At 73.2% G+C, this 56,075-nt stretch carries 57 protein-coding genes; 22 read left to right on the top strand and 35 right to left on the bottom strand.

Features of this window, described 5'->3' with window-relative positions; genetic code table 11:
- Positions 1–122 precede the first annotated feature (122 nt).
- The gene (locus tag ACFY3U_RS06570) at positions 123–788 is read right to left on the bottom strand and encodes a DedA family protein (protein ID WP_387195904.1); all 666 of its coding nucleotides are present in this window, start codon (positions 786–788) and stop codon (positions 123–125) included.
- Between the two features lie 168 nt (positions 789–956).
- Here ACFY3U_RS06570 and ACFY3U_RS06565 point away from each other — a divergent pair, with 168 nt between their 5' ends.
- Positions 957–3,809, top strand: a complete 2,853-nt coding sequence (locus ACFY3U_RS06565) for an aconitate hydratase (protein WP_387195901.1) — start codon at positions 957–959, stop codon at positions 3,807–3,809.
- A 114-nt stretch (positions 3,810–3,923) separates the two neighbouring features.
- Here ACFY3U_RS06565 and ACFY3U_RS06560 read toward each other — a convergent pair whose 3' ends face one another.
- On the bottom strand, positions 3,924–4,466 hold the full coding sequence (locus ACFY3U_RS06560; protein ID WP_387195898.1) for a GNAT family N-acetyltransferase: 543 nt from the start codon (positions 4,464–4,466) through the stop codon (positions 3,924–3,926).
- A gap of 140 nt (positions 4,467–4,606) precedes the next feature.
- Here ACFY3U_RS06560 and ACFY3U_RS06555 point away from each other — a divergent pair, with 140 nt between their 5' ends.
- Complete coding sequence (locus tag ACFY3U_RS06555; RefSeq protein ID WP_387195895.1) at positions 4,607–5,428, top strand: MOSC domain-containing protein; 822 nt, start codon at positions 4,607–4,609, stop codon at positions 5,426–5,428.
- Positions 5,429–5,536: 108 nt separating this feature from the next.
- Here the strand turns inward: ACFY3U_RS06555 and ACFY3U_RS06550 are convergent, their stop codons facing one another.
- Positions 5,537–6,268 (bottom strand): SDR family oxidoreductase, encoded by a 732-nt coding sequence (locus ACFY3U_RS06550; RefSeq protein WP_387195892.1) that lies wholly within the window; start codon positions 6,266–6,268, stop codon positions 5,537–5,539.
- A gap of 93 nt (positions 6,269–6,361) precedes the next feature.
- Between ACFY3U_RS06550 and ACFY3U_RS06545 the strand changes: the two genes are divergently transcribed.
- The 3 genes from ACFY3U_RS06545 (at position 6,362) to ACFY3U_RS06535 (ending at position 8,359) form a co-directional block, all read left to right on the top strand.
- Positions 6,362–7,210, top strand: a complete 849-nt coding sequence (locus ACFY3U_RS06545; protein ID WP_387195889.1) for a LysR family transcriptional regulator — start codon at positions 6,362–6,364, stop codon at positions 7,208–7,210.
- A gap of 63 nt (positions 7,211–7,273) precedes the next feature.
- Complete coding sequence (locus ACFY3U_RS06540; RefSeq protein ID WP_387195886.1) at positions 7,274–7,633, top strand: hypothetical protein; 360 nt, start codon at positions 7,274–7,276, stop codon at positions 7,631–7,633.
- A gap of 51 nt (positions 7,634–7,684) precedes the next feature.
- The gene (locus ACFY3U_RS06535) at positions 7,685–8,359 is read left to right on the top strand and encodes a DNA polymerase beta superfamily protein (protein WP_387195883.1); all 675 of its coding nucleotides are present in this window, start codon (positions 7,685–7,687) and stop codon (positions 8,357–8,359) included.
- 119 nt (positions 8,360–8,478) lie between these two features.
- On the opposite strand, the gene ACFY3U_RS06530 is transcribed toward ACFY3U_RS06535, so the two are convergent.
- The 4 genes from ACFY3U_RS06530 to ACFY3U_RS06515 all read right to left on the bottom strand — a co-directional run bounded on the left by ACFY3U_RS06530 (position 8,479) and on the right by ACFY3U_RS06515 (position 12,485).
- Positions 8,479–9,099: an ATP/GTP-binding protein gene (locus ACFY3U_RS06530; protein WP_387195880.1), complete on the bottom strand. Its 621-nt coding sequence runs from the start codon at positions 9,097–9,099 to the stop codon at positions 8,479–8,481.
- Positions 9,080–9,466: a DUF742 domain-containing protein gene (locus ACFY3U_RS06525; protein ID WP_387195877.1), complete on the bottom strand. Its 387-nt coding sequence runs from the start codon at positions 9,464–9,466 to the stop codon at positions 9,080–9,082. The genes ACFY3U_RS06530 and ACFY3U_RS06525 overlap by 20 nt, the downstream gene beginning before the upstream one ends.
- Positions 9,467–9,471: 5 nt before the next feature.
- On the bottom strand, positions 9,472–9,894 hold the full coding sequence (locus ACFY3U_RS06520) for a roadblock/LC7 domain-containing protein (protein WP_387195874.1): 423 nt from the start codon (positions 9,892–9,894) through the stop codon (positions 9,472–9,474).
- A 62-nt stretch (positions 9,895–9,956) separates the two neighbouring features.
- The gene (locus tag ACFY3U_RS06515; RefSeq protein ID WP_387195871.1) at positions 9,957–12,485 is read right to left on the bottom strand and encodes a nitrate- and nitrite sensing domain-containing protein; all 2,529 of its coding nucleotides are present in this window, start codon (positions 12,483–12,485) and stop codon (positions 9,957–9,959) included.
- Between the two features lie 204 nt (positions 12,486–12,689).
- Between ACFY3U_RS06515 and ACFY3U_RS06510 the strand changes: the two genes are divergently transcribed.
- Entirely contained in the window at positions 12,690–12,938 is a 249-nt protein-coding gene (locus tag ACFY3U_RS06510; RefSeq protein WP_387195868.1) for a DUF2630 family protein, read from the top strand.
- A gap of 64 nt (positions 12,939–13,002) precedes the next feature.
- Here the strand turns inward: ACFY3U_RS06510 and ACFY3U_RS06505 are convergent, their stop codons facing one another.
- Complete coding sequence (locus ACFY3U_RS06505; RefSeq protein ID WP_387195865.1) at positions 13,003–13,926, bottom strand: serine protein kinase RIO; 924 nt, start codon at positions 13,924–13,926, stop codon at positions 13,003–13,005.
- A 182-nt stretch (positions 13,927–14,108) separates the two neighbouring features.
- Positions 14,109–14,753 (bottom strand): HAD family hydrolase, encoded by a 645-nt coding sequence (locus ACFY3U_RS06500; RefSeq protein WP_387195862.1) that lies wholly within the window; start codon positions 14,751–14,753, stop codon positions 14,109–14,111.
- A 416-nt stretch (positions 14,754–15,169) separates the two neighbouring features.
- On the opposite strand from ACFY3U_RS06500, the gene ACFY3U_RS06495 reads away from it, so the two are divergent.
- The 7 genes from ACFY3U_RS06495 to ACFY3U_RS06465 all read left to right on the top strand — a co-directional run bounded on the left by ACFY3U_RS06495 (position 15,170) and on the right by ACFY3U_RS06465 (position 20,095).
- A complete protein-coding gene (locus ACFY3U_RS06495; protein WP_387195859.1) occupies positions 15,170–15,742 on the top strand; it encodes a TetR/AcrR family transcriptional regulator in 573 nt (190 codons plus the stop codon).
- Positions 15,743–15,852: 110 nt separating this feature from the next.
- Complete coding sequence (locus ACFY3U_RS06490; protein ID WP_387195856.1) at positions 15,853–16,776, top strand: TIGR04222 domain-containing membrane protein; 924 nt, start codon at positions 15,853–15,855, stop codon at positions 16,774–16,776.
- Positions 16,773–17,591: a DUF692 domain-containing protein gene (locus ACFY3U_RS06485; RefSeq protein WP_387195853.1), complete on the top strand. Its 819-nt coding sequence runs from the start codon at positions 16,773–16,775 to the stop codon at positions 17,589–17,591. The genes ACFY3U_RS06490 and ACFY3U_RS06485 overlap by 4 nt, the downstream gene beginning before the upstream one ends.
- The gene (locus ACFY3U_RS06480) at positions 17,588–18,058 is read left to right on the top strand and encodes a hypothetical protein (protein ID WP_387195850.1); all 471 of its coding nucleotides are present in this window, start codon (positions 17,588–17,590) and stop codon (positions 18,056–18,058) included. Before ACFY3U_RS06485 ends, ACFY3U_RS06480 begins: the two co-directional genes overlap by 4 nt.
- Positions 18,059–18,105: 47 nt before the next feature.
- Entirely contained in the window at positions 18,106–18,867 is a 762-nt protein-coding gene (locus ACFY3U_RS06475) for an SDR family oxidoreductase (protein WP_387195847.1), read from the top strand.
- Positions 18,864–19,565 carry a G/U mismatch-specific DNA glycosylase gene (gene mug, locus ACFY3U_RS06470; protein WP_387195844.1) on the top strand — a complete coding sequence of 234 codons (702 nt, stop codon included), beginning with the start codon at positions 18,864–18,866 and terminating at the stop codon, positions 19,563–19,565. The genes ACFY3U_RS06475 and mug overlap by 4 nt, the downstream gene beginning before the upstream one ends.
- Positions 19,562–20,095: an SET domain-containing protein gene (locus tag ACFY3U_RS06465; RefSeq protein WP_387195841.1), complete on the top strand. Its 534-nt coding sequence runs from the start codon at positions 19,562–19,564 to the stop codon at positions 20,093–20,095. The genes mug and ACFY3U_RS06465 overlap by 4 nt, the downstream gene beginning before the upstream one ends.
- A gap of 111 nt (positions 20,096–20,206) precedes the next feature.
- On the opposite strand, the gene ACFY3U_RS06460 is transcribed toward ACFY3U_RS06465, so the two are convergent.
- Positions 20,207–20,698 (bottom strand): FBP domain-containing protein, encoded by a 492-nt coding sequence (locus ACFY3U_RS06460; protein WP_387195838.1) that lies wholly within the window; start codon positions 20,696–20,698, stop codon positions 20,207–20,209.
- Between the two features lie 71 nt (positions 20,699–20,769).
- On the opposite strand from ACFY3U_RS06460, the gene ACFY3U_RS06455 reads away from it, so the two are divergent.
- Positions 20,770–21,357, top strand: a complete 588-nt coding sequence (locus tag ACFY3U_RS06455; protein ID WP_387195834.1) for a TetR/AcrR family transcriptional regulator — start codon at positions 20,770–20,772, stop codon at positions 21,355–21,357.
- Between the two features lie 17 nt (positions 21,358–21,374).
- Here the strand turns inward: ACFY3U_RS06455 and ACFY3U_RS06450 are convergent, their stop codons facing one another.
- The 4 genes from ACFY3U_RS06450 to ACFY3U_RS06435 form a co-directional block, all read right to left on the bottom strand.
- Positions 21,375–23,357, bottom strand: a complete 1,983-nt coding sequence (locus ACFY3U_RS06450) for an ABC transporter ATP-binding protein (RefSeq protein ID WP_387195998.1) — start codon at positions 23,355–23,357, stop codon at positions 21,375–21,377.
- A gap of 111 nt (positions 23,358–23,468) precedes the next feature.
- Positions 23,469–24,236, bottom strand: coding sequence for an enoyl-CoA hydratase/isomerase family protein (locus ACFY3U_RS06445; protein ID WP_387195831.1), 768 nt, complete (start codon positions 24,234–24,236; stop codon positions 23,469–23,471).
- A gap of 46 nt (positions 24,237–24,282) precedes the next feature.
- Positions 24,283–24,510, bottom strand: a complete 228-nt coding sequence (locus ACFY3U_RS06440) for a helix-turn-helix domain-containing protein (RefSeq protein WP_302763103.1) — start codon at positions 24,508–24,510, stop codon at positions 24,283–24,285.
- Positions 24,511–24,697: 187 nt separating this feature from the next.
- The gene (locus ACFY3U_RS06435; RefSeq protein ID WP_387195827.1) at positions 24,698–26,302 is read right to left on the bottom strand and encodes an ABC-F family ATP-binding cassette domain-containing protein; all 1,605 of its coding nucleotides are present in this window, start codon (positions 26,300–26,302) and stop codon (positions 24,698–24,700) included.
- A gap of 236 nt (positions 26,303–26,538) precedes the next feature.
- Between ACFY3U_RS06435 and ACFY3U_RS06430 the strand changes: the two genes are divergently transcribed.
- Positions 26,539–27,453 (top strand): neutral zinc metallopeptidase, encoded by a 915-nt coding sequence (locus tag ACFY3U_RS06430; RefSeq protein WP_387195824.1) that lies wholly within the window; start codon positions 26,539–26,541, stop codon positions 27,451–27,453.
- Between the two features lie 114 nt (positions 27,454–27,567).
- Here the strand turns inward: ACFY3U_RS06430 and ACFY3U_RS06425 are convergent, their stop codons facing one another.
- From ACFY3U_RS06425 to ACFY3U_RS06380, 10 genes are all read right to left on the bottom strand, one after another.
- Complete coding sequence (locus ACFY3U_RS06425) at positions 27,568–28,233, bottom strand: acVLRF1 family peptidyl-tRNA hydrolase (protein WP_387195821.1); 666 nt, start codon at positions 28,231–28,233, stop codon at positions 27,568–27,570.
- Between the two features lie 73 nt (positions 28,234–28,306).
- A complete protein-coding gene (locus tag ACFY3U_RS06420; protein ID WP_387195818.1) occupies positions 28,307–28,933 on the bottom strand; it encodes a LysE family transporter in 627 nt (208 codons plus the stop codon).
- A 600-nt stretch (positions 28,934–29,533) separates the two neighbouring features.
- Positions 29,534–29,977 (bottom strand): metal-sulfur cluster assembly factor, encoded by a 444-nt coding sequence (locus ACFY3U_RS06415; RefSeq protein ID WP_387195814.1) that lies wholly within the window; start codon positions 29,975–29,977, stop codon positions 29,534–29,536.
- Positions 29,974–30,447 (bottom strand): Fe-S cluster assembly sulfur transfer protein SufU, encoded by a 474-nt coding sequence (gene sufU, locus ACFY3U_RS06410; RefSeq protein WP_387195811.1) that lies wholly within the window; start codon positions 30,445–30,447, stop codon positions 29,974–29,976. The genes ACFY3U_RS06415 and sufU overlap by 4 nt, the downstream gene beginning before the upstream one ends.
- 45 nt (positions 30,448–30,492) lie before the next feature.
- Positions 30,493–31,797, bottom strand: coding sequence for a cysteine desulfurase (locus ACFY3U_RS06405; protein ID WP_387195808.1), 1,305 nt, complete (start codon positions 31,795–31,797; stop codon positions 30,493–30,495).
- Between the two features lie 11 nt (positions 31,798–31,808).
- Positions 31,809–32,582, bottom strand: coding sequence for a Fe-S cluster assembly ATPase SufC (sufC, locus tag ACFY3U_RS06400; protein WP_387195805.1), 774 nt, complete (start codon positions 32,580–32,582; stop codon positions 31,809–31,811).
- Positions 32,582–32,908, bottom strand: coding sequence for a non-heme iron oxygenase ferredoxin subunit (locus tag ACFY3U_RS06395; protein WP_387195802.1), 327 nt, complete (start codon positions 32,906–32,908; stop codon positions 32,582–32,584). Before ACFY3U_RS06395 ends, sufC begins: the two co-directional genes overlap by 1 nt.
- Entirely contained in the window at positions 32,908–34,050 is a 1,143-nt protein-coding gene (gene sufD / locus ACFY3U_RS06390) for a Fe-S cluster assembly protein SufD (protein WP_387195799.1), read from the bottom strand. The genes ACFY3U_RS06395 and sufD overlap by 1 nt, the downstream gene beginning before the upstream one ends.
- 91 nt (positions 34,051–34,141) lie before the next feature.
- Positions 34,142–35,572: a Fe-S cluster assembly protein SufB gene (gene sufB / locus ACFY3U_RS06385; RefSeq protein WP_387195796.1), complete on the bottom strand. Its 1,431-nt coding sequence runs from the start codon at positions 35,570–35,572 to the stop codon at positions 34,142–34,144.
- The gene (locus tag ACFY3U_RS06380) at positions 35,569–36,321 is read right to left on the bottom strand and encodes a helix-turn-helix transcriptional regulator (protein WP_387195793.1); all 753 of its coding nucleotides are present in this window, start codon (positions 36,319–36,321) and stop codon (positions 35,569–35,571) included. Before ACFY3U_RS06380 ends, sufB begins: the two co-directional genes overlap by 4 nt.
- Before the next feature lie 116 nt (positions 36,322–36,437).
- On the opposite strand from ACFY3U_RS06380, the gene ACFY3U_RS06375 reads away from it, so the two are divergent.
- A complete protein-coding gene (locus ACFY3U_RS06375; RefSeq protein ID WP_387195790.1) occupies positions 36,438–37,382 on the top strand; it encodes a heme A synthase in 945 nt (314 codons plus the stop codon).
- A gap of 25 nt (positions 37,383–37,407) precedes the next feature.
- Here the strand turns inward: ACFY3U_RS06375 and ACFY3U_RS06370 are convergent, their stop codons facing one another.
- The 3 genes from ACFY3U_RS06370 to ACFY3U_RS06360 form a co-directional block, all read right to left on the bottom strand.
- A complete protein-coding gene (locus ACFY3U_RS06370; RefSeq protein ID WP_387195995.1) occupies positions 37,408–38,331 on the bottom strand; it encodes a RimK family alpha-L-glutamate ligase in 924 nt (307 codons plus the stop codon).
- A gap of 16 nt (positions 38,332–38,347) precedes the next feature.
- Positions 38,348–38,680: a hypothetical protein gene (locus ACFY3U_RS06365; protein WP_387195787.1), complete on the bottom strand. Its 333-nt coding sequence runs from the start codon at positions 38,678–38,680 to the stop codon at positions 38,348–38,350.
- A 230-nt stretch (positions 38,681–38,910) separates the two neighbouring features.
- Positions 38,911–39,870 (bottom strand): heme o synthase, encoded by a 960-nt coding sequence (locus ACFY3U_RS06360; protein WP_387195783.1) that lies wholly within the window; start codon positions 39,868–39,870, stop codon positions 38,911–38,913.
- A gap of 278 nt (positions 39,871–40,148) precedes the next feature.
- On the opposite strand from ACFY3U_RS06360, the gene tkt reads away from it, so the two are divergent.
- The 6 genes from tkt (at position 40,149) to pgl (ending at position 48,795) form a co-directional block, all read left to right on the top strand.
- Positions 40,149–42,287 (top strand): transketolase, encoded by a 2,139-nt coding sequence (tkt, locus tag ACFY3U_RS06355; protein WP_387195780.1) that lies wholly within the window; start codon positions 40,149–40,151, stop codon positions 42,285–42,287.
- A 15-nt stretch (positions 42,288–42,302) separates the two neighbouring features.
- Entirely contained in the window at positions 42,303–43,484 is a 1,182-nt protein-coding gene (tal, locus tag ACFY3U_RS06350; RefSeq protein WP_387195777.1) for a transaldolase, read from the top strand.
- 181 nt (positions 43,485–43,665) lie between these two features.
- Positions 43,666–45,312, top strand: a complete 1,647-nt coding sequence (locus ACFY3U_RS06345; protein WP_387195774.1) for a glucose-6-phosphate isomerase — start codon at positions 43,666–43,668, stop codon at positions 45,310–45,312.
- Positions 45,313–45,314: 2 nt separating this feature from the next.
- Positions 45,315–46,925, top strand: coding sequence for a glucose-6-phosphate dehydrogenase (gene zwf, locus ACFY3U_RS06340; protein WP_387195992.1), 1,611 nt, complete (start codon positions 45,315–45,317; stop codon positions 46,923–46,925).
- Positions 46,922–47,938, top strand: a complete 1,017-nt coding sequence (locus ACFY3U_RS06335; protein WP_387195771.1) for a glucose-6-phosphate dehydrogenase assembly protein OpcA — start codon at positions 46,922–46,924, stop codon at positions 47,936–47,938. The genes zwf and ACFY3U_RS06335 overlap by 4 nt, the downstream gene beginning before the upstream one ends.
- Positions 47,939–48,024: 86 nt before the next feature.
- On the top strand, positions 48,025–48,795 hold the full coding sequence (pgl, locus tag ACFY3U_RS06330; RefSeq protein WP_387195768.1) for a 6-phosphogluconolactonase: 771 nt from the start codon (positions 48,025–48,027) through the stop codon (positions 48,793–48,795).
- Positions 48,796–48,858: 63 nt separating this feature from the next.
- Here pgl and ACFY3U_RS06325 read toward each other — a convergent pair whose 3' ends face one another.
- The 8 genes from ACFY3U_RS06325 to rapZ all read right to left on the bottom strand — a co-directional run bounded on the left by ACFY3U_RS06325 (position 48,859) and on the right by rapZ (position 55,844).
- On the bottom strand, positions 48,859–49,203 hold the full coding sequence (locus tag ACFY3U_RS06325; protein ID WP_387195765.1) for an RNA polymerase-binding protein RbpA: 345 nt from the start codon (positions 49,201–49,203) through the stop codon (positions 48,859–48,861).
- Positions 49,204–49,326: 123 nt separating this feature from the next.
- Entirely contained in the window at positions 49,327–49,587 is a 261-nt protein-coding gene (secG, locus tag ACFY3U_RS06320) for a preprotein translocase subunit SecG (protein ID WP_387195762.1), read from the bottom strand.
- A gap of 95 nt (positions 49,588–49,682) precedes the next feature.
- The gene (gene tpiA, locus ACFY3U_RS06315; RefSeq protein WP_387195758.1) at positions 49,683–50,474 is read right to left on the bottom strand and encodes a triose-phosphate isomerase; all 792 of its coding nucleotides are present in this window, start codon (positions 50,472–50,474) and stop codon (positions 49,683–49,685) included.
- A complete protein-coding gene (locus tag ACFY3U_RS06310; RefSeq protein WP_387195755.1) occupies positions 50,474–51,673 on the bottom strand; it encodes a phosphoglycerate kinase in 1,200 nt (399 codons plus the stop codon). Before ACFY3U_RS06310 ends, tpiA begins: the two co-directional genes overlap by 1 nt.
- A complete protein-coding gene (gene gap / locus ACFY3U_RS06305) occupies positions 51,670–52,674 on the bottom strand; it encodes a type I glyceraldehyde-3-phosphate dehydrogenase (RefSeq protein ID WP_387195752.1) in 1,005 nt (334 codons plus the stop codon). The genes ACFY3U_RS06310 and gap overlap by 4 nt, the downstream gene beginning before the upstream one ends.
- Before the next feature lie 264 nt (positions 52,675–52,938).
- Positions 52,939–53,919: a DNA-binding protein WhiA gene (whiA, locus tag ACFY3U_RS06300; protein WP_387195749.1), complete on the bottom strand. Its 981-nt coding sequence runs from the start codon at positions 53,917–53,919 to the stop codon at positions 52,939–52,941.
- 54 nt (positions 53,920–53,973) lie between these two features.
- Positions 53,974–54,948 carry a uridine diphosphate-N-acetylglucosamine-binding protein YvcK gene (yvcK, locus tag ACFY3U_RS06295; protein WP_387195746.1) on the bottom strand — a complete coding sequence of 325 codons (975 nt, stop codon included), beginning with the start codon at positions 54,946–54,948 and terminating at the stop codon, positions 53,974–53,976.
- Positions 54,945–55,844, bottom strand: coding sequence for an RNase adapter RapZ (gene rapZ / locus ACFY3U_RS06290; RefSeq protein ID WP_387195743.1), 900 nt, complete (start codon positions 55,842–55,844; stop codon positions 54,945–54,947). Before rapZ ends, yvcK begins: the two co-directional genes overlap by 4 nt.
- Between the last annotated feature and the right edge of the window lie 231 nt (positions 55,845–56,075).

Raw genomic sequence — 56,075 nt, 5'->3', positions numbered from 1 at the left:
AACGCCTCGAAGAACCTCACCTTCAAGCCCTCAAAACCCACGATCCCCGCAACTCCCTGAAATACAGGGTGTTGCGGGGATCGCTAGAACCCGCGACGGGGGTCGGGCCCTTCGGCATGCGGTCAGTGGTCGCGCCCGGCGCGAACCGGTTGGGCCGCGCCCGGCGGCTCCACCGGCGACGCCGAGGCCGCGCGGTGGGCCCGGCGGCGCAGCCACCAGGTGCTGCCGAGGCCGCCGAGGATCGCGATCGCCAGCCCCACCCAGGAGAGGTCCTTCAGCCAGTGCTCGGCCGCCCGCCCAACGGTGTAGATCAGGTACGTCGTGCCGAAGGCCCAGACCAGGCCGCCGGCCGCGTTCGCCAGCAGGAACCGGCGGTACGGCACGTGCAGGGCCCCGGCGAGCGGGCCGGCCAGGATGCGCAGCAGCGCGATGAACCGGCCGAAGAAGACCGCCCACACGCCGTGCCGGGCGAAGGTCTGCTCGGCGTGGGCGAGCTGCGCCGGGCCGAGGTGCTTCGGGAAGCGCCGGCCCAGCCGGGCCAGCAGCGGCCGGCCCCCGCGCCGGCCGATCGCGTACCCGATGGAGTCGCCCGCGATGGCGCCGAACGCGGCGGCGGCGGCCAGCCAGTGCGGCTCGACCACGCCGGTGGCGGCGAGCAGGGCGGAGCTGACCAGCACGATCTCGCCGGGCAGCGGCACGCCCATGCTCTCCACGCCGATCACCGCGGCAACGATCAGGTAGACCACGCCCGGCGGCAGCGCGGAGAGCCAGTGCTGTACGTCGACCACGCCCGAACCCTACTCCGAGCGGGGCGGTCGACAGGATCCTTCGGGTTGCGCAGATAGCAAGACGGACGTACGGTTTTGTAGGAACGGAATCGTCGGTAAGTGTTGCCTAAGCGGGGCGGCACCCCGGACGGTAGGAAAGACTGCTCAGGACTACTCACGGTCGCTGGTGTGAAGGAGTACGACGTGGCGAGCCTCGACACCTTCGGTGCGAAGACCCAGCTACGCGTCGGAGACGCGAGCTACGAGATTTTCAGGATCGACCAGGTTCCGGGGCACGACCGACTGCCCTACAGCCTGAAGGTCCTGCTGGAGAACCTGCTGCGGACCGAGGACGGCGCGAACATCACCGCCGACCACATCTCGCAGCTCGGCGCGTGGGACGCCAGCGCCGATCCGAGCGTGGAGATCCAGTTCACCCCAGCCCGGGTGCTGATGCAGGACTTCACCGGCGTGCCCTGCGTCGTCGACCTGGCCACCATGCGCGAGGCCGTCCGCGACCTCGGCGGCGACGCCACCAAGGTGAACCCGCTCGCCCCGGCCGAGCTGGTCATCGACCACTCGGTCATCGCCGACCTGTTCGGCCGCGAGGACGCCTTCGCCCGCAACGTCGAGCTTGAGTACGAGCGCAACCGTGAGCGTTACCAGTTCCTGCGCTGGGGCCAGACCGCGTTCAACGAGTTCAAGGTCGTCCCGCCGGGCACCGGCATCGTGCACCAGGTCAACATCGAGTACCTGGCTCGTACGATCATGGAGCGCAACGGCCAGGCGTACCCGGACACGGTGGTCGGCACCGACTCGCACACCACCATGGTCAACGGCCTGGGCGTGCTGGGCTGGGGTGTGGGCGGCATCGAGGCCGAGGCCGCGATGCTCGGCCAGCCGGTCAGCATGCTCATCCCCCGGGTCGTCGGCTTCAAGCTCTCCGGCGAGATGCCGGCCGGCACCACCGCCACCGACCTGGTGCTCACCATCACCGAGATGCTGCGCAAGCACGGCGTGGTCGGCAAGTTCGTCGAGTTCTACGGCCCCGGCGTGAGCGCGGTGCCGCTGGCCAACCGGGCCACCATCGGCAACATGTCCCCGGAATACGGCTCCACCGTGGCGATCTTCCCGATCGACGCCGAGACCGTCCGCTACCTGGAGCTGACCGGCCGCGACCCGAAGCAGGTCGCGCTGGTCGAGGCGTACGCCAAGGAGCAGGGCCTCTGGCACGACCCGGACCACGAGCCGGAGTACTCCGAGCGCCTCGAGCTGGACCTGGGCACCATCGAGCCGTCCCTGGCCGGCCCGAAGCGCCCGCAGGACCGGGTGCCGCTGGGCGCCGCCAAGACGCTGTTCCGCTCGGCGCTGACCGACTACGTCGCCGACGACAACACCGCCGAGCGCGACCTGAAGCCGGGTGTCGCCCGCGAGCAGCTGCCGCGCGGCGCCAACGGCCCGGCCGACCAGGCCAGCGCCGAGTCCTTCCCGGCCAGCGACCCGCCCGCCAACGAGTTCAGCGACCCGGCCGACGAGCCGCGCGACATGGAGAACGCGGCGGTCGGCTCGGGCGGGCGGGCCAGCAACCCGATCCGGGTGACCGGCGCCGACGGCGTCGAGTACGAGCTGGACCACGGCGCCGTGGTGATCGCCGCGATCACCTCCTGCACCAACACCTCGAACCCGCAGGTGATGATCGGCGCGGCGCTGCTCGCCCGCAACGCCGTCGACAAGGGGCTGACCCGCAAGCCGTGGGTGAAGACCACGCTCGCCCCGGGCTCCAAGGTCGTCATGGACTACTACGAGCGCGCCGGCCTCACTCCGTACCTCGACAAGCTCGGCTTCAACCTGGTCGGCTACGGCTGCACGACCTGCATCGGCAACTCCGGCCCGCTGCCGGAGGAGGTCTCCGCCGCGGTCAACGAGAACGACCTGGCCGTCGTCTCGGTGCTGTCCGGCAACCGGAACTTCGAGGGCCGGATCAACCCGGACGTCAAGATGAACTACCTGGCGTCCCCGCCGCTGGTGGTGGCGTACGCGCTGGCCGGCACCATGGACATCGACCTGGCCAACGAGCCGCTCGGCGAGGACACCGAGGGCAACCCGGTCTTCCTGCGCGACATCTGGCCGAACACCGCCGAGATCCAGGACGTCATCGCCCAGGCGATCGGCGCCGCCGGCTTCAGCGCCGCGTACGCCGACGTCTTCGCCGGTGACGAGCGCTGGCAGTCGCTGCCCACCCCGACCGGTGACACCTTCGCCTGGGCGGGCGATTCCACCTACGTCCGCAAGCCCCCGTACTTCGAGGGCATGCGGCAGGAGCCGAGCCCGGTGGTGGACTTCTCCGGCGCCCGGGTGCTGGCCAAGCTGGGCGACTCGGTCACCACCGACCACATCTCCCCGGCCGGTTCCATCAAGGCCGACTCCCCCGCCGGGAAGTACCTCGCCGAGCACGGCGTGCCGCGGCACGAGTTCAACTCGTACGGCTCGCGCCGGGGCAACCACGAGGTGATGATCCGGGGCACCTTCGCCAACATCCGGCTGCGCAACCAGCTGGTGCCCGGGGTGGAGGGTGGCTTCACGGTCAACCACCTGACCGGCGAGCAGAGCTCGATCTACGACGCCTCGACGGCGTACCAGGAGGCGGGCGTCCCGCTGGTCATCCTGGCCGGCAAGGAGTACGGCTCCGGCTCGTCCCGCGACTGGGCGGCCAAGGGCACCATGCTGCTCGGCGTCAAGGCGGTCATCGCCGAGTCGTACGAGCGGATCCACCGCTCCAACCTGATCGGCATGGGCGTCCTGCCGCTGCAGTTCCCGGTGGACACCACCGCCGAGTCGCTCGGCCTGACCGGCACGGAGACCTTCGCCATCACCGGCGTCACCGCGCTCAACGACGGCGAGACCCCGCGCACGGTCAAGGTCACCACCGACACCGGCGTGGAGTTCGACGCGGTGGTCCGGATCGACACCCCGGGCGAGGCCGACTACTACCGGCACGGCGGCATCCTGCAGTACGTGCTGCGCCGCATGATCGCCAGCTGATCGCGTACGCCCGAGAAGGGCCGCTTCCCGCGCTCGCGGGGAGCGGCCCTTCGGCGTTGCCGTCCGGCTGGGGACGATCCCGTGAGCGTCCGGGAGCTCGGGCGGGGGTGGCAGTCAGCGCGAGGCCAGCACCACCGTCCACACCCCTTCTTCGGCCGCGTCGAGGTCCGGGCGCCGCACCAGGCCCGCCGCCTGCGCCGTGCGAACGGACGGAAGGTTGTCGGCGGTGGTGCGGGCCAGCACGGGCGGGTCGGGCGTGTGCGCGGCGGCCCACTCGACGGCGTGTCGCGCCGCCTCGGTGGCGTAACCGCGTCCCCAGTGCGGCGGGGCGACGCGGTAGTACAGATTCAGCATGGGACGACCGAGCCACTGGCCGTGACGGACACCGGCGAAGCCGACCACCTCACCGCTCGTCGCCGACTGCACCGCCCAGTAACCGAACCCGTGTGTGCGCCAGTGGTCGAGCCATTCGTCGAGCAGCTGCCTGCTGGCCTCGATGTCGGTGTGTGGGCCAGCCGGGTTGAACTGGTTGGTCCGGGGATCGCCGTGGACCCGGAAGACGTCCGCCAGGTCCACGGCCGTGGGTGCGCGCAACAGCATCCGCCCGCTGCGCGTGTGGTGGGCCTCGGAGATCGGTGTGGTCCGGCCGTGGTCCACCTGTCGCTCCCTCCGGCGGGGACGTGCGACGGCCCCGCCTCACCCGCACGCTGACTGGCAGAACTATGCCACGCCGCACCGACAGCCCGGCGCGCTCGGCCGGGCCGCCCGATCCGCGCCGGTGTCCTATCGTCTACGCCATGCGCCTGGCCGCCGTGCACCTCTATCCCGTGAAGTCCCTCGCCGGCGTCGCGGCCGACCGGGCCACGGTGGAACCCTGGGGACTGCGCGACGACCGGCGCTGGCTGACCCTCAACCCGGACGGGAGCTGCCTCACCGCGCGCACCGAGCACCGCATGCTCGGCGTCAGGGCCACGCCGAGGGCCGGCGCGATCACTCTCACCGGGCTGGACGGCTCCACCCTCACCGTCGCCCAACCGAGGGACGGGCAGCCGGCCGCCACGAGCGTCTCCCGGTTGGACACCGTGCGGCTCGCGGACGACGACGCGCACGACTGGTTGTCCGACCAGTTCCAGCGCCCGCTACGGCTGGCCTGGCTCGACGAGCCGCGCCGCCGGCCGGTGTCGGCCGCCCACGGCGGCCGGCCCGACGACCCGTTGAACCTCTCCGACGCCGGCCCGCTGCTGGCGACCACGCTGCCGTCGCTGCGCCGGCTCGACGACTGGATCGCGGAGGGCGCAGCCGAGCGCGGCGAGCCGACGCCGACGCCCCTGCCGATGGCCCGGTTCCGGCCCAACGTGGTCCTCGACGGACCGATCGCGCCCTTCGCGGAGGACGGCTGGCGGACCCTGCGCATCGGCGAAGTCGACTTCCGCTTCGCCGAACGCTGCGACCGCTGCCAACTGACCCTGATCGACCCGGGCACCCTGACCACCGGCAAGGAACCGATCCGCACCCTCGCCCGACACCGTAAGGAGGACGGCCGCACGTGGTTCGGCGTCCGGTTGATCCCACTCACCGAGGGCGAGATCTACGTCGGCGATGAGGTGACCGCCGGCTGACGGCCGGGCGGCACCCAGGCACAAGCAGGCCATGCGACCGGCTGCTCACCGCCGTACTTGCACCGGAAGCCGGGGTTCGGCCGGTGATCAGGTGCGGAGGCCCTCAGCTCACCAGGGCACCACGCCGACCTCCTCGAAGAAGCCGCCGGTCGGGCCGCCGTCCGGCAGCGTCGCCAGCCGGACCGCGACCGCCGCGCCCTGTGCCGGGGTACGCACCCCGCGGAACCCGTTCAGGTCGGTGGCGACGAAGCCGGGACACGCCGCGTTGATCAGGATGTTCGTGTCGCGCAGCTCCTTGGCGTACTGGATCGTGACGGCGTTGAGCATGGTCTTCGACGGCGAGTACGCGGCCGACAGCGGGCCGGTGTCCCGCTCGTCGAGGGAGGCGGTCTGCCGGGTCAGGGAGCCGACGCCGCTGGACATGTTCACGATCCGGGGCGCCGCCGAGCGGCGCAGCAGCGGCAGCATCGCGTTGGTGACCCGCAGGACGCCGAGCACGTTGGTGTCCAGCGCCGTCCGCACGGCGGCGAGGTCGACGGTGGTGGGCTGCTGCGGCATGCCGCCGGTGACGCCGGCGTTGTTGACGAGCACGTCGAGGCGGCCGGCGCGCTCCTCGATCAGCCGGGCGGCGGCGGCCACGCCGACGTCGTCGGTGACGTCCAGCGGTACGCCGAAGGCGTCGACGCCCTGCGCGCGCAGCTTCGCCACGGCGGCCTCCCGGCGTTGCTCGTCGCGGGCGCCGACGCCGACGCGCCAGCCGAGCGCGCCCAGGCCCGCCGCGATCTCGTACCCGATTCCCTTGTTCGCGCCGGTGACCAGCGCGATCGTCGCTTCGCTCATGCGGTCGATCCTGTCCGCGCGGCACCGGGGCGACCAACACCGTCTGGGTGCTCGGTGATACCCCCCGGGTATCAGCGCGGGTACGGTGGCGGGATGGAGACCCGGGAGCTGCGCTACTTCGTCGCGGTCGCCGAGGAGCTGCACTTCGGGCGGGCCGCGCGCCGCCTCGGCATCGCGCAGCCGCCGCTGTCGCGGGCGATCCGGCAGCTCGAACGGCGGCTCGGGGTCACCCTGCTGGACCGCAACAGCCGGGGCGTCACCCTGACCCGGGCCGGGTCGGTGCTGCTGATCGAGGGTCGGGCGGCCATCGACGCGGTCGAGGCCGCCGACCGCCGTACCCGGCGCGCCGCCCGTGTCGCGTCCGGCGAGCCCGGCCTGGTCCTGGTCACCAAGGCCGGCACGGGCGGCGAACTGCTGCCGAAGCTGCTCGACGCGTACGCCGCCGAGCCCGACGCGGTCAGCGTGGAGGTGCTGCTCTGCGGCATCGGCGAGCAGGAGCGCCTGCTACGCGACGGGCGGGCCGACGTGGCGCTGCTGCACCGGCCCTTCGACTCGGTGACCGGTTTCGACGCCGAGGAGCTGCGCACCGAGCAGCAGGTCCTGGTCCTGCCGGTCGGGCATCCGCTGACCAGCCGGGCGGAGCTGCGGCGGGCCGAGGTCGAAGCGCTGCTCGACCTGCCGCTGCCGCGCTGGCCCCACCACGACGGCAGCTACCCGGACGGGCCGGGCCCCCAGGTGCGGGACCACGCACAGCTCTACCAGCTGATCGCCCTGGGCAGGGCGGCGGCGGTGCTGCCGGAGTCGTGCCGGACCTATCTGCGGAACGACCTCGCCACCGTGCTCGTCTCCGACGCCCCGACGGTGACCACGGTGATCGCCTGGCCCCCGCACAGCCGGTCCCTCGCCGTCGCCGGGCTGGTGCGGGCCGCCACCCGCCTCTGATCCGACGGGCTCCGCCCGCCGTCGCAGTAGTCTGACGGGCGGAGACCGACGGCGGGAGAAGGCATGGCATCGGGGCGGGTGCTGGTGATCGGTCTCGATCCGGTCCGGATTCCGGGCTGGGATCCCACCCCGGTCGTGGCGGCCATCGCACGCGGCCAGGCCCGGTTCGAGGCGTACGGCATCGAGGCCGACCTGTGCCTGGTCGCCCCCGACGACAACCCCGAGGCGGCGGTCGTCGCGGCACTGACCCGGCAGGACTACGCCTGCGTGGTGGTCGGCGGCGGCATCCGCAAGCACGAGCCGCTGCTCCCGCTCTTCGAGCAGCTGGTCAACCTGGTGCGGCAGCACGCTCCCGGGGCGGCCATCGCCTTCAACAGCACCCCGGACGACACCGCCGACGCCGCGCTGCGCTGGCTGCGGTAGGCGGCCGAAAAGATCACGCGCGCCGGTCGGCGCTTGGGTAGCGTGCCGGACGTGATCGAGTTCGTCGAGCGACACACCGTGCTCTCCGTCGTGGTCGGGTCGCGGGCGTACGGGCTGCACGGCCCGGACTCCGACCACGACCGGCGGGGCGTGTTCGTCGCGCCCACCCGGGCGTTCTGGCGCCTGGACAAGCCGCCCACCCACCTCGACGGGCCGGCGGCCGAGCAGTTCTCCTGGGAGTTCGAACGGCTCTGCGTGCTCGCCCTGCAGGGCAACCCGACCGTGCTGGAGGTGCTCTGGTCCCCGCTGGTCGAGACGGTCACCGCCGACGGCGAGGAGCTGCGGGCCAACCGGCGGGCGTTCCTGTCCCGGCGGGTGGCCGAGACGTACGGCGGCTATGCCCGCGAACAGCTCGCCCGGGTGACCGCCCGCCGCGAGCGGACCGGCGAGACCAACCACAAGCAGGCCATGCACATGATCCGGCTGCTCTTCGCCGGGGCGCACGTGCTGCGCACCGGGGAGGTGCTGGTCGACGTGCGGCACCTGCGCGACCGGCTGCTCGCGGTGCGCGGCGGCGAGCTGCCCTGGGACGCGGTCACCGGCTGGGCTTCGGAGCTGCTCGCCGAGCTGGCCGAGGCGGCCGCCACCACCGCACTGCCCGAGCTGCCCGACCGGGCCGCCGTGGACCGGCTGCTCACCGCCGTACGGGAGAGGAACCTGCCGTGACCACCGAGGTGCCGGCTGAACCGGCGCACCTCGTTCCCCATTTACGCAGCTCCCGGCCTCGGCCAGCGATTCTGCGTCACGACCCGGGTCTTGCCGCAAGCCCCCCGGTGCGCAAAACGTTAGAAGTGGCGGGAGGTCGCCTCCCGAATCCGGTTCGCCTCGCGCCGCTTCATCGCGTACTCGAGCAGCGTGATCAGCACCTGCTTGGCCGACTCCCGCTCCCGCGCGTCACACAGCAGCACCGGTACGCCCGGATCCAGGTCGAGCGCCACCTGCACCTCATCCAGCCGGTACCGTCGGGTGTCGTCGAAGCAGTTCACCGCCACCACGAACGGCGTGCCGCGGCCCTCGAAGTAGTCGATCGAGGGGAAACAGTCGGCCAGCCGACGGGTGTCGGCGAGCACCACCGCACCGAGCGCGCCCAGCGCCAGCTCGTCCCAGACGAACCAGAACCGGTCCTGCCCCGGCGTGCCGAACAGGTAGAGCACCAGGTCGTCGCCGAGGGTGATCCGGCCGAAGTCCATCGCCACCGTGGTGGTCGACTTCTGCTCCACTCCGGACAGGTCGTCGACGCCGATGCCGTTCTCGGTCAGCACCTCCTCGGTGCGCAGCGGCCGGGTCTCGCTGACCGCGGCCACCAGGGTGGTCTTCCCGGCGCCGAACCCGCCCGCCACCAGGACCTTGAGCGCGGTGGGCACCGACGCGACGCCGGCCGTCCGCTCAGAGCGCGCGAAGTCCATCGATCACCGCCTCGAAGATGCTCTCGTCGGTCAACGCGCCGCCCGCGCCCGGCTCCCGCACCCGGACCAGGCCCCGCTCGACCAGGTCACCCAGCAGCACCCGGACCGCACCGACCGGCAGGTCCAGCCGGGCGGAGACCTCCGCCACCGACTGCACCCGCTGGCAGAGCGCCACGATCGCCACGTGCTCCGGCCCCAGGCCGGCCGCCTCGCCGACCTCCGGGACGGTCGCGGTGACCAGGGAGATCAGGTCGAAGGTGCCGGCGGCCGGGCGGGCCCGGCCCCGGGTGACCGCGTACGGGCGCACCACCGGACCGGCGTGGTCGTCGACCCACCGCTCGTGGGCGGTGTCGCCCTCGCCCGCCATCGTCGCTACTTCCCGCCGACCGGCTCGTCGGGCAGCCGGCCCGGCGAGGCGACGTACCGGCCCACCCGGGTCACCAGCATCGCCATCTCGTACGCGATCAGGCCGACGTCGGCGTCCTCGCCGGCCAGCACGGCCAGGCAGGCGTTGCGGCCGGCCGCGGTGACGAACAGGAAGGACGACTCCATCTCGATGATGGTCTGCCGGACCTCGCCGCCGGCGAACCGCTTGCCGGCGCCCCGGGCGAGGCTCTGGATGCCCGCCGCCATCGCGGCCAGGTGCTCGCCGTCGTCCCGGCCGAGCCCACTCGACGAGGCCATCATCAGCCCGTCGGTGGAGAGCGCGACCGCGTGATCGGCGTGCTGCACCCGGCCGATCAGATCGTTCAACAACCACGCCAGGTCGGCGCTCGTCGCCGTCTGCTGCCCCACTCGTCGCCCTCTTCCCCGGCTGGTGTCGCCGTCCTCGTCGCCGTCGTACGGTGTGGTACCCGTCAGGCGGGCGGCGTATCGTCCCCGGCCCGCTCACCGGGCTCCCGACCGGCCGCCTCGCGGCGACCCCGCCGGGTGCCCGCCTGGTACGCACTCATCATCCGGCGTACCTGCTCCGGCGCGCGCCGTAGCGGCGCGTCCGATCCGGCCTCGGCCGGCTCGTCCCGCAACTGCGGGGCGAGGCTCGCCTGCCGGACCCGCACGGGCAGGCCGGCGCCGGTCACCCCGCCGTCCAGAGTAGGTGGCGACCCCTGCGCTCCGCTTGCCGGTCGCACCGAGGGGTCCACCGGCGGTGGCTCCGGCGACGGTACGGCCCGGGCGGGCAAGCCCTCCGGGTCCGGCGTCGGCGGCCGCGCCGCGGCGGGGCGGGTGCGCCGGCGCGAGGGCAGACCGGCCGGGGTCAACGGCGGCGCCGGCTTCTCACCCGGGCCGGCGGCGGCCGGGGACGGCGCGGATGCCTCACCGACCGGCGGCGCGGCGGCGGCGCGGCTCGGCAAGGCGACGGCCCGGGTCGGCGCGGGCTGGTCGGCGGTGGGAACCGGCGGGGCGGCCTGCGGGCGGGGCGGCGCGGCGGCCACCGCCCGGTCACCGTCCACGGGGTACGGACCCGGCGCGCCCAGTCCGACCGGGAAACCGCCGGACGGGCTCGGATCGCCGGTCTCCACCAGCTCGCTCGGGATCAGCACGACGGCGGTGATCCCGCCGTGCGGGGACTCCCGCAGCCGCACCTGGACGCCGTGCCGCTCGGTCAGCCGGCTCACCACGTACAGGCCGAGCCGGGCGGCGTCGGCCAGGTTCAGCTCGGACCGGTCGACGATCCGGGCGTTCGCGGCGACCAGGTCCTCCTCGGCCATGCCCAGGCCGCGATCGGAGACCTCCAGGGCGAACCCGTTCGCCACCGGCTCACCGCGCACCTCGACGGTGGTGTGCGGAGGCGAGAAGGACAGCCCGTTCTCGATCAGCTCGGCGAGCAGGTGGATGACGTCGCCGACCGCCCGGCCGGCCAGCGACACCGGCCCGAGCGGCAGCACGTCGACCCGGGTGTAGTCCTCGACCTCGGCCACCGCGCCCCGGACCACGTCCACCATGGGCACCGAGCGACGCCAGGCCCGGCCGGGGGTCGCGCCGGAGAGCACGATCAGGTTCTCCGCGTTGCGCCGCATCCGGGTGGCCAGGTGGTCCACCCGGAACAGGTCCGCCAGCTCGTCGGCGTCCTGCTCCCGCCGCTCCATCGCGTCCAGCAGGGCGAGTTGCCGGTGCACCAGGGCCTGGGTGCGCCGGGCCAGGCTGAGGAACACCCCGCGCACGTTGCGGCGCAGCGCCGCCTGCTCCACGGCGGTCCGGACGGCGGTCTCCTGCACGGCGTCGAACGCCCGGCCGACCTGGCCCACCTCGTCGTCGCCGAGGTCCAGCGGCGGGACCTCGCGGGCCACGTCCACCTTCTCGCCCCGGCCGAGCCGGTCGACCACGTCGGGCAGCCGCTCGTCGGCCAGCCGCTGCGCCGCGTCCCGCAGCCGTTCCAGCCGGCGGACCAGGGTGCGGGCGGTGGTGACCGACACGACGACCGAGGCGATCACGGCGAGCAGGCCGAGGCCGGCGGCGAGCACCAATCGGACGATGACCCCCACCGCCACCGGCGCCGCCCGGTCGATCAGCGCGTCACCGACCGCCCCGCCGAACTGCTCCTGCGCCGCCAGCGCCGGGCCCACCGCCGCCTGCCACTCCCGCGCGCTCACCGGCGGCGCGGCGTCGGCCCGGGACTGCTGCACGATCCGGTCCTCCACCGCGCGCAGCCGGGTGAACGGCTCCGCGGCGACCAGTTGCCCGTAGCGGGACTGGTCGGCGGCGGGCAGCTCGGCCACCGCCGCGGCGCCGAGGTACCGCTGCGCGCCGACCAGCTGGGCGAACCGGCCGTGCTCCGGGTCGGTCAGCCGACCCGCGGCGAGCGCGCCGCTGAGCAGGGCGTCCTGTTGGGACATCAGCTCGCGTACCTGGTAGACGTCAACCAGCGCGGCGCTCTGCGCGGCGATCCTGGGGTCGTCGAGCCGGCCGAGCGCGCGGTACATCCACAGCATCTCGGTGACCACCGAGGTGTAGGCGTCGGCGGCCCGGGCCCGGTCGAGCCGGCCGGCAGCCACCGACTGCCGGACGTCGTCGAGCCCGTCCAGGCCGGTCAGCACCGCGTCGATCCGTTCCCGGGTCTCGTCGCTGGTGGCCAGCCGCGCCTGCCAGCCGCCCACCGAGGCCCGGAACGCCTCGACCGCCCGGCCGGTGCGCGCCGCCTGCGCGGTCAGCTCGGCGCGTTCCCGGTCCTGCGGGCGCCCCAGGTACGTGGTGGCCAGCCGGCGCTCCGTCTGCAACGCGGTGACCAGCGGCTCGCCGGGCTCGGCGACCCTACTGTCCAGGGTCTGCACCCAGAGCAGGTTGAACCCGTCCCGTACGGTGACCCACGCGGCGAAGGACCAGAGCGCGACCAGCGACGCCAGCAGGGCGATGACCTTGGTACGCAGGCGGGCGCTGCCGGAACCCATCACACCGTCCCCGGATCGTGGCCGCCGGACGCCGGCGGCGTCGCGACGGATCGAACCCGGCGCACGCTAGCAGCCGCCGCGGCGATCACTCAACCTTCACCGACTCGCGCGGCGGGCGTGGCCGGCCGTGGCCGCCGGCGGCGACGGCGCTCCGGCGGAGGTGAATCCGGGCGGGACCGGCCACCCTGTGCCAGGCTCAGGGGCATGGACGACAAGACCATTCTGCACCGCATCTCCGAGCTGGTCGACGAGGAGCACCGGCTCCGCTCGGAGGCCCAGACCCACGAGGCGGGGACCGAGGGCGAGGCCAAGGAGCGGCTGCGCGCCCTGGAGGAGTCCCTCGACCAGTGCTGGGACCTGCTGCGCCGCCGCCGGGCGGCCCGGCAGGCGCACGGCGACCCGGACGCCCAGGGCGAGCGCCCGCTCTCCGAGGTCGAGCGCTACCTGCAGTAGCGGCAGCCGTAACGGCCGGCGCCCCGGGAGCCCGTACGGCCCCCGGGGCGCCGTCCGCCGTACGTCAGCGGAGGCCCGCGGCCCGCAGCAGCGCCCCGGTCAGCTCGTCCGGGTCGGCCGCCTCCGGTGGCAGCCCGCGGGCGGCGAACCATGTCGCCACCACCCGCACGTCCCGGGCCAGGAACTCCGGCCCCTGCGGGTTGGCCACCACGTCGACCACCTGCGGCAGGTCGATCACGACCAGCCGGCCGGCGTGCACCAGCAGGTTGTACGGGGACAGGTCGCCGTGGGCGTACCCGGCCCGGGCGAGCACCAGCAACGCGTCGACCAGCTGCTCCCACAGCGAGCGCAGCTCGCCGGGCTCGGGCCGCAGCTGGGCCAGCCGGGGCGCGGCGGTGCCCTCGTCGTGGTCGCCGACGAACTCGAGCATGAGCTCGGTGCCGATCAGCTGCACCGGGTACGGCACCGCGATCCGGCCCGAGTCGGCGCCGATCTCCCAGAGCCGGGCGAGCGCGGCGAACTCCGCCGCGGCCCACTGGCCGGCGATCAGCTGCCGGCCGAAGGCCGTTCGGCCGGCCATCGCCCGGTTCTCCCGGGAACGCCGGACCCGGCGGCCCTCCAGGTAGCCGGCGTCCCGGTGGAAGAGCCGGTGCTCGGGGTCCCGGTAGCGCTTGACGGCCAGCAGGCAGGACCGGTCGGTGCCGGGCACCGACCGGCGGACGAGGTGGACGTCCGCCTCCTTGCCGGTCTTCAGCACACCGAGCTCGGTGTCCCGGGCGGCCAGCTCGGTGACCAGCCAGTCCGGGTGTGGTGCGGGCCCGTGCACCGCAGCGTCCCAGGAGGACCAGGGGTCCTGCTCGGCGGCGTCGGTGTCGGGCTCGGCGAGGGCGGGCTCGGCGGCCCGGCCACGCCTCAGGAAGTGTGGTTCGTCGTCGTCGAAGCGGTTCTTGCCACGGCGCCGCGGCGCCGGGAGGTCGTGTTCGCGCACGGTGTGGGTGATCCCTTGATCGAGGCTGGTGGGGGCAGGTGGTACGACCCTGCGAAAACGGCCATGACCGACCCCCTCTCCTCGACCGGGCACCGCCCGGCTGCGCGTCCGCGCCGGCCCATGCTGGCGCTCGCCCCGACCTCGGGGCAACCCATTTACCGCGGCTCAGCCCTCACGGCGGCTCAGCCGCCGAGCACGGTGGCCACCGCGGCGATCAGCGAGTCGACCGTCCGGGTCGGCGCGAACCGGGTGTCCGTCCAGCTCCGCCCCCGGTGCAGCCAGACGCTGGGCAGGCCGACCGCGGCGGCCCCACCGATGTCCGCCTCGGGGCTGTCCCCCACCACCCAGGCGCCGCGCAGCGACATCCGGGCCCGCTGGGCGGCGAGCGCGAAGATCCGCGGGTTGGGCTTGCTGACCCCGGCCTCCTCGGAGATCACCCAGGCGGCGATGTACCGGTCCAGCCCGGTGCCCCTGATCTTGGCGTCCTGCTGGCGGACGGAGCCGTTGGTGACCACCACCGGCACCCAGCCGGCGTCGTCGGCGATCCGTAGGGCGCAGGCGACCAGCGGGTCCAGCCGGGTGTTCTCGACCACCCCGTCGTGCAGCTCGTCGACCAGGTCGATGGAGGGGATGCGCAGCCCGTACCGGTCGCGTACGGCGTCCGCGATGTCCCACCGGTCGGTCAGCCCGTCGGCGTCGATGGACAACAGCCAGTCGATGTCGGTGGGCGGCGCGCCGATGCTGTCCAGGAACTGCTGCGCCCAGGCACGGAACGGGCCCGCCCGGTCGAGCAGGGTGTTGTCCAGGTCCAGCAGGAGCAGCGGCACTCGGGCACCTTACGGGAGTGGGTTTCGCCGTCGGCAGGGCCGAGTGGCCCGCCGACGTCCGTCGGGTCGGCGGCACCGTTCGGTGGAGCCGCTGGTCGGTGGGCCGGCCGGGGGCGCGGCGCCCGTCGGGCGATGGCCCGCCGGCGGGTACGACTGCGGCGCGACGGCAACCGTGTGTCCGGCGACCCGGTGGACCGCCCGGGCGGCCGTCGCCGCGCACCCCGGGGGGTCGTAGGGGAGAGGCGGGGCCGCGACGGGAGGTGGGGTGGACGGCGAACGGGGAGGAGTGACCGGGTGCGTCGTCACCGGCCGATCCTAACCGGACCGGCCGGCCGATCCTGCCCGCGCGACGACCGCCAAATCCCAAGCCGTACGTACGGTTTGCCTATCGTGGGACCAGCTGGAACGATCGACCCGTGCCCAGAGTAAGTCAGGACCAGCTCGACGCGCGCCGGCAGGAGATCCTCGGCGCCGCGCGGGCGTGTTTCGCGCGGCACGGCTACGAGGGGGCCACGGTCCGCCGGTTGGAGGAGGCCACCGGGCTGTCCCGGGGCGCGATCTTCCACCACTTCCGGGACAAGGACTCGCTCTTCCTCGCCGTCGCCGAGGACGATGCGGCGGCCATGGTGGCGACGGTGGCCGAAAACGGTCTGGTGCAGGTGATGCGGGACCTGCTGGCTCGGGCGATGTCCCCGGACACCACCGGTTGGCTGGGCAGCCAGCTGGAGGTCTCCCGGCGGTTGCGCACCGACCCGGCGTTCGCCCGGCGCTGGGCGGAACGCTCCGCCGCCATCGCCCAGGCCACCCGGGACCGGCTCGTGCGGCAGCGCGACGCGGGGGTGCTCCGCGAGGACGTACCGATCGACGTGCTGGCCCAGTTCCTCGAGCTGGCGTACGACGGGCTGGTGCTGCACCTGGCGATGGGCCGGCCGGCCGGCGACCTCGGGCCGGTGCTCGACCTGGTCGAGGAGGCCGTGCGCCGGCGCTGAACGGGTGGTCGCCCGGCGGCACGTCTCGGGTTGGTAACTCGGGCCGGCCGGGGGTCGACCGGTGGCGGTGCGGCTCCACAATGGGCTCACCCCTGCCGAGAGGAGCCTCGATGATCCCGCTGGCCGCGCCCGGCGACACCTGGGGTGTCCCCGGACCCACGTTTCTCAAGGTCTACCTCCTGGTGGCCGTGGTGGCCCTGGTCGGCGCGGTCCTGCACCGCCGCGCGGTGCTCGCCGGCCCGGATCGGCCCGGCGGCGACCAGCTCGGCCCCCAGCAGGTCGCCTACCTCAACGGCGGCGACCAGTTGGCGGTCTGGTCCGCGCTCGGCGGCCTGCGCAGCGCCGGCGCCGTCGACGTCGGCCCCGACCGCCGGCTCGCCGCCGGCGGACCGCTGCCGACCGGGGTCACGCCGCTCGACCAGGCGATCCACCACGCCGCCGGCCGCCGGCTGTCGGCCCGCGAGCTGCGCCGGGACGAGTGGGTGGCCCGCGCGCTGGTCGAGCTGCGGCAGGGCCTGGAGCAGCGCGGGATGCTGCTCGACACGGACTCCCGGCGGGCGCTGCGCCGGGTGACCTGGCTGCCGCTCGCGGTGCTGGCCGTGGGCGTGTTGCGCCTGGTCGCCGGGATCGGCAACGGCCGCCCGGTGGGCTGGCTGGTGCTCACCCTGATCCCGCTGGGCATCGGGTACGCCCTGCTCGCGCGGGTGCCCCGACGCACTCGGGCGGCCGACACCGCGCTGGCCGGGGTGCGCCGCAGCAACGTCCACCTGGCCCCCGCCTCCGCCCCGGCGTACGCCACCTACGGCGCGGCCGGCGCGGCGATGGGCGTGGCGCTGTACGGCACGGCATCGCTCTGGGCGTTCGATCCCGGCTTCGCCGAGCAGGCGGAGATCCAGCGGCAGGCGATCGCCAGCGGCGGGGGCTGGAGTTCCGGCGGCGGCAGCGGCGGCACGTCCTGCGGCGGTGGCTCGTCCTCCTGTGGCGGCGGTAGCTCCTGCGGCGGTGGGGGCTGCGGCGGCGGGTGCGGCGGATGACCGGGCCGGCGGGAATCGGCATCGGTTGGCGGCCGGAGATCTCCGGGTTCGTCGCCGAGCTGCCCGGGCTGCGCTTCGTCGAGGTGGTGGCCGAGACCCTCGCCCCGACCGGGCCGCTGCCGGCCGGGCTGGCGGCCCTGCGGGAGCGCGGGGTGACCGTCGTACCGCACGGGGTGCGGCTCTCCCTGGGCGGCGCGGAACCGGTCGACCCGACCCGGGTGGCCCAGCTGGCGCAGGTGGCCGAGCTGGTCGACGCGCCGCTGGTCAGCGAGCACATCGCGTTCGTCCGGGCCGGCGGCCTGGAGGCCGGTCACCTGCTGCCGCTGCCGCGCAGCCGTGAGGCGGTGGCCGCGGTGGTCGCGAACGTCCGCCGGGCGCAGGCGCAGCTGCCCGTCCCGCTGGCCCTGGAACCGATCGCGGCACTGTTCGACTGGCCGGACGACGAGCTCGACGAGGTCGACTTCCTCACCGAGATCCTCGACGCGACCGGGGCGACCCTGCTGCTGGACGTGGCGAACGTGCACGCCAACGCCCGCAACCGGGGCGGCGACCCACTGGCCCTGCTCGACCGGCTGCCGCTGGAGCGGGTCGCCTACGTGCACGTCGCCGGTGGCGCCGAGCGGGGCGGCTACTACCACGACACGCACACCGACCCGGTGCCGCCCGAGGTGCTCGACCTGGTGGGTGAGCTGTGCGCCCGGGGCCGGCCGCCGGCGCTGCTGCTGGAGCGCGACGGTGACTACCCGCCCGCGCCGGCGCTGCGGGCGGAGCTGGACGCGCTCGCCGCCGCCTCGGGCTTCCCGGTGGTCACGTGACCGGGACCGGTCCCGGCGACCCGCGGTCGGGGCTCGCCGCCCGGCAGGCCGCGCTGGTCGGCGCGCTGGTCGCGGGCGCGCCGACGCCGCCCGGCTTCGCGCCCGGCCCGGTCGACGCCGCCCGCGCGGCGCTGCTGGGCAAGCGAGCCGGCGACGTCGCCCGGCACTGGCCGCTGCTCGCCGCCGGCCTGGGCGACGCCTGGTGGGACACCTTCCGGGCGTTCGCCGCGGGCCGACCCACCGCGGGCTCGCTGCGCGACGGCTGGGACCTGGCCCGTGCGCTGCGGGCGGCCGGGACGCTGCCGCCGCTGGGCGCCGACGAGCTGGCGGTCCGCGAGGCGGGCAGCCGCTACGACGGCCGGCACCCGCCACGACCACGGCGGCTGCCGGCCGTGACCCGGGCCGGCGACGCCGTCGCGGTGCAGCTCGCCGGGCGGGTACGCCTGCTGCGCCCGGCCCGCCGCTGAGCCACCCGCCCATCGGCGCGAGACGTCCGTCCGGCAGGATCGCGGGTATGGATCTGGGACTGACCGACCGGGTGTACGTGCTGACCGGCGCCTCCCGGGGGCTGGGCTTCGCCACCGCCGAGTGCCTGGTCGCCGACGGCGCCCGGGTGGTCGTCTCGGCGCGCGACCCGCAGCGGGTGGCCGAGGCCGTCGAGCGGCTGGGCGGCCCGACGCACGCGGTGGGGATCGCCGCCGACCTGGTCGACCCGGGTACACCGGAACGCCTGGTGGCGGCGGCCCGCGAGCAGTTCGGGCGGCTGGACGGCGCACTGGTGTCGGTCGGCGGCCCACCGCGCGGCACCGCGGCCGGGGCGACCGACGCCCAGTGGCGGGAGTCCTTCGAGACCGTCTTCCTCGGCACCGTGCGGACGGCCCGGACGGTGGCCGCCGCGCTCACCGCCGGCGGCGCGGTCGGTCTGGTGCTGTCCACCTCCGCGCGCAGTCCGCTGCCCGGGCTCGGCATCTCCAACGGGCTGCGCCCCGGCCTCGCCGGGGTGGCGAAGGACATGGCCGACGAGTACGGCCCGCGCGGCGTACGGGTGCTGGGGCTGCTGCCCGGGCGGATCCTGACCGACCGTAACCGGGAGCTGTTCGCCGCCACCGGCGACGCCGAGGCGGCCCGGGTCGAGGCGGAGGCCGGCATCCCGCTACGCCGGGTCGGCGAGCCGGCCGAGTTCGGTCGGGTCGCCGCCTTCCTGCTCTCCCCCGCCGCCGGCTACGTCACCGGGATCACCGTGCCGGTCGACGGCGGCGCGACCCGCGGCCTGTGACCGGCGCCGACGCACCGCCACCGCGGGACGCCGTCACCGGACGGCGGGCCGCCGCCGCGCCCAAGGGCCCGGGCACCCACGACGCGTCCGCCGCCCGGCGGGGCGACCGAGACGCGACGGCGCGGGCCGGCCGGCCGACGCGGGAGGAGCTGGCCGCGGCGGCCGACCGGACCATCCCGGACGTCCTCGCGCCCGGGCTGGACGTGCTCTTCGTCGGGATCAACCCCGGGCTGTGGTCGGCGGCGACCGGCCGGCACTTCGCCCGACCGGGCAACCGGTTCTGGCCGGCGCTGCACCGCGGCGGCTTCACCCCGCGCCTGCTACGCCCCGACGAGCAGGACCTGCTGCCCGCCCTCGGCCTGGGCATCACCAACATGGTGGCGCGGGCCAGCGCCCGGGCCGACGAGCTGACCCCCGCCGAGCTGCTCGCCGGGGCGCAGCTGCTGGCCGGCAAGGTGGCCGGGTACCGCCCCGCCTGGGTGGCGGTGGTGGGGGTGACCGCGTACCGGATCGGGTTCGCCCGGCCGAAGGCCGGCTTCGGGCCGCAGCCGGAGCTGCTGGCCGACGCGCGGCTGTGGGTGCTGCCCAATCCCAGCGGGCTGAACGCGCACTTCACCCCGGAGACGCTCGGCGCCGCCTTCGCCGAGCTGCGGGCCGCCGTGCGGGCCGGCACGGCCGGTGCCACCGTGGAGGCATGACCGTACCGCCGGAGCCGGACTGCTGGCTGCACCCCGACGTCGAGGTGCGCGCCTCGATCATCGCCGGGAGCGGGCTGTTCGCCGCGGCGCCGCTGCCGGCCGGGACCGTGGTGTCCCGGCTCGGCGGGCGCCTGGTGTCGACCGACGAGCTGCGGAAGGCCCTGTCCACCGCGGCCGGCGACCCGGGCCGGCCGTACGTGGACACCGTCATGATCGACGAGGCCGTCCACCTGCTGCTGCCGCCGCGCCGACCGAACGGGTACGGCAACCACGGCTGCGACCCGAACCTGTGGTGGACCGGCCCGTACGCGCTGTCCACCCGGCGGGACGTCGCAGCCGGCGAGGAGCTGACCAACGACTACGCCACCAGCACCGGCGACCCGGGGTTCGTGCTGACGTGCGACTGCGGCTCACCGCGGTGCCGGCGCACGGTCACCGGGAACGACTGGCGGCTGGCGGAGCTGCGCGGGCGCTACGGCGAGCACTGGGTGCCCGGGCTGCTGGCCCGGATCCGCACCTCCTCGGGATGACGCGGGTCCTCGGCACGATCGGTCGGTCGGCGCGGCGGGTGGCACGCCCCCGCTCGTCGCGGACGGCGACGCCGCACCAGGCAGGGCCGTACGCCGTCGCCCCACCGACGGTCAGTCGGTCACCCGGGCGACGAACCCGGCCAGGTTCGCCACGGTCCGCTGGATCTTCTCCTCCTCGGTGAGCGACTCGTGCAGCCGCGCCCCGGCGCCCGCCTGCTTCTTACCCCGGACGTACAGCGAGCAGGCGAGGTCGCTGCAGAGGTAGGTGCCGACCGAGTTGCCCTGCTGCCCGGCCTTGCCCGCCTTCGGCGCGACCATCAGCGAGACGCCGCCGGTGTGGGTGGTCAGGCACATCGAGCACATGCCGCGCCGCGGTTGCGCGGCGGTGGGGCTGGGGCAGCGCAGTGCGATGCCGGTGGGGCGGTCGCCCAGCTCGGCGACGAGGTAGGCGCGCTGCGGCGCCTGCGGGTCTCGCCAGCCGAGGAAGTCCAGCTCGGCCCAGGGCCGCTCGGCGAGGTCGCGCGGGACGAAGAGGCGCTTCGCCTCCCCCTTGGTGCAGTTCACGAACGCGGTACGGATCTCAGACTCGGTCAGTGACCTCATGAAGGCCACGGTAATTTGCCTAAAGCCTTTAGGCAAAGTCATTATGGGTTAGCTCATACGACAGGAGGGTCATGGCACGCGTAGGTCTGACTCCGGAACGCCTGACGCTGGCCGGGGCGGAGCTGGCCGACGAGGTCGGCCTCGACCAGGTCACCGTGTCGGCGCTGGCCCGGCGGTTCGACGTCAAGGTCGCCAGCCTCTACTCGCACGTCCGGAACTCCCAGGACCTCAAGACCCGGATCTCACTGCTCGCGCTCGAGGAGTTGGCCGCGCGGGCCGCCGACGCCGTGGCCGGACGGTCCGGCAAGGACGCCCTGACCGCGCTCGGCAACGTCTACCGCGACTACGCGCGGGAGCACCCCGGCCGGTACGCCGCGACCGGGGTCCGGCTCGACCAAGAGGCCGCGGCCGCCAGCGCCGGCGGACGGCACGCCCGGATGACGCGCGCGATCCTGCGCGGCTACGACCTCACCGAGCCGGACCAGACGCACGCCGTCCGGTTGCTGGGCAGCACCTTCCACGGGTACATCAGCCTGGAGATGGGCGGCGGATTCAGCCACAGCGCCCCGGACACCGAGGAGACCTGGGCCCGGATCCTGGACGCCCTCGACGCCCTGCTGCGCAACTGGCCGCGCGCCGCCCCGGACGAACGGCGTTGATCCCGAGCCGATCACGGTCAGTTGGCCGCGGCGGGCGGCATGGCCTCCTGGGCGACGTACGTGCCCATCGGCACCGTGGTGATGATCGGCTCGGGCTCGATGGCGTCCGCGTACGGGGCGGGCGAGTCCGCGACGGCGAACTGGGTGCGGTACAGCTCCGCGTAGAGGCCGCCGACGGCGACCAGCTCGTCGTGCCGGCCGCGCTCCACGATCCGCCCGTCGTCGAGGACGAGGATCTGGTCGGCGTCCCGCACGGTGGAGAGCCGGTGCGCGATGACCAGCGCGGTACGCCCGGTCAGCGCCACCGCCAGCGCCCGCTGCACCGCCGCCTCGCTCTCCGAGTCGAGGTGCGCGGTGGCCTCGTCGAGGATCACGATCGACGGCGCCTTGAGCAGCAGCCGGGCGATCGCGATGCGCTGCTTCTCGCCGCCGGAGAAGCGGTAGCCGCGCTCACCGACCATGGTCTCCAGACCGTCCGGCAGCGAGCGCACCAGGTCGCCGATCTGCGCGCCGGCCAGCGCGGCCCAGATCTCGTCGTCGGTGGCGTCCGGCTTGGCGTAGCGGAGGTTCTCGGCGATCGTCTCGTGGAACAGGTGCGAATCCTGGGTGACCACGCCGATCTCGTCGCGCAGCGAGGCGAGGGTGGCGTCCCGGACGTCGACCCCGCCGACGCGTACCTCGCCGTCGCTGACGTCGTAGATCCGGGAGATCAGCATGGACAGCGTCGACTTGCCCGCGCCGGACGGCCCGACCAGGGCGACCATCTGACCCGGCTCAACGGTGAACGAGACGCCCTTGAGCACCGGCTCGTTGACCGTACGGTCCAGCGTGGCGACCTCCTCCAGCGAGGCCAGGGAGACCTCGGAGGCGGCCGGGTAGCGGAACCGGACGTCGTGGAACTCGACCCGGGCGGCGCCGCGTGGCACCGGGACCGCGCCGGGCTTCTCCTGGATGCCGGGGCGCAGGTCGAGCACCTCGAAGACCCGGTCGAAGGAGACCAGCGCGCTCATCACGTCGACCCGGACGTTGGACAGCGCGGTGAGCGGGCCGTAGAGGCGGGTGAGCAGCAGCGCGAGCGTCACCACGGTGCCGGCGCTGACGCCGCCGGTGACCGCCAGCCAGCCGCCGAGCCCGTAGGTCAGCGCCTGGGCCAGCGAGGCGACCAGCAGCATCGCCACGAAGAAGGTGCGCGAGTACATCGCGGACTGGATGCCGATGTCACGGACCCGCTCGGCCCGGCCGGCGAACCGGCGGGCCTCGACCTCGGGCGCGCCGAAGAGCTTGACCAGCAGCGCCCCGGACACCCCGAACCGCTCGGTCATGGTCGCGTTCATCTTGGCGTCGAGGTTGTACGACTCCCGGGTGATCTCGGCCAGCCGCTTGCCGACCCGGCGGGCCGGGATGATGAAGATCGGCAGCATGACCAGCGACAGGGTGGTGATCTGCCAGGAGAGGGTGAACATCACCCCGGCGGTGAGCACCAGCTGGATCACGTTGCTGACCACGCCGGACAGGGTGGAGGTGAACGCCCGCTGGGCGCCCATCACGTCGTTGTTGAGCCGGCTGACCAGCGCCCCGGTCTGGGTGCGGGTGAAGAACTGCAGCGGCATCCGCTGGACATGGTCGTAGACCCGGGTGCGCAGGTCGAGGATGATCCCCTCGCCGATCCGGGCCGAATACCACCGCTGGGCCAGCGAGAACAGCGCGTCGGCGACGGCCAGCGCCGCGATGATCAGCGCCAGCCGGACGATGGTGCCGCCGGCCTCGGTGCCGCCCCGGGTGATCGTGTTGATCACGTCGCCGGCCAGCACCGGGGTGGCCACCCCGATGATCGCCGCGATCACCACGGTGACCAGGAAGACGATGATGTCGCGCCGGTACGGCCGGGCGAAGGCGACGATCCGGCGGGCGGTGCCCCGGGTCAGTTGGTGGCCGGAGACCTCGTCGCGGCTGCGGATCGACCGGAGCATGCTCCACCCGGCCATGCCGCCACCGTGCATCGGGCTGGACATCAGTCACCTCCGGGTCGTGGCAGCGCGCGCCGTCGGGTCAATTCTCCCGACGACTACGACAACCTCGCGAGTAACCCGGGTCTTCCCGAGCGGTCCTTACTATTCTCCCCGGCCGGCCAGGTCGCGCAGCCGGCGGGTCTGCGCCTCGCGCTCGGCGCGCTGCTGCTGCGCGTGGCTGCGGGTGACGGCGCCGGCGATCAGCGCCTTGATCTCCACCACCGCGTCGCGGTTTGCGGCGAGCAGGCCGGCGGTCAGGTCCCGCACCGCGGCGTCCAGCTCGGCGTTCGGCACCACCAGGGTGGCCAGGCCGATCCGGTCGGCCTCGGCGGCGTCCATCCGGCGGCCGGTGGCGCAGATCTCCAGTGCGCGGGAGTAGCCGACCAGCTCGACCAGGCGCCGGGTGCCGGCCAGGTCGGGCACCAGGCCGAGGGTGACCTCGGCCATCGACAGCTTGGCGTCCTCGGCGAGCACCCGCAGGTCGCAGGCCAGGGCGAGCTGGAAGCCGGCGCCGATGGCGTGCCCCTGGACGGCCGCCACCGAGATCACGTCCGGCCGGTGCAGCCAGGTGAAGCCCTGCTGGTACTCCGCGATGCGCTCGGCGCACTCCTGCTCGGGCAGGGTCGCCAGCTCGGCGAAGGAACCCGGGCCGGAGGCGCCGGCCACCGACAGGTCGAGGCCGGCGGAGAAGGCCCGGCCCTCGCCGCGTACCACGACCACCCGGACGTCACCGGGCAGGTCGCGGGAGAAGTCGCTCATCGCCTGCCAGATGGCGGGCGTCTGGGCGTTGAGCACGTCGGGCCGGCACAACGTCACCGTCGCGACCGGCCCGTCGCAGTGGAGGCGCACCCCGGTGGTCTCGGTGGTCACCCGACCCCCCGGAGCGCGGCGCAGAGAAACGACGCCGGTGGGCGGGTCACGCCTTCTTGCGGCGCCGGGCGCCGCCGCGCTGACGCAGCTGCACCCCGGACTCGGTGAGCACCCGGTGGATGAACCCGTAGGAACGGCCGGTCGAGGCCGCCAGCGAACGGATGCTCTCCCCGGCGGTGTACCGCTTTACCAGGTCCTTGGCGAGCGTCTGACGCTCGGCCCCGACGATCCGGCGACCCTTCTCAGTGCTGGTGGCTGTGCCAGTGGCTGCCATGCTGATTCCTCACGTCCCAGACTGTGCGGTTCGGATACGGTCCCACCTATTAGACCGCCTCGAACGATCATGCGCCAGATATCAACTCTTCGCCAACCGACACGCTATGCAGTGTCAGCTTCCCGATCGAGTGATCCTGCCGACCGGCCGACGATGATCCGACGCACCCGGGTGTGGTGCGCCGCCGTCAGGCCAGCTCGACCAGTTCCAGCAGGTCGTCGCTCCAGGCGTCCTCGTCACCGTCGGGCAGCAGGATGGCCCGGTCGGGCTTGAGCGCGAGCACCGCGCCCGGGTCGTGGGTGACCAGCACGATCGCCCCGGGATAGTTGGCGATCGCGTCGAGCACCTGCTCCCGGCTGACCGGGTCGAGGTTGTTCGTCGGCTCGTCCAGCAGCAGCACGTTCGCCCCGGAGCAGACCAGCGTCGACAGGGCCAGCCGGGTCTTCTCCCCGCCGGAGAGCACCCCGGCCGGCTTGTCCACGTCGTCACCGGAGAAGAGGAACGCGCCGAGGATCTTGCGCAGGTCGGTGTCGGACTGCTCGATCGCGGCGGCCCGCATGTTCTCCAGGACCGTGCGCTCGACGTCCAGCGTCTCGTGCTCCTGGGCGTAGTAGCCCAGCCGCAGCCCGTGCCCGGCGTGCACCTCGCCGGTGTCCGGCGGGAGCAGGCCGCCGAGCATCCGCAGCAGGGTGGTCTTGCCGGCGCCGTTGAGCCCGAGGATGGCCACCCGGGAGCCGCGGTCCACCGCCACGTTGACGTCGGTGAAGATCTCCAGCGACCCGTACGACTTGGACAGGCCGCTGGCGGTGAGCGGGGTCTTGCCGCACGGCGCCGGGTTCGGGAAGCGGACCTTCGCCACCTTGTCGGAGACGCGTACCTCCTCCAGGCCGGAGATCAGCTTCTCGGCCCGGCGAGCCATGTTCTGCGCGGCGACGGTCTTGGTGGCCTTGGCCCGCATCTTGTCCGCCTGGGCCATCAGCGCGCCGGCCTTCTTCTCGGCGTTGGCCCGCTCCCGGCGGCGGCGCCGCTCGTCGGTCTCCCGCGCCTCCAGGTACGCCTTCCAGCCCAGGTTGTAGACGTCCACCACGGACCGGGTGGCGTCCAGGAACCAGACCTTGTTGACCACCGACTCCAGCAGCGAGCCGTCGTGGGAGATCACGATCAGGCCGCCCTTGTGGTTGGCCAGGAAGCCGCGCAGCCAGGTGATCGAGTCGGCGTCCAGGTGGTTGGTCGGCTCGTCGAGCAGCAGGATGCCGCCGCCGTTCTCGCCGGCGTCGCGGAACAGGATCCGGGCCAGCTCGATGCGGCGGCGCTGACCGCCGGAGAGGGTGCCGATGGTCTGCGCGAGGGCCCGGTCGGGCAGACCCAGGTTGGCGCAGATCCGGGCGGCCTCGGCCTCGGCGGCGTACCCACCGAGCGCGGCGAACTGGTCCTCCAGCGCGCCGTACCGGCGGACCAGCTTGTCCTCCGGGTTCTCGGCGAGCTGCTCCTCGACCTGCTTCATCTGGGCCATCAGCACGTCCAGGCCGCGGGCGGAGAGCACCCGGTCCCGGCCGGTGACCTCCAGGTCGCCGGTGCGCGGGTCCTGCGGCAGGTAGCCGATCGCGCTGCGCCGGTCGATCTCGCCCGCGTACGGCTGCCCCTCGCCGGCCAGCACCTTGAGGGTGGTGGTCTTGCCGGCGCCGTTGCGGCCGACCAGGCCGATCCGGTCGCCCGGCTGCACCCGCAGGGTGGTGTCGGACAGCAGGATCCGGGCGCCGGCGCGCAACTCCAGGCCGGTGGCAGTGATCATGTCGGGGAACTCGCTCTCGGGGTCCGGAAGGGCTGACTCAGGGCACGCGAAACGCACCGCGGCCGGGGACCGTCGGTGCGGGGCGGTTCAGCCTTCGCAGAGCAGCACCCGACAAGTGTACCGGGGCGTCGTCCAGGTCGGATTACCGAGCAAGATCATCGGGTATCGAACCGCCGTCCGGACCCGGTCCGGCGCTGACGGCGTACCACAGGACATTTCACGCGATCGAGGTCACGATGGAGCTGAACGAGAACGCGCAGGTCGACACCAGTCAGGTAGAGGACATGCGTGGATCTGGCGGAGGCGGCGGGGGCGGAGGCCTCGGGATCCCGATCCCCGGGGGCGGCGGCCGGGGCGGTGGCCTGATCGGCATCATCATCGCCGTGGTGGTGGCGCTGCTCGGTGGTGGGTTCGGGCTCAGCCAGATGGGCGGCGGAGGCGGCGGCGACCAGCCGGCCGACAACTCCAGCCTGGAAGCCGAGTGCTCCGCGAGCGCGACCAAGACCGAGGACTGCCGCAACAACCTCTACGTCAACTCCATCCAGGACTACTGGAAGGACGCGATGCCGAAGGCCTTCGGCGACCAGTACCAGCCGGTCACCACCCGGTTCTTCAGCAACAACGTGAACACCGGCTGCGGTCAGGCCGACTCCGGCGTCGGCCCGTTCTACTGCCCCGCCGACAAGCACGTCTACATCGACCTGAGCTTCTACGACACGCTGGAGTCGCAGTTCGGCGTCAAGGGCGAGTTCCCCCAGCCCTACGTGCTCGCCCACGAGTACGGCCACCACGTCCAGGACCTGCTCGGCACCGAGGCCAAGGCGCAGGACGGCAAGACCGGGCCCACCTCCAACTCCGTCCGGCTGGAGCTGCAGGCGGACTGCTTCGCGGGCGCCTGGGCGCACCACGCCACCGAGACCAAGGCCAAGAACAACGTGGCGATCTTCAAGTCGATCACCGAGCAGGACATCAAGGACGCGGTGGACACCGCCGGCGCGATCGGCGACGACGCCATCCAGCAGAAGTCCGGCCGGGGCAACGACCCGAGCTCGTACACCCACGGCACCGCCGCCCAGCGGCAGAAGTGGTTCGAGCAGGGCTACAACAGCGGTGACCCGAAGACCTGCGACACCTTCGCCGGCAACCTCTGACCGACGCACCACCCACCGCGGCCGCCGGGCACCCGCCCGGCGGCCGCCGCCGTAGTGGCTCCCGCCCTGCTCACCGCAGCGACATCGGCCCGCCTGCGGCGGCGGGAGCGCAGGTCAGGCCCCCGAATCGACCGGGTCCGGGTCGCGGACCAGGACCCGGACCGCGCGGGCCGCCGCGATCGCGTCGAGCAGCACCGCGTGCCGGGGCTCGGGCACGTCCAGCAGCCGCTCCGCGCGCAGCGCCATCAGCGGCGCGAGCCGCCGGTCGGCCAGCACGGTGTCCACCGCCCGCCGGTCACCGCCGCAGACCAGCGCGGCCAGCGTCGGAGCCGCCGGCAGCAGCAGCCGTACGGCCAGGTCGGCCGCCTCGCCGAGCGCCGCCTTCGCCTGATTGTCCCGCCGCCGGGCGAAGCGGTGCTGTGACCAGCCGCCGGCGGCCGTGCGCCCCTGCACGTACCGGGTGTCCACCTTGGACACCTCGAGCTCCTCCCCCGCCGCGACACCCACCGCCACCGAACCCTTGCGGGCCAGCAGCAGGCCGAGCCGGCGGGGCTCGGTCGCCGCGGCGACGAATCCGGTCAGGTCGACGGCGGACGGCGCGCCCGGTGGTGCGTGCAGGTCGGCGGTGGCGCCGTCGGGGGCGGCCAGGCGCAGCCCGTACCCCTGGACGGTCGTGGCGGGCGGGCCGTGCCGGTCGGTGAAGCCCTCGACCCAGCGCGCGATCCGGCCGGGGGCCACCTCGACCCACCGGCCGCCGCCGGCTGCGGGTCGGCTGCTCATGATCCGACCGTACGGCACGACGCCGGCCGATGGCGGCAGGCCCGGTTGCGGCCGGCCGACGGCGGTCGGGCCGCTAGCGACCCAGCAGGACGACGAACGCCAGGGCGGCAATGATCACGCTGGACGCCAGCGCGGTCGCGCGCCGGCCGCGCGGCCCGGCCAGCACCCGCCCGACCAGGCTGCCGCCGCCGGCGATCAACAGTTGCCAGCTGGCCGAGGCGAGGAAAGCGCCGAGCACGAAGAGCGCGCCGGCCGCCGGACCACCCGCGCCCACACCGCCGCGACCGAGCACCAGCGCCGCGAAGTAGACCACGGTGGCGGGGTTGAGCAGGGTCAGCGCCAGCACCCCCGCGTACGCGCGGATCGGCGTGCCCATCCCCCGCCCGGCTCCCGGCGCGGTGGCTGTGGGTCGCGGGCGCAGGGCCCGCCACGCGCCGTGCCCCGCGAGGGCGAGCAGCACCACGGCCGCGGCCACCCGCAGCGGGCCGGCGATCGGCGTGATCAGCCCGGCGATGGCCGCGCCGCCGAGCACCGCGACGGTGGCGTAGAGCCCGTCGGCGGTGGCCACGCCGAGCGCGCCGGCCGCGCCGACCCGGAACGAGGTGCGCGCGCTGAGCCCGAGGACGAGCACCGCGATGGCGCCGACCGGCACCGCGACGCCGTAGCCGGCGATCAGCCCGGCCAGGAACGCGGCGGTCACGACGGTCGGCGGCGGGCCGAGGCACGCCCGGGCACGGTCCGCTGTCGACGCGCGGCGGTGGCCGCACGGACAGGGACCTGCTTCGGGTACGCCTCGATCACCCGCCCATCGTGCGCCGACCGGCCCGATCGGACCAGCGGTTTTCGTCGGGGCAGCTGGCTACTTCAGGTGACCTTCGCCCCGGCGGGCCGCCGTCCGCGTCGGACGCTTTGCTCTGCTGCCACGGAGGCGACACCGCTATTAGCTGCGGAAACGTGCGAGCTGTCGAGCTGGCCGATTTTCCAGGCGTGGCAGAGAGTCACTGTCGCGTCCGTGGGCGCAGAGCTTGGCGTGGTGGCAGGTCGGCACTGTAGCGCGCGCGTCCACTCCGCGTCGTCCATGGGCGATTCGTTTGCGTCATCAGCTCCGTAGCGTCTGGGGAGGCACCCTCGCAGCCGGACCTGCGGTGCCGAGTCTGCGGGGCTGACCGGGCCGAAACCGGCCGGCCGCCTGCAGCGGGCGGCTGTCGGCCTGACGACGCGGAGCCGTCCGATGCCCCCAGGACGGAGCGAGGGCGCGGCACCCGGGGGGGGTGCCGCGCCCTCGAGGACGATCAGTACGTCAGACGTTGAAGCCGAGCGAGCGGAGCTGGTCGCGCCCCTCGTCGGTGATCTTGTCGGGGCCCCACGGCGGCAGCCAGACCCAGTTGATCCGGATGTCGTCGACCAGGCCGCCGCCCGGGCCGGTGGTCAGCGCCTGCCGGGCCTGGTCCTCGATCACGTCGGTCAGCGGGCAGGCCGCCGAGGTGAGCGTCATGTCCAGGGTGGCGACGTTCTGGTCGTCGACGTGCACCCCGTACACCAGGCCCAGGTCGACCACGTTGATGCCCAGCTCGGGGTCGACGACGTCCTTCATCGCCTCCTCGATGTCGGCGATGGCGGCCTTGCCGCCAGCCGCCGGGGCGGCGTCGCCGGCGCCCTCGGTCGCTACGGCACCGGCCTGCGGCGTCGTGACGGCGTCGCCGGTCTCCGGCGTCGCCTCGGTCGCGGTCTGCTCGCTGCTCATGCCTTAACCTCCGTCGGGGTGACACCCACACCGGCGCGTGCCGCGGCGTCCTTGAACGCCATCCACGGCAACAGCGCGCACTTGACCCGGGCGGGGTAGCGGGCGACGCCCGCGAACGCCACCCCGTCTCCGAGCACGTCCTCGTCCGGCGTGACCTGGCCACGGCCGGACATCAACTCGACGAACGCCGCGTGCACGGCGAACGCCTCCTCCGCGCCCCGACCGCGCAGCAGCTCGTGCAGCACGCTCGCCGACGCCTGGCTGATCGAGCAGCCCATGCCGTCGTACGAGATGTCGTCCAGCGTGTCGCCGTCGGCGGCGACCCGGACGGTGATCTCGTCACCGCAGGTCGGGTTCACGTGGTGCGCCTCGGCGACCCGGGCGTCCGGGGCGGCGTCGCGCAGGCCACGGCCATGCGGGTGCTTGTAGTGGTCCAGGATGATCTCCTGGTAAAGAGTGTCAAGCTGCATCAGGCTGACCTCCCGTCGACTCGCCCGGCTCCTGCGTCGCCCGGCTCATTCGAACACCTTCCGCACCTGCTCCAGGCCCGCCACCAGCGCGTCGATCTCCGCCGTGGTGGTGTACAGGTAGAACGACGCCCGGGTCATGGCCGGCACGCCGAACCGGGTGCACACCGGCTTGGCGCAGTGGTGCCCCACCCGCACCTGCACCCCGAGCGAGTCGAGCACCTGCCCGACGTCGTGCGGGTGCACGTCGCCGAGGGCGAACGAGATCGTGCCGCCCCGGCCGACCGGCACGGTCGGGCCGAAGATCCGCAGCCCGGGCACGGTGGCCAGGGCGTCCAGCGCGTACGCCGTCAGCTCCTTCTCGTGCCACTGGATCGCCGGCATGCCGACGCCGGTGAGGTAGTCCACCGCCGCGCCGAGCGCGACCGCCTCGGCGATCGGCGGGGTGCCGGCCTCGAACCGGGCCGGTGGCGCGGCGAACGTGGACCGGGCCATGGTGACCGTCTCGATCATCGAGCCGCCGCCGTAGACCGGGGGCATCGCGGCGAGCAGCTCGCCCCGGCCCCAGAGCACGCCGATGCCGGTCGGGCCGAGCATCTTGTGCCCGGTGAAGACGATGAAGTCGGCGTCCAGGTCGACCACGTCCGTCGGCAGGTGCGGCACCGACTGCGAGCAGTCCAGCAGCAGCAGCGCGCCGACCTCACGGACCCGCTGGGTGATCCGCGAGGTGGCGTTGATCGTGCCGAGGATGTTGGAGACGTGCACCAGCGAGACGATCTTCGTCCGCTCGGTGATCAGCTCGTCCAGGCCCGACTCGTCCAGCCGCCCGCCGTCGGTGACCGGGAACCAGCGCAGGGTCGCGCCGGTCCGCTCGGCCAGCAGCTGCCACGGGACGATGTTCGAGTGGTGCTCCATCTCGGAGATCACGATCTCGTCGCCCGGGCCGAGCCGGAAGCGCGGGTCGGCGTCCGCGCGCAGCGAGGCGTTGGAGAACGCGTACGCCACGATGTTGATCGCCTCGGTGGAGTTCTTGGTGAACACCACCTCGTCCACGCTCGGCGCGTTGATGAAGGCGGCCACCTTCGCCCGGGCGCCCTCGTACGCCTCGGTCGCCTCGGTGCCCAGGGTGTGCACCGAGCGCGACACGTTGGCGTTGTGCATCGCGTAGTGCTCGTGCAGCGCGTCGAGCACCTGGCGCGGCTTGTGCGAGGTGTTGGCGCTGTCGAGGTAGACCAGCGGGTGCCCGTTGACCTCCCGGTCCAGGATCGGGAAGTCGGCACGGACCGCGGCCACGTCGAACCGGGGCACGTCGTCGTACTGCGGCATGCCCGCCGGGATCGTCAGGGAGGTCATCGGGTGTCCGGTCAGGCCCGCGCCGAACCGGCCCCGGCCGCGTACCGCTCGTAGCCCTCGGCCTCGAGCTTGTCGGCCAGCTCCGGGCCGCCCTGCTCGACGATCCGGCCGGCCACGAAGACGTGCACGAAGTCGGGCTTGATGTAGCGCAGGATCCGGGTGTAGTGGGTGATCAGCAGCAGGCCGGTGTCGCCGGTGTCGCGCACCCGGTTCACGCCCTCGCTGACCACCCGCAGCGCGTCCACGTCGAGGCCGGAGTCGGTCTCGTCGAGGATCGCGATCTTCGGCTTGAGCAGCTCCAGCTGGACGATCTCGTGCCGCTTCTTCTCGCCGCCGGAGAAGCCCTCGTTGACGTTGCGCTGGGCGAACGCCGGGTCCATCTGGAGCTTCTCCATGGCGCCGCGCAGCTCGCCACCCCAGGTGCGCAGCTTCGGCGCCTCGCCGTCGATGGCGGTCTTGGCGGTACGCAGGAAGTTGGCCACCGAGACGCCGGGCACCTCGACCGGGTACTGCATGGCCAGGAAGAGGCCGGCGCGGGCCCGCTCGTCGACGGACATGGCCAGCACGTCCTCGCCGTCGAGGGTCACCGTGCCGCCGGTGATCTCGTACTTCGGGTGGCCGGCGATCGAGTACGCCAGGGTCGACTTGCCGGAGCCGTTCGGGCCCATGATGGCGTGGGTCTCCCCCGACCGGACGGTCAGGTCGACGCCGGCCAGGATCGGCTTGAGCTCACCCTCGGGCAGCTTGACCGACACCTTCAGGTCGCGGATCTCCAGGGTGCTCATCAGCGGGTCACTCCATTGCTCGGCGTCAGACTGACGTAGATGTCGCCGTCGCGGACTTCGACGGGATAGACGGGTACGGGTTCGGTGGCGGGCAGCCCGGTAGGCTCACCTGTCCGCAGGTCGAAACGAGATCCGTGCAGCCAGCATTCCAGCGTGCAGCCCTCGATCTCGCCCTCGGACAGGGCGACCGCGGCGTGCGAGCACTCGTCGTACACGGCGTAGAACCGGTCGTCCTCGCCGTGCACGAGGGCGATCTTCGTGCCGTCCACGTCGGCGCTGATCGCGGTGCCCTTCGGCACGTCCTCGGTCGAGCAGATCTTGATCATCAGGCGCCGGCCTTCGCCAGACGGGCCTCGATCGCGTCACCGAGCCGCTCGCGCAGCTCCTCGACCGGGATCTTGTTGATCAGCTCGGCGAAGAAGCCGCGGACCACCAGGCGACGGGCCTCGCCCTCCGGGATGCCCCGGGCCATCAGGTAGAACAGCTGCTCGTCGTCGAAGCGGCCGGTCGCGCTGGCGTGGCCGGCGCCGGCGATCTCGCCGGTCTCGATCTCCAGATTGGGTACGGAGTCCGCCCGGGCGCCGTCGGAGAGCAGCAGGTTCCGGTTGATCTCGTACGTGTCGGTGCCGGTCGCCTCGGCGCGGATCAGCACGTCGCCGACCCAGACGGTGTGCGCGTCCTCGCCCTGCAGCGCACCACGGTAGCCGACGTAGGAGCGGCAGTCCGGCACGTTGTGATCGACCAGCTGACGGTGCTCCAGGTGCTGGCCGCCGTCGGCGAAGTAGACGCCGTACAGCTCGGCCTCGCCCCCGCGACCGGTGTACTCCACCGAGGTGTACTGCCGGACCAGGTCACCACCGAGGCTGACCTGGATGTGGATCACCTTGGCGTCCCGGCCGAGCTTGACCTTGAGGTGCTGCGCCTGCACCGCGTCGGCCGCCCAGTCGGCCACCGTGACCAGGGTCAGCTTCGCCCCGTCGGCCACCGCCACCTCGACGTTGTCGGCCAGCGTGGTCGAGCCGGCGTGCTCCAGCACCAGCGTCACCTCGGCGAACCGGCCGACGTCGACGAAGGTGTGCCCGAAGGCCAGCTGGTCGGCGCCGTCGCCGACCACCCGCAGGGTCACCGGCTCGGCCACCACCGCGTCCTTGGCCACCTCGACCAGCAGCGCCTGCTCGGCGCCGCCGTAGGCCAGCGCGCTGACCCGGTCGACCGGGGTGAGCACGCTGCCCACCCGCGGGTCGTCCTTGCCGATCCGGGTCACGCCGACACCCTCGGGCAGCTCACCGTGCTCGTGCCGGACCGCACCGGTGGCGGCCTGCGCGTCGCCGGTCAGGCCGCGCAGCCGCTTGAGCGGGGTGAAGCGCCACTCCTCCTCCAGGCCGGTGAGGGCCGGGAAGTCGGCGACGTCGTACGAGCGGAGCGCCTGCGACTTGGTGCTGGGCGGCGCGGAAGCCTGGGTAGTCATCTCTTCCTTGGTCTGTCTGTTCCGGGACGGCGAGGTGTGGGGCCTGGTGCGGGCGGGCCGGTGTCCCGGCCCGCCCGACGGACGCGCGGCGTCAGCCGACCGCGCCCTCCATCTGCAGCTCGATCAGGCGGTTGAGCTCCAGGGCGTACTCCATCGGGAGCTCCTTGGCGATCGGCTCGATGAAGCCGCGCACGATCATCGCCATCGCCTCGTCCTCGCTCAGACCCCGGCTCATCAGGTAGAAGAGCTGGTCGTCGCTGATCTTGGAGACGGTCGCCTCGTGCCCCATCGACACGTCGTCCTCGCGGATGTCGACGTACGGGTAGGTGTCCGAGCGGGAGATGGTGTCGACCAGCAGCGCGTCGCACTTGACCGTGCTGCGGCTGTGGTGCGAACCCTCCAGCACCTGCACCAGACCGCGGTACGAGGTGCGGCCGCCGCCCCGGGCGATCGACTTCGACACGATCGTGCTGCTGGTGTGCGGCGCGGCGTGCACCATCTTGGCGCCGGCGTCCTGGTGCTGACCCTCGCCGGCCATGGCCACCGAGAGCACCTCGCCCTTGGCGTGCTCGCCGGTCATGTAGACCGCCGGGTACTTCATGGTGACCTTGGAGCCGATGTTGCCGTCCACCCACTCCATGGTCGCGCCCTCGTGGCAGACGGCGCGCTTGGTGACCAGGTTGTAGACGTTGTTCGACCAGTTCTGGATGGTCGTGTAGCGGCAGCGCGCGTTCTTCTTGACGATGATCTCCACGACCGCGCTGTGCAGCGAGTCGGAGGAGTACAGCGGCGCGGTGCAGCCCTCGACGTAGTGCACGTACGCGCCCTCGTCGACGATGATCAGGGTCCGCTCGAACTGGCCCATGTTCTCGGTGTTGATCCGGAAGTACGCCTGCAGCGGGATCTCCACGTGCACGCCCTTCGGCACGTAGATGAACGAGCCGCCGGACCACACGGAGGTGTTCAGCGCGGCGAACTTGTTGTCGCCGACCGGGATCACCGTGCCGAAGTACTCCTTGAAGACGTCCTCGTGCTCCTTGAGCGCGGTGTCGGTGTCCAGGAAGAGGACACCCTGCTCCTCGAGGTCCTCGCGGATCTTGTGGTAGACCACCTCGGACTCGTACTGCGCCGCGACACCGGCGACGAGGCGCTGCTTCTCCGCCTCGGGGATGCCCAGCTTGTCGTACGTGTTCTTGATGTCCTCCGGCAGGTCCTCCCAGCTGGTGGCCTGCTTCTCGGTGGAGCGCACGAAGTACTTGATGTTGTCGAAGTCGATCCCGGTGAGGTCCGCGCCCCAGGCCGGCATCGGCTTGCGGCCGAACAGCCGCAGGCCCTTCAGGCGCAGGTCGAGCATCCAGGCCGGCTCGTTCTTCTTCGCCGAGATGTCCCGCACCACCGCCTCGTTGATGCCGCGCTGCGCGGCGGCGCCGGCGACGTCGGAGTCGGACCAGCCGTACTCGTAGCGACCGAGGGCGGCGAGCTGCTCTTCCTGGGTCAGGGGCTGGACGATCTGCTCGGTCATCTATCTGTCCTCACAGTGGTGACGGTGTTACCGGACTGGGCACGCGGCTGGGCCGGGATGTGCGTGGTGCACACCCCGTCGCCGTGCGCGATGGTGGCCAGGCGCTGCACGTGGGTGCCGACCAGACGGGAGATGACCGCCGTCTCGGCCTCGCACAGCTGGGGGAACTCGGCGGCCACGTGCGCCACCGGGCAGTGGTGCTGACAGAGCTGGCCGCCGGAGGCGATCGTGGACGCGTTGGCAGCGTAACCCTCGGCGGTGAGCGCCCCGGCGAGTGCCTCCGCCCGGGCGAGCGGCTCGTCGCCGGCGTCCTCCATGGCGGAGCGGCAGCGGGCCTCCAACGCGGCGACCTGATCGGCCGCGAACGCCTCAACGGCGTCCGGCCCGCCGCTGCGGGCGATCCAGCGCAGCGCGGCGGTGGCCATGTTGTCGTAGTGGTGCGTGCCGCAGCGGACCCGGGCCGCGTCGGTCAGCAGGAACACCTTGGCCGGACGGCCCCGGCCCCGGCTGCCCCGCACCGTCTGCTCGCGGGCGACCACGTCACCGTCGGCGAGCATCGCGTCGAGGTGCCGCCGGATCGCGGCCGGGCTGAGCCCGAGCGCCGAGCCGAGCTGGGCGGCGGTGGTCGCGCCCTGCTCCAGCAGCAGCTGGGTGACCCGGTCGCGGGTGGAAAGATCGGCGGACGCGACCGTACCGGCGGCCGGGTCGGCCGTCGGGAGCTGCTCGGAGAGCTCCGCCGCGTATTTCACAACGCCAACGTTACGTAATTCGTGCGGGGCCCGCAAACCCGGGTCCCGGTGATCCGGAACACCGGCCCGGCGGAGTCGCCCGATCGTGGTCCACTACGGTGCGTAGGATTCGCTCCGTGAAGCGTTCCGTCCGGTTCCCCGACTCCACCGCGCTGCTGCGCCGCCTCGCCTTCGCCTCGATCGTCGCGAACGTCGCGATCGTGGTGACCGGTGGGGCGGTCCGGCTCACCGCGTCCGGTCTGGGCTGCCCCACCTGGCCCCGGTGCACCGACGGGTCGTACACCACCACCGCCGAGATGGGCGTGCACGGGGTGATCGAGTTCGGCAACCGGCTGCTCGCCTTCGCGGTGGGCTTCATCGCGCTGGCCACCGTGCTCGCCGTGCTGGCCCACCGGCCGCGCCGCCGGGGGCTGCTGGGGCTGGCGGTGGCGGTGCTGCTCGGCATCCCGGCCCAGGCGGTGCTCGGCGGTATCACCGTGCTGACCCACCTCAACCCGTGGGTGGTCGGGCTGCACTTCCTCGCCTCGATGGCGGTGATCGCCGCCGCGTACGCGCTGTGGCGCCGGATCGTCGACCCGGACGACCCGGTGGTGCCGGTGGTGCCCGCGGCGCTGCGTACCCTCACCCGGATCACCACGGTGGTCGCGGTCGCGGTGCTGGTGGTCGGCACCTGGGTGACCGGCAGCGGCCCGCACGCCGGCGACCACGGCGCGGCCCGCAACGGCCTGGACCCGGAGCAGATCTCCCAGGCGCACGCGGACGGCGTGTTCCTGCTGATCGGGCTGTCGGTGGCGCTGGTGTTCGCGTTCCGCGCGGTGGGCGCGGCCGGGCCGGCCCGGGCGGCGACGGTGCTGGTGGCGGTGGAGCTGTCCCAGGGGCTGATCGGCTTCGTGCAGTACTTCACCCACCTGCCGGCCCTGCTGGTCGGCGCGCACATGCTCGGCTCCTGCCTGGTGCTGCTGGCCGCCCTGGCGGTGCTCTGGTCGACCCGCGAGCGGCGCCCGGTCGGCCCGACCCCCGCCACCCCGGCGACCCGCACCCCGGCCACCACCGCCGCCTGACGATCCCGCCCGGCGCGCCCGCGCGCTACCCGGAACGGGCGGCCAGGTGGGTCTGGATCGCGTCGGCGAGGCGGTCGGGGGCGCCGTCGGCCCAGCCGAGGAAGAGCGAGGGCTCGGTGAGCTCCAACTCGACCAGTACCGGCGTGCCGTCCGGCCCGGGAATCAGGTCGACCCGGGCGTAGAGCAGCCGCTCCGTCCCGCCGGGCACCGCGGCGAGCACCCGCCGTGCCACCTCGAGCTGGTCGTCGGTGGCCTGCCGGGCAGAGATCTCCTCCGGCTTGTAGAGGCCGTCGACGCCGAGGTCGGGGCCGTCCAGCATCGGGCCCTTGCGGATCGCGTGGCTGTACGCCAGGCCGTCCGGGCCGGCCAGGTGCAGCAGCGCGGTCTCCCCGGCGGTGTCCACCGCGCTCAGGTACGGCTGGACCATGGTGACCCGGCCGGCGGCGCTCAGCCGGCCCACGTGGGCCAGGGCGAGCTCGCGGTGCGCGGGGTCGGCCAGGTCATACCGGCCGGTGTCCTGGCTGCCCGCGCTGACCGCCGGCTTGATCACGTACTCGCCGGCGTCGGCGGGCGGGGTCCAGGATGCGCCGGGCAGCACCCAGGAGGTCGGGACGGTGGGCACCCCGGCCGCGGACAGCTCGCCCAGGTAGCGCTTGTCGGTGTTCCAGCGAACCACGTCGGCGGGGTTCGCCAGCCGGGGCACGCTGTCCGCCCAGGCGACGAACTCGTCGCGGCGCAGCGCGTAGTCCCACGGGGAGCGGAGCACGACCAGGTCGTACGCCGCCCAGTCGACGGTCGGGTCGTCCCAGACCGCGACGTCGGCGGGCACGCCGCGGTCGGCGAGCGGGGCGAGCACCAGCCGGTCGTCCGGATCCAGGTCGGCGAGCCGGTCACAGGTGACGAGAGCGACCCGGGGTCTCCCCCGGGCCGCTTCCTGATGGTGGTGGATCACTTATGTGTACGCGTCAACGGGCCATCGTGCGCCGGGCCATCGACCGCCAGAGGTCGTTGCTGGGACGCATCTGGTCCATCAACTCACGCTCCCAGGCGTTCTCCACGGTCACGCCGGCCTTGGCGCACGCCTCCCGGGCGACGACGGTGTCGTCGGCGAACTGGTCGGCCCACGCTCCGTCCTCGCCCACGAGGACGATTCGCGCGCCGCGCTTGCCGACGTACTCGATGACCGCCTTGGCGCCACCGTGGCCGGTGGCGAACGACTTGATCCCTGCGACCAGGCCGTTGGGGGCCTGCTCGGTGGTCTGCTCAGCCGTCAGCGTCGTATCGGAACCTTCTGCCATGACGCGAAGCCTAAGCAGACATCCACCCGTACGTGCGAGATTCGTGAACCTTTTGTGATGCCAATTACCTGCCTGTTTAAGGAGAACCAAAGGAATTTTGCCCGGACTTGTCCGACAAGTGCGGATTAAACGGGCGGGGCACATCGTCCGGATGTGTCCAACTTGGGGCGGTCGTTCAGCCTGTGGAAAAGATCTCGCAAACGGCTCGTGAACTGGGCCGGCGACGCCGCTCAGAGCAGCGCGTCGAGGGCCACCGCGGCGAACAGGATGGTCAGGTAGGTGATCGACCAGTGGAACAGCCGCATCGGCTTGGTCGCCTCGCCCCGGACCATGCGCCGGCCGAGCCGGTGCGACTCGACCAGGAAGATCGCGCCGACCACCAGCGTCGGCACCCCGTACACGGCGCTCATCCCCATCGGCCACAGCGCCAGCGAGCTGAGCACGGTGAGCCAGGCGAAGATCACGATCTCGGCGTTCACCCGGCGGGCGGAGGCCACCACCGGCAGCATCGGGATGCCGGCGCGGGCGTAGTCGTCCTTGTACTTCATCGCCAGCGGATAGAAGTGCGGCATCTGCCAGAAGAAGACCACCGCGAACAGCGCCCAGGCCTGCGGCGCCAGCGAGCCGGTCACCGCGGCCCAGCCGATCAGCACCGGCGCGGCGCCGCAGGCCCCGCCCCAGAAGGTGTTCTGCGTGGTGGTCCGCTTGAGCCAGAGCGTGTAGACGACGTCGTAGTAGACGATCGCGGCCAGCGTCAGCCCGGTCGCCAGCAGGTTGGTGGTCGCCGCCATCAGCGCGACCGACACCACCGCCAGGACCAGCCCGAACACCAGCGCGCTGCGGGGCGAGACGGTGTGCGCCGGCAGTGGGCGGCGCTTGGTCCGCCGCATCAACTGGTCGATGTCCCGGTCGATGAAACAGTTGATCACGCTGGCCGCGCCAGCCGCCAGCGAGCCGCCGACCAGCACCGCCGCCATCAGCCACAGCGACGGCAGCCCACCGTGCGCGAGCATCATCGCCGGCACCGTGGTGACCAGCAGCAGCTCGACGATCCGCGGCTTGGTCAGCGCGACGTAGGCCGACACCACCGCCCGGACGTCCCGACGGGCGGCCGCCGGGGCGTCGGGCACCGTGCGCACCGGCTGCGGCCCGGCAGAGTTGCTGACGGGGCGCTCGGTGATCATGCTCACGGATTGCCACCTTCCGGCATCGGCAGGGGAGATCGGGTCGGCGGGACCCGGGACGGGGTCCACACACCGACCCACACACTACGCGTCGTCGTTTTGGCTGCCCGGCCGACCCGACAACGGTGCGGGCGGTCACATCCGGCGGATCACCCGGCCGACTGAACGACCGGGCGTACTGAAACGTAGGTAACAGCGTGCCGAGATCCCGGGGCGGACGTTTAGCACCGCTCGCTAGGGTCATCAGTGAGGGTTCCGCCCATCTGCCGAGGAGCACAACCATCGTGGCTGCCAACCGACCCGAGCACCCCGCACTCAACTGGACCGACCTCGACCGTCGGGCCGTAGACACCGTCCGCGTGCTGGCCATGGACGCCGTGGAGAAATCCGGCAACGGCCACCCGGGCACCGCGATGAGCCTCGCGCCCGCGGCGTACCTCCTCTTCAACCGGGTGATGCGGCACAACCCGGCCGACCCCAACTGGCCTGGCCGGGACCGGTTCGTCCTGTCCGCCGGGCACTCCAGCCTGACCCTCTACATCCAGCTGTTCCTCTCCGGCTACCCGCTGGCCCTGGACGACCTGAAGTCGCTGCGGCAGTGGGGCTCGCTCACCCCGGGCCACCCGGAGCACGGGCACACCCCGGGCGTGGAGACCACCACCGGCCCGCTGGGCCAGGGCCTGGGCAACGCGGTCGGCATGGCGATGGCGGCCCGCCGCGAGCGCGGCCTGTTCGACCCGGAGCCCGAGCAGGGCGGGTCGGTCTTCGACCACAACATCTGGTGCATCGCCTCCGACGGCGACATCGAGGAGGGCATCTCGCACGAGGTCAGCTCGCTCGCCGGTCACCAGCGGCTGGGCAACCTCACGCTGATCTACGACGACAACGAGATCTCGATCGAGGACGACACCCGGATCGCCAAGAGCGAGGACGTCGCCGCCCGCTACGAGGCGTACGGCTGGCACGTGCAGACCGTCGACTGGCGCACCGGCGACGCGGACCAGGGCGACTACCACGAGGACGTGGAGGCGCTCTACCAGGCGCTGGTGGCGGCCAAGGCGGAGACCAACCGCCCCTCGTTCATCGCGCTGCGCACCATCATCGGCTGGCCCGCACCGAACAAGCAGAACACCGGCAAGATCCACGGCTCGGCGCTCGGCGCCGACGAGGTGGCCGCCACCAAGCAGCTGCTCGGCTTCGACCCGAACAAGAGCTTCGAGATCGACGAGGAGGTGCTCGGCCACGCCCGCCAGGTGCTCAACCGGGGCGAGGCCGCCGCGCAGGAGTGGACCGGCGCGTACGACGCCTGGGCGAAGGCCAACCCGGAGCGCAAGGCGCTCTACGACCGGATGGCCGGCCGGGTGCTGCCGCAGGGCTGGACCGACGCGCTGCCGACCTTCCCCGCCGACGCCAAGGGCGTGGCCACCCGGGCCGCCTCCGGCAAGGTGCTGGAGGCGCTCGCCCCGGTGCTGCCGGAGCTGTGGGGCGGCTCGGCCGACCTGGCCGAGAGCAACAACACCACCATGAAGGGCGAGCCGTCGTTCATCCCGGCGGAGCACGCCACCAAGGACTTCCCGGGCGACGAGTACGGCCGCACCCTGCACTTCGGCATCCGTGAGCACGCCATGGGCGCGATCATGAACGGCATCGCCCTGCACGGCGGCACCCGGGTCTACGGCGGCACCTTCCTGGTGTTCAGCGACTACATGCGCCCGTCGGTGCGGCTCGCCGCGCTGATGAAGCTGCCGGTGACCTACGTCTGGACGCACGACTCGATCGGGCTCGGCGAGGACGGCCCGACCCACCAGCCGGTGGAGCACCTGACCGCGCTGCGGGCCATCCCCGGCCTGGACGTGGTCCGCCCGGCCGACGCGAACGAGACCGCGTGGGCGTGGCGGCAGGCGCTGGAGCACACCGACCGACCGACCGCGCTGGCGCTCAGCCGGCAGCCGCTGCCCACCATCGACCGGGAGAAGTTCGGCCCGGCCGACGGCACCGCCAACGGCGGCTACGTGCTGGCCGAGGCGTCCAACGGCAAGCCGCAGGTGATCATCATCGGCACCGGCTCGGAGGTGCAGCTCTGCCTCACCGCCCGGGAGCGGCTGGAGGCCGACGGCACCCCCACCCGGGTCGTCTCGATGCCCTGCCAGGAGTGGTTCTACGAGCAGGACGAGGCGTACCGGGAGTCGGTCCTGCCGCGTGGGGTAAAGGCTCGGGTGAGCGTGGAGGCGGGCATCGCGATGTCCTGGCGCGGGATCGTCGGCGACAGCGGCGAGAGCGTGAGCCTGGAGCACTACGGCGCGAGCGCCCCGCACACCGTGCTGTTCGAGCAGTTCGGGTTCACCCCCGACCGGATCGTGGCCGCCGCGCACGCGGCGCTGACCCGGGTGGGCGACATCACCGGTTTCACGACCGGCAACTGAGGGGAGCTGAACGGCATGACGACGGACAGGCTGAAGGAGCTCAGCGCCGCGGGTGTCGCGGTCTGGCTCGACGATCTCTCCCGGGTACGACTCAGCTCCGGCGGGCTGGACCAGCTGCGCCGCGAGAAGCACGTGGCCGGGGTCACCACCAACCCGAGCATCTTCGCGAAGGCGCTCAGCGACGCCACCGAGTACAACTGGCAGCTGCGTGACCTCGCCACCCGCGGCATCGCGGTCGAGGAGGCCGTCCGGATGCTCACCACGTACGACGTGCGCTGGGCGTGCGACGTGATGCGGCCCTCGTACGACGGCAGCGACGGCGTCGACGGCCGGGTCTCCATCGAGGTGGACCCGCGGCTGGCCCACGAGACGGACAAGACCGTCGCCGAGGCCAAGGCGCTGTGGTGGCTGGTCGACCGGCCGAACCTGTTCATCAAGATCCCGGCGACCGAGGAGGGCCTGCCGGCGATCACCGCGACGCTGGCCGAGGGGATCAGCGTCAACGTGACGCTGATCTTCGGGCTGGACCGCTACTCGGCGGTGATGGACGCCTTCCTCGCCGGCCTGGAGCAGGCCAAGGCCAACGGCCACGACCTGTCGAAGATCGGCTCGGTGGCGTCGTTCTTCGTCTCCCGGGTCGACTCCGAGGTCGACAAGCGGCTGGAGAAGCTCGGCTCCGACGAGGCCAAGGCGCTGCGCGGCAAGGCCGCGGTGGCCAACGCCCAGCTGGCGTACGAGCGCTACCAGAAGGTGTTCGCCTCCGACCGGTGGAAGGCGCTCGCCAGCGCCGGCGCGCACCCGCAGCGGCCGCTGTGGGCGTCCACCTCGACGAAGAACCCGGACTACCGGGACGTCATCTACGTCGAGGAGCTGATCGCGCCGGGCACGGTCAACACCATGCCCGAGTCGGTGGTCGACGCGTACGCCGACCACGGCGAGACCCGCGGCGACACCATCACCGGCGGGTACGACGCCGCCCGCAAGGTCTTCGCGGACCTGGAGCGGCTCGGCGTGGACATGCCCGACGTGATCGCCACCCTGGAGCGCGAGGGCGTGGAGAAGTTCGAGGCCAGCTGGCTGGAGCTGCTGGAGGGCGTACAGAAGTCGCTCGACGAGGCCGCCAAGGGCGGCGGCGCGCCGAACAAGGCCGCCAAGGGCAACGCGAAGGCGGCCGAGCAGGCCGGGGGCAACGCGTGACCGACGGCGTCGGAGGCGCCGCGGGGCGAGGCCCCGCGGCGCACCGCGCCGTTCCCGGCCGCCGGCCGGTGGGCGACGTGATCCCGGGCACCGGACCGGACCGGCGGGTACGCCGGTCGGTGATCCCGGTTCCCGGCCCCGGCCGGCGGGTCCGCCGGTGCGGGACCGAAGGCAGGGCGACGTGAGCGAGCGGGTGGCCGCCCCCGAGGCGGCCGCCGGTCTCTCGGTGCACGGCGCGGACGCGGTCGATCGGACCGCGCCCGCGTCCGTGCGGGAGGCGCTGGTGGCCCGCGGCGTGCCGGGGCGGCTGGCCCGCCGCGACCCGACGCTGTGGGGGCCGGACGCCGAGCCGAGCGCGAAGACCCGGCTCGGCTGGCTGGACACCCACCGGCGCAGCCTGGAGCTACTCCCCCAGCTCGCCGAGCTGACCGCCGAGCTGGCGGACCTGGACCACGTGGTGCTCGCCGGCATGGGCGGCTCGTCACTCGCCGCCGAGGTGATCACGAAGGCGCTGGGCCGGCCGCTGACCGTGCTGGACACCACCGACCCCGGCCCGGTCCGGCGGGCGCTGGCCGACCGGCTGGAGCGCACCGTGCTGGTGGTGGCCAGCAAGTCCGGCGGCACGGTGGAGACCGACAGCCACCGGCGGGCGTACTGGCAGGCCTTCCTCGACGCGGGGATGACCGAGGCCGAGGCCGCCCGGCACGTCGTGGTGGTCACCGATCCCGGCTCGCCGCTGGCGGCCACCGCCGCCGAGATGGGCGTCGTGGTCATCCAGGCCGACCCGGAGGTCGGCGGGCGGTACGCGGCGCTGACCGCGTTCGGCCTGGTGCCGGCCGCGCTGGCCGGGGTCGGGGTGGTCGAGCTGCTGGACGACGCGGAGGCGTTCGCCGGTTCGCTGGCCGGCGACCGGGACAATCCGGCGCTGGCCCTCGGCGCGGCGCTCGCCGCCGCCGCCCCGACCGGGCGCGGCACCGTCGCCCTGGTCGGCGACGGCACCGGCCTGGACGGCCTGGGCGACTGGGTGGAGCAGCTGCTCGCCGAGTCCACCGGCAAAGCCGGCACCGGCCTCCTGCCGGTCGTCGTGGAGTCGCCGAACGCCCCCGGCGCGACCGGCCCCGACGTGCTGACCGTCTGCCACGGCGGGGCGCTCACCGCCGGGGACCTCCCCGGTGGCGGCGTCGACCCGGACGTGGCGGTCAACGGCCCGCTCGGCGCGCACTTCCTGGCCTGGGAGTACGCCACCGCGGTCGCCGCCTCGGTGCTCGGCGTCGACCCGTTCGACCAGCCGGACGTGGCGGCCAGCAAGGACAACACCCGGCGGATCCTGGAGCAGGGCCCGCCCGCGCCGGCGCCGTCGGGCACCGAGGGCGCCATCGAGGTGTACGCCCCGCCGGGCGCCCCGACCGACCTGGCCGGCGCGCTGCGCTGGCTGGTCGACGGGGTGGCCGCGGACGGCTACCTCGCCGTCCTGGCGTACCTCGACCGGACGGCCGACGGCGAGGCGGCGCGGCTGCGGCCGCTGCTGGCCGAGGCGGCCGGGCGACCGGTCACCTTCGGCTGGGGGCCGCGGTACCTGCACTCCACCGGCCAGTACCACAAGGGCGGCCCGGCGGTGGGGAGCTATCTTCAGCTGACCGGGGCGGTCGACGTCGACCTTCCGGTGCCGGGCCGCCCGTACACCTTCGGACAGCTGCAGGCGGCGCAGGCCGCGGGCGACCGGCAGGCGCTGGTCGACCGAGGTCGACCGGTGCTGCGGCTGCACCTGACCGACAGGCCAGCGGGCCTGGCCCAGCTGCTCGATGCGATCGGACGATGGCGGGCGTGACGATGGATGACATGCACCAGACAGAGCGAGGAGGCAGCGTGAGCGCGAGGAGTGAGCCGGTCCAGCGAACCCCGCAGTCGCGGACTGAGGTGGGCCCGGCGAACCCGCTGCGCGACGTGCAGGACCGGCGACTGCCGCGGATCCCGGAGCCGTGCGCTCTGGTGATCTTCGGGGTGACCGGCGACCTGGCGCGCAAGAAGTTGCTGCCGGCGGTCTACGACCTGGCGAACCGGGGGCTGCTGCCGCCCGGGTTCGTGGTGCTGGGCTTCGCCCGCCGCGACTGGGGCGACGGCGACTTCGAGTCGCTGGCCCACGAGGCGGCCAAGAAGCACGCCCGGACCCCGTGGCGGGAGGAGGTGTGGTCGCGGCTGGCCGGCAACATCAAGTTCGTCGGCGGCTCGTTCGACGACGACGCCGCGTTCGACCAGCTCGCCAACACCCTGGACGAGCTGCGCGACACCCACGGTATCCACGGCAACGCCGCGTTCTACTTCTCCATCCCCCCGGCGGCGTTCCCCGTGGTGCTCAAGCAGCTGGCCCGCACCGGGATGGCGGACAACGCGAAGTCCGGCGGCTGGCGCCGGGTGGTGGTGGAGAAGCCGTTCGGCAACGACCTGCCCTCGGCGAAGTCCCTCAACGACCTGGTCGACGACGTCTTCACCCGGGAGGACGTCTTCCGGATCGACCACTACCTGGGCAAGGAGACGGTCCAGAACATCCTCGCCCTGCGGTTCGCCAACAACCTGTTCGAGCCGCTGTGGAACTCCAAGTACGTCGACTCGGTGCAGATCACCATGGCCGAGGACGTCGGCATCGGCAGCCGGGCCGCCTTCTACGACTCGGTCGGCACCGCCCGCGACGTCCTGCAGAACCACCTGCTCCAGCTGCTCGCCCTGGTGGCGATGGAGGAGCCGACCAGCTTCGACGCCGACGAGATCCGGGCCGAGAAGCTGAAGGTGCTCAAGGCGATCACCCTGCCGAAGGACGTCGAGCGGGGCACCGTGCGCGGCCAGTACCTGCCCGGCTGGGTGGGCGGCGAGCGGGCGGTCGGCTACCTGGAGGAGGAGGGCGTCCCGGAGGACTCCACCACCGAGACGTACGTCGCCGTCGAGCTGGGCATCCAGAACCGGCGCTGGGCGGGGGTCCCGTTCTACATCCGGGCCGGCAAGCGGCTGCCCCGGCGGGTCACCGAGGTGGCCATCATGTTCAAGAAGGCCCCGCACCTGCCGTTCAACGCCGCCGACATGGAGTCGCTGGGCAACAACCAGCTGGTCATCCGGGTGCAGCCGGACGAGGGCGTGGTGCTCAAGTTCGGCTCGAAGGTGCCCGGCACCACGATGGAGGTCCGCGACATCGCGATGGACTTCCAGTACGGCGAGGCGTTCACCGAGTCCAGCCCCGAGGCGTACGAGCGGCTGGTGCTGGACGTGCTGATCGGCGACCGCACGCTCTTCCCGGACGCGGCCGAGGTCGAGCAGAGCTGGCAGGTGGTGGACCCGCTGGAGCACGCCTGGGACGGCACGAAGCCGGAGCCCTACCGGGCCGGTGAGTGGGGGCCGCGCGCGGCCGACGAGATGCTGGTCCGCGAGGGCCGGGCTTGGAGAAGAGCATGATCGGGCTGTGGGACACCACCGGCAACGAGGTGGTCAAGGCGCTCGCCGCCGAGCGGCGCAGCGCGGGCGGGGTGGCCAGCGGCATGGCGCTCACGCTGATCGTGGTGGTGGACGAGAAGCGGGTCCGCGAGGCGGAGGCGGCGGCCACCATCGCCGCGGCCGCCCACCCGTGCCGGCTGCTGGTCGTGGTGCGGGCCGACGTGGAGCGGGACCGCAACCGGCTGGACGCGGAGATCGTCGTCGGCGGCCGGCTGGGCCCGTGCGAGGCGGTGGTGACCCGGATGTACGGCCGGCTCGCCCTGCACGCCGAGTCCGTGGTGATGCCGCTGCTGGTGCCGGACGTACCGGTGGTCACCTGGTGGCACGGCGAACCGCCGGCGGAGATCTCCACCGACTTCCTCGGGGTGGTCGCCGACCGCCGGATCACCGACGCCGCCCAGGCCGCCGACCCGATCGAGGCGCTGCGTCAGCGGGCCCGGGACTACGCCCCCGGCGACACCGACCTGGCCTGGACCCGGATCACCCCGTGGCGCACCCTGGTGGCCGGGGCGTTCGACACCACCGAGGCCCGGGTCACCGAGGCCACCGTGGTGGCGCCGCGCACCGACCCGACCGCGGCGCTGATGCGCGGCTGGCTGGCCGCCCGGCTCGGCATCGAGCCGCAGTGGCAGCACACCGACGAGTACCCCCGGATGCGGGAGGTGCAGCTGCGCTGCGCCAACGGCGACGAGCTGACGCTCACCCGGGACGACAGCATGGCCACCTTCCGGCGTACCGGCCAGGACGACCGGGCGCTGCCGCTGGTCCGCCGCCCGCTCGGCGACGAGCTGGCCGAGGAGCTGCGCCGGCTCGACGCCGACCAGGTGTACGCCGAGGCGCTCGGCGCGGCCGCCGGGCTGACCGGGCTCGACCAGCGCCCCGGCAACCGGGTGCACGTCTGGAAGGACCCGGCCACCGCGCAGCGGGCCGAGGCCGGGGTCACCGCGCACGCCGGCACCAGCGCCACCCCCTGACCGACGCCGGTGGGCGGGCCCGGACCGGGCCCGCCCACCGCCATTCCGGGACCGGTACGCCGGTCCGAGAAACGAAGGCACAACGAATGAGTGAGGCGAGTGTCGCCGTCCACGCCGACGCCGACCTGCTGGCGCAGGCGGTGGCGGCCCGGTTGGTGGTGAGGCTGCTCGACGCGCAGGCCGACCGTGGCGCCGCGTCGGTGGTGCTGACCGGCGGGCGGATCGCCGCCGCCGTGTACCGGGCGGTGACCCAGCTGCCGGCGCGGGACGCGGTCGACTGGTCCCGGGTGGACTTCTGGTGGGGCGACGAGCGCTTCCTGCCGGCGGGCGACCCGGAGCGCAACGAGACGCAGGCCCGCGAGGTGCTGCTCGACGTGCTGCCGATCGACCCGGCGCGGGTGCACCCGATGCCGGCCTCCGACGGCCCGGCCGGGCCCGACCCGGAGGCCGCCGCGGCCGGGTACGCGCAGGAGCTGGCCCGGGCGGCCGGGCCGGGGCACGCCACGCTCCCCCACTTCGACGTGCTGCTGCTGGGTGTCGGCGAGGACGGGCACGTGGCCTCGGTCTTCCCCGAGCACCCGGTGCACCACGACACCCGGCCGGTCAGCGCGGTCCGGGGCAGCCCCAAGCCGCCGCCGGTGCGCACCACGCTGACCCTGCCGGCGATCAACACCGCCGACGAGGTCTGGCTGGTGGCCAGCGGCGCCGACAAGGCCCGGGCGGTCGGCATGGCGCTGGCCGGGGCGGGCCCGGTGCAGCTGCCGGCGGCCGGGGTGCGGGGCGTGTCGCGTACCCGCTGGTTGCTGGACCGGGCCGCGGCGGCCGACGTGCCGCCCCGGCTGCGCAGCCTGCGCTGACCGACAAACCGCACGTGGCCCCGACCCACCCGGGTCGGGGCCACGTCGCATTCCGGGGCTCGGCTAACCGCGGCCGCGGCGGCGGCGCAGGGCGGCGAGCGCCTCGGCGAGGATCGCCTCGCCCTCCTCTGGGCTGCGCCGCTCCCGCACGTACGCCAGGTGGGTCTTGTACGGCTCCGGGCGGGCCCGGCCGGGAGGATTGTTCGCGTCCCGGCCGGCAGGCAGGCCGCAGCGCGGGCAGTCCCACAGCGGCGGTTCCTCGGCCTCCGCGGCCATCCTGATCTCGGTGACGTGGTCGTTGCGGCACCAGTAGGTGACCACCCGGCACGGGGCCGGCTCGTATCGCTCGGTGAACCGCTCCGGGGCGGAGCCGACCCGGGAACCACGGATCACGTTGCCACTGGACACGGCTGCTGGCTCCTGTCCTCGGAGGGGCCCGCCGCCGGAGGGGGTGTGCGGCGGGGGAAAAACCGACGCGCGGCCCGTCGGGTGACGGACCGCGCGCAGATTGTAGTACGTGACGCCGGACGCTCAGGACCCGCTGTTGAGCGCCAGCCGGAGCCAGAGGCCGAGCCCGACGATGCAGGCGAACCAGACGATGCTCACCAGCACGGTGTAGCGGTCGAGGTTCTTCTCGGCCACCGACGAGCCGGCCAGGCTGGAGCTGACGCCGCCGCCGAACATGCTGGACAACCCGCCGCCCTTACCGCGGTGCAGCAGGATGAGCATGGTGAGCAGGATGCTCGTGATGACCAGCAACACGATCAACGTGTATGCGAACCAGATCGGCATGGCTGGGGTCAGTCCTCTCGTTACGATCCTCGCCCGGACAGATCGGGCACGGTGGCACCGACCGGCGGACGGGCGGAGTCAAGAATAGCGACCGGTCAGCCGGCGGTGTGCTCCGGGAACCGGCAGATCTTCGCGAACTCCTCCGCGTCCAGGCTCGCGCCGCCGACCAGGGCGCCGTCCACGTCCGGCTGGGCCATGATCGAGGCGACGTTCGAGGACTTCACCGAGCCGCCGTAGAGGATCCGGACCTGGTCCGCGGTGTCCTGGCCGAACGTCTCGACCAGCCGCTTGCGGACCTCGCCGCACACCTCCTGGGCGTTCTCCGGGGTGGCCGTCTTGCCCGTCCCGATCGCCCAGACCGGCTCGTACGCCACGACCACCTTGGTGACCTGCTCGGCGGTGAGCCCGCGCAGGGCGCCGTCGAGCTGGTCGCAGCAGTGCGGGACGTGCTTGAGCTGCTCGCGGATCTCCAGCCCCTCGCCGATGCAGAGGATCGGGGTGAGCCCGTTGGCCAGCGCCGCCGCAACCTTCGCGTTGACGATGGCGTCGTCCTCGTAGTGGTACTGGCGGCGCTCGGAGTGCCCCACCACCACGTACGTGCAGCCCAACTTGGCCAGCATCGCCCCGGAGACGTCCCCGGTGTACGCCCCCGACTGGTACGGCGACAGGTCCTGCCCGCCGTAGCCGATCAGCAGCTTGTCGCCGTCCACCGCGGTCTGCACCGTGCGCAGGTCGGTGAAGGGCGGCAGGACCACCGTCTCCACCTCGGTGAGCTGCTTCTCGGTGAGGCTCGCGGCCAGCTTCTGCACCAGCAGGTTGGCCTCGAGGTGGTTCAAATTCATCTTCCAGTTGCCGGCCATCAGCGGCCGGCGGGTGACGCTCGCCATCAGTCCTCCAGGGCGGCGATGCCGGGGAGGGTCTTGCCCTCGAGGTACTCCAGGGAGGCGCCGCCACCGGTGGAGATGTGACCGAAGGACGACTCGTCCAGGCCCAGCGCGCGGACCGCCGCCGCGGAGTCACCGCCACCGACCACGGTGAACGCGTCGGTCTTGGTGATCGCCTCGGCGACGCCCCGGGTGCCGGCCGCGAAGGCCGGCATCTCGAACACGCCCATCGGGCCGTTCCAGAAGATGGTCTTCGCCTGGGAGAGCGCGGCGGCGAAACCGGCCACCGTCTCCGGGCCGATGTCCAGACCGAGCCGGTGGCTGGGGATGCCGTCGGCGGGCACCGTGTCGTGCGCGGCGTCCGGGGCGAACGCGTCCGCGGCCACCACGTCGACCGGGAGCATGATCTTGCCGTTGGCGCGCTCCAGCAGGTTGCCGCAGGTCTCCACCATCTCCTGCTCCAGCAGCGAGGAGCCGACCTCGTGGCCCTGGGCCTTGAGGAAGGTGAAGCACATCCCACCGCCGATGAGCAGCCGGTCGACCGTGGGCAGGAGCGCCTCGATCACCGCCAGCTTGTCGGAGACCTTCGAGCCGCCGAGCACCACCACGTACGGGCGCTCCGGCTCGCCGGTCAGCCGGGACAGCACCTCGACCTCGCGCAGCACCAGCCGGCCGGCCACGTGCGGCAGCCGGGCGGGCACGTCGTACACACTGGCGTGCTTGCGGTGCACGGCGCCGAACGCGTCGTCCACGTACGCCTCGCCGAACGCAGCGAGCTGGTCGGCGAAGGCGCCCCGCTCAGCGTCGTCCTTGCTGGTCTCGCCCTTGTTGAACCGGAGGTTCTCCAGCAGGGCGACCTGGCCGTCGGCCAGCTCGTCCACGGTGGCCCGCGCCGACTCCCCGACCGTGTCGGAGGCGAAGCGCACCGGCGCGCCGAGCAGCTCACCGAGCCGGCCGGCGACCGGGCGGAGGCTGAACTGCGGGTCCGGCTCGCCCTTCGGGCGGCCCAGGTGCGAGCAGACGACCACCTTCGCGCCGCCCTGCACGAGCGCGCTCAGGGTGGGCAGGACGGCCCGGATCCGGCCGTCGTCTGTGATGTCACCGGACTGCTTGTCGAGCGGGACGTTCAGGTCGGCGCGCACCAGCACGCGCCGACCCGACACCCCCTCGCCGAGCAGATCGTCGAGGGTACGGATGCTCACAGGGAGGAACCCACCAGCTTGACCAGGTCGACCAGCCGGTTGGAGTAGCCCCACTCGTTGTCGTACCAGCCGACGACCTTGACCTGGTTGCCGATCACCTTGGTCAGCGGCGCGTCGAAGATGCACGACGACGGGTCGGTGACGATGTCGGACGAGACGATCGGGTCCTCGTTGTAGCTGAGGTAGCCCTTGAGCGGGCCGTCCGCGGCGGCCTTCAGCGCGGCGTTGACCTCGTCCACGGTGGTCTCCCGGCCGACCTCGACGGTCAGGTCGGTGGCCGAGCCGGTCGGGATCGGCACCCGCAGCGCGTAACCGTCCAGCTTGCCCTTCAGGTCGGGCAGCACCAGGCCGATCGCCTTGGCGGCGCCGGTCGAGGTGGGGACGATGTTCAGCGCGGCGGCCCGGGCCCGACGCAGGTCCTTGTGCGGCGCGTCCTGCAGGTTCTGGTCCTGGGTGTACGCGTGGATGGTGGTCATCAGACCCTTGGTGATGCCGAACGTGTCGTGCAGGACCTTCGCCATCGGGGCGAGGCAGTTGGTGGTGCACGAGGCGTTCGAGATGATGGTGTGCTTGGCCGGGTCGTAGGCGTCGTGGTTGACACCCATGACGACCGTGACGTCCTCGTTCTTCGCCGGGGCGGAGATGATGACCTTCTTGGCCCCGCCGTCGACGTGCGCCTTCGCCTTGGTGGCGTCGGTGAAGAAGCCGGTGGACTCGATGACCACGTCCGCGCCGACCTCGCCCCACGGCAGCGCCGCCGGGTCCTTCTCGGCGTACGCCTTGATGGTCTTGCCGCCCACGGTGATCTCGTCGGCGGTGGCCTTCACCTCGTGCGGCAGGCGGCCCAGGATGCTGTCGTACTTGAGCAGGTGGGCGAGCGTCGCGTTGTCGGTCAGGTCGTTGACGGCCACGACCTCGATGTCGGCGCCGGACGCCAGCACTGCCCGGAAGAAGTTACGGCCGATTCGGCCGAAGCCGTTGATGCCAACCCGGATGGTCACAGGTCCCATCTCCTCGCGTTCTGGTCCGCCGGCGTGGAAACCGGGCCGGCGGAGGTGTGTGCGCCGACCGGTGGAGCCGGCCGTTGACGATTCATCTCGGCCACCCCGCCGCGGTCCGGAAGGACCTGACCGCCCGAGGCGGTGAGCACGACGAGGAGTACCAGTACCGGCCCCCTTGCCGTACGCAGCGACCATATCCGAGCGGGCGGCGGCGCGCTGCGGCGGGTGGTGATCCCGATCGCACCGCGCAGCCCCTCCGTCCTATCAGACCACGAGCATGTCGGGCGTGACGGCCGCTTCGGTATCCGGGATGCCCAGGTCACGGGCCCGCTTGTCGGCCAGCGCCAGCAGGCGCCTTATCCGGCCGGCGATGGCGTCCTTGGTCAGCGGCGGCTCGGCCAGCGCGCCCAGCTCCTCCAGCGAGGCCTGCCGGTGCTCCAGCCGCAGCCGCCCGGCGTCGGTGAGGTGGTTGGGCGCGTCGTCGGCGAGGATCTCCAGCGCGCGGGTGACCCGGGCGGCGGCGGCCACCGCGGCGCGGGCCGAGCGGCGCAGGTTCGCGTCGTCGAAGTTGGCCAGCCGGTTGGCGGTGGCCCGCACCTCGCGGCGGACCCGGCGCTCCTCCCAGGCCAGCACGCTGGAGTGCGCGCCGATCCGGGTGAGCAGCGCGGCGATCGCGTCGCCGTCCTTGACCACCACCCGGTCCACCCCGCGCACCTCGCGGTTCTTGGCGGTGATGCCGATCCGGCGGGCCGCGCCGACCAGGGCGAGCGCCGACTCCGGGCCGGGGCAGGTGATCTCCAGCGCGCTGGAGCGGCCCGGCTCGGTCAGCGACCCGTGCGCCATGAACGCGCCCCGCCACGCCGACACCGCGCAGCAGACGTTGGCGGCCACCACGTGCGGCGGCAGCCCACGCACCGGACGGCCACGCACGTCGAGCAGGCCGGTCTGCCGGGCCAGCGCCTCGCCGTCCTTGACCACCCGGACGATGAAGTGGCTGCCCTTGCGCAGCCCGCCGGAGGCGAGCACGTGGATCTCGCTCGGGTAGCCGTACACCTCGGCGATCTCCCGGCGCAGCCGCCGGGCCACCGCGCCGGTGTCCAGCTCGGCCTCGACGACCACTCGGCCGGAGACGATGTGCAGGCCGCCGGCGAACCGCAGCAGCGCCGCCATCTCCGCCCGGCGGCAGCAGGGCTTGGGCACGTCGACCCGACTCAGCTCGTCCTTGACCGCAGCCGTCATCGCCATAGTGCGCCCCCTCACGGACCGGTACCGGCGTGTCGCCGGTGATTACGTACGTGCTTAACGATCGGCGCCCAGGACAGGCACCAGTGCGGCGCCCAGCGCGGCCGGATCGTGGCGGGGCGAGCCGTCGGCGACGGCCACGGGGGCGAGGACCAGCCGGGCACCCAGCGATTCTGCCGCACGGCCGACCGGTTCGGGGTCACCCACCGCCTTCGAATCGGCCACCACGAAGTCCACCGTGAGCTGCGGAAGGTACCAGTGCAGGGCGGCCAGGTGGTCGGCCAGCGACAGGCCGAGCGTCTCCTTCTCGGCGGCCAGGTTGAGCGTGACCAGCCGGCGGGCCGGGCTGGCCACCATCGCGGCCGCCAGCCCCGGGACCAGCAGGTGCGGCAGCACGCTGGTGTACCAGCTGCCCGGCCCGAAGATCAACCAGTCCGCCGCGCCGATCGCCTCCACCGCCTCGGCGCAGGCCTCCGGCGCCTCCGGGGTGAGCCGCAGCGACTCCACGTGACCCGTGGTGACCGCCACCTGGTGCTGGCCGCGCAGGGTGGTGAGCTCGTCCGGCCGGCCCGGGTCCGCGCCGCGCACCCGGGCCTCGATGCCGACCGGCTGGCGCGACATCGGCAGTACCCGACCCACCGCGCCGAGCATCGCGCCGGCGTGCTCCAACGCCAGCACCGGGTCGCCGAGCTGCTCCATCAGGCCGCAGAGCACCAGGTTGCCCACCGCGTGCCCGGCCAGCCCGTCACCGCCCGTACCGGCGAACCGGTGCTGGAACAGGCCGGCGCTGCGCCGGGTGGCCGGCGAGTCGGCGGCCAGCGCCACCAGGGCCTGCCGCAGGTCACCCGGGGGCAGGCCGCCGCGCTCGGCCCGCAGCCGGCCGCTGGAGCCGCCGTCGTCGCCGACCGTCACCACGGCGGTGATGTCCAGGTCGAGGTGCGGGGCGCAGTGCCGCAGCGCCCGCAGCGAGGCGGAGAGGCCGTGGCCGCCGCCGAACACGACCACCCGTAGCGCCGGGGTGCCGGCCGTCACTCGCGCCCCAGGTCGCGGTGCTGGGCGTTGGCGGCGATGCCGGACTGGCGCAGCCGCTCGGCCAACTCCTCGGCGATCGCCACGCTGCGGTGCTTGCCGCCGGTGCAGCCGACCGCCACGGTCAGGTAGCGCTTGCCCTCCCGCTCGAACCCGCCGGTGGTGGCGTTGACCAGGTCCGCGTACGCGGCGACGAAGCCGTCCGCACCCTCCTGGCCCAGCACGTACGCGCTGACCGCCGCCTCCCGCCCGGTGTGCTCGCGCAGCTCCGGCACCCAGTACGGGTTGGGCAGGAACCGGGCGTCCAGCACGAAGTCGGCGTCCGGCGGCAGGCCGTACTTGAAGCCGAAGGACAGCACGGTGACCCGCAGCCGGCGGGCGTCCTCGCCACCGAACAGCTCCTCCACCCGGCGGCGGAGCTGGTTGACGTTCAGGTGGCTGGTGTCGATGATCACGTCGGCCTGCTCGCGGGCCTCCTCCAGCAGCGCGCGCTCGACGGCGATGCCGTCGGCCAGCCGCCCGTCGCCCTGCAACGGGTGCGACCGGCGGACGCTCTCGAACCGGCGGATCAGCACCTCGTCGTCGGCGTCCACGAAGACCACCCGGGGCGAGAACCCGCGGTCCTTCAGCTCCCGGATCGCGCCGGCCAGGTCGGTGGAGAAGGCGCGCGAGCGCACGTCCAGCACCATCGCCGTCTTCCGGGCCGCGCCACCGGCCTTCACCGCCAGCGCGGCCATGTCCAGCATCAGCGCCTGCGGCAGGTTGTCGACCACGTAGTAGCCGACGTTCTCCAACGCTCGGGCCACCGTGCTGCGGCCACCACCGGACAGGCCGGTGACCACCACCAGGGTGGTGTCCGCCTCCGGCGTCGTGCCGGCGACCGTCTGCGCCTCGCTCACCGCTACCCCCGAGTCCGTGGCGCCGCGTCCGGTTCGTCCGGGACGGGCGTGGTCAGTCAGCGACTCTATCCCGACCGGCCCGGTCGAACCGTTTCCGCCCGTCCGACCGGTCGCCGCGCGCCGGGCGCCGGATCGCCACCGAACGCAGCGGCCCGGCCGGGCACGCTATTCCCGGCGGTACGCGGCGCCCGGCGGTACGCGGCGCCCGGCGTACGCGGTGCCGGCGGTACG

The organism is Micromonospora sp. NPDC000089, assembly GCF_042899365.1.
Taxonomy (GTDB): Bacteria; Actinomycetota; Actinomycetes; order Mycobacteriales; family Micromonosporaceae; genus Micromonospora.
The sequence above is the reverse complement of the archived record's forward strand: the minus strand, read 5'-3'. Positions and strand labels throughout refer to the sequence as shown.

Bases quoted from the DNA above. Each gene is read 5' to 3' on its own strand.
- ACFY3U_RS06365 (WP_387195787.1), bottom strand. From the start codon at position 38,680: ATGGCAGAAGGTTCCGATACGACGCTGACGGCTGAGCAGACCACCGAG.
- ACFY3U_RS06430 (WP_387195824.1), top strand. From the start codon at position 26,539: ATGGAGCTGAACGAGAACGCGCAGGTCGACACCAGTCAGGTAGAGGAC.
- ACFY3U_RS06545 (WP_387195889.1), top strand. From the start codon at position 6,362: ATGGAGACCCGGGAGCTGCGCTACTTCGTCGCGGTCGCCGAGGAGCTG.
- sufB (WP_387195796.1), bottom strand. From the start codon at position 35,572: ATGACCGAGCAGATCGTCCAGCCCCTGACCCAGGAAGAGCAGCTCGCC.
- ACFY3U_RS06405 (WP_387195808.1), bottom strand. From the start codon at position 31,797: ATGACCTCCCTGACGATCCCGGCGGGCATGCCGCAGTACGACGACGTG.
- ACFY3U_RS06460 (WP_387195838.1), bottom strand. From the start codon at position 20,698: ATGAGGTCACTGACCGAGTCTGAGATCCGTACCGCGTTCGTGAACTGC.
- ACFY3U_RS06485 (WP_387195853.1), top strand. From the start codon at position 16,773: ATGACCGGGCCGGCGGGAATCGGCATCGGTTGGCGGCCGGAGATCTCC.
- ACFY3U_RS06540 (WP_387195886.1), top strand. From the start codon at position 7,274: ATGGCATCGGGGCGGGTGCTGGTGATCGGTCTCGATCCGGTCCGGATT.
- pgl (WP_387195768.1), top strand. From the start codon at position 48,025: ATGAGTGAGGCGAGTGTCGCCGTCCACGCCGACGCCGACCTGCTGGCG.
- sufU (WP_387195811.1), bottom strand. From the start codon at position 30,447: ATGCAGCTTGACACTCTTTACCAGGAGATCATCCTGGACCACTACAAG.
- tal (WP_387195777.1), top strand. From the start codon at position 42,303: ATGACGACGGACAGGCTGAAGGAGCTCAGCGCCGCGGGTGTCGCGGTC.
- sufC (WP_387195805.1), bottom strand. From the start codon at position 32,582: ATGAGCACCCTGGAGATCCGCGACCTGAAGGTGTCGGTCAAGCTGCCC.
- ACFY3U_RS06450 (WP_387195998.1), bottom strand. From the start codon at position 23,357: ATGCACGGTGGCGGCATGGCCGGGTGGAGCATGCTCCGGTCGATCCGC.
- ACFY3U_RS06510 (WP_387195868.1), top strand. From the start codon at position 12,690: ATGGACGACAAGACCATTCTGCACCGCATCTCCGAGCTGGTCGACGAG.
- whiA (WP_387195749.1), bottom strand. From the start codon at position 53,919: ATGGCGATGACGGCTGCGGTCAAGGACGAGCTGAGTCGGGTCGACGTG.
- ACFY3U_RS06440 (WP_302763103.1), bottom strand. From the start codon at position 24,510: ATGGCAGCCACTGGCACAGCCACCAGCACTGAGAAGGGTCGCCGGATC.
- sufD (WP_387195799.1), bottom strand. From the start codon at position 34,050: ATGACTACCCAGGCTTCCGCGCCGCCCAGCACCAAGTCGCAGGCGCTC.
- ACFY3U_RS06550 (WP_387195892.1), bottom strand. From the start codon at position 6,268: ATGAGCGAAGCGACGATCGCGCTGGTCACCGGCGCGAACAAGGGAATC.
- ACFY3U_RS06555 (WP_387195895.1), top strand. From the start codon at position 4,607: ATGCGCCTGGCCGCCGTGCACCTCTATCCCGTGAAGTCCCTCGCCGGC.
- ACFY3U_RS06525 (WP_387195877.1), bottom strand. From the start codon at position 9,466: ATGGCGGGCGAGGGCGACACCGCCCACGAGCGGTGGGTCGACGACCAC.
- zwf (WP_387195992.1), top strand. From the start codon at position 45,315: ATGGATGACATGCACCAGACAGAGCGAGGAGGCAGCGTGAGCGCGAGG.
- ACFY3U_RS06515 (WP_387195871.1), bottom strand. From the start codon at position 12,485: ATGGGTTCCGGCAGCGCCCGCCTGCGTACCAAGGTCATCGCCCTGCTG.
- ACFY3U_RS06415 (WP_387195814.1), bottom strand. From the start codon at position 29,977: ATGAGCAGCGAGCAGACCGCGACCGAGGCGACGCCGGAGACCGGCGAC.
- ACFY3U_RS06465 (WP_387195841.1), top strand. From the start codon at position 19,562: ATGACCGTACCGCCGGAGCCGGACTGCTGGCTGCACCCCGACGTCGAG.
- secG (WP_387195762.1), bottom strand. From the start codon at position 49,587: ATGCCGATCTGGTTCGCATACACGTTGATCGTGTTGCTGGTCATCACG.
- tpiA (WP_387195758.1), bottom strand. From the start codon at position 50,474: ATGGCGAGCGTCACCCGCCGGCCGCTGATGGCCGGCAACTGGAAGATG.
- ACFY3U_RS06475 (WP_387195847.1), top strand. From the start codon at position 18,106: ATGGATCTGGGACTGACCGACCGGGTGTACGTGCTGACCGGCGCCTCC.
- ACFY3U_RS06435 (WP_387195827.1), bottom strand. From the start codon at position 26,302: ATGATCACTGCCACCGGCCTGGAGTTGCGCGCCGGCGCCCGGATCCTG.
- ACFY3U_RS06395 (WP_387195802.1), bottom strand. From the start codon at position 32,908: ATGATCAAGATCTGCTCGACCGAGGACGTGCCGAAGGGCACCGCGATC.
- ACFY3U_RS06425 (WP_387195821.1), bottom strand. From the start codon at position 28,233: ATGAGCAGCCGACCCGCAGCCGGCGGCGGCCGGTGGGTCGAGGTGGCC.
- ACFY3U_RS06455 (WP_387195834.1), top strand. From the start codon at position 20,770: ATGGCACGCGTAGGTCTGACTCCGGAACGCCTGACGCTGGCCGGGGCG.
- ACFY3U_RS06530 (WP_387195880.1), bottom strand. From the start codon at position 9,099: ATGGACTTCGCGCGCTCTGAGCGGACGGCCGGCGTCGCGTCGGTGCCC.
- ACFY3U_RS06335 (WP_387195771.1), top strand. From the start codon at position 46,922: ATGATCGGGCTGTGGGACACCACCGGCAACGAGGTGGTCAAGGCGCTC.
- ACFY3U_RS06490 (WP_387195856.1), top strand. From the start codon at position 15,853: ATGATCCCGCTGGCCGCGCCCGGCGACACCTGGGGTGTCCCCGGACCC.